Origin of the sequence: Aliiroseovarius crassostreae (assembly GCF_025137635.1) — a bacterium.
GTDB classification, from domain to species: Bacteria; Pseudomonadota; Alphaproteobacteria; order Rhodobacterales; family Rhodobacteraceae; genus Aliiroseovarius; species Aliiroseovarius crassostreae.
In genome coordinates this window covers 2,170,065-2,227,735 of record NZ_CP080772.1, presented here as the reverse complement: position 1 = coordinate 2,227,735, position 57,671 = coordinate 2,170,065, and the positions used below count along the sequence as shown (strand labels likewise).

Annotated in this window: 51 protein-coding genes (2 of these 51 cut by a window edge); 26 read left to right on the top strand and 25 right to left on the bottom strand. The window is 60.7% G+C overall.

The features are described from left to right. Positions 1-816, bottom strand: the 5' portion of a protein-coding gene (locus tag K3J57_RS10640) for a CaiB/BaiF CoA transferase family protein (protein ID WP_259775725.1). The gene continues 291 nt to the left of window position 1, outside the view; the window shows 816 of its 1,107 coding nt (coding positions 1-816); its start codon is at positions 814-816; the stop codon falls past the left edge of the window. A gap of 10 nt (positions 817-826) precedes the next feature. Beyond that, entirely contained in the window at positions 827-1,408 is a 582-nt protein-coding gene (locus tag K3J57_RS10635; RefSeq protein WP_259775724.1) for a cupin domain-containing protein, read from the bottom strand. 178 nt (positions 1,409-1,586) lie between these two features. Between K3J57_RS10635 and gabT the strand changes: the two genes are divergently transcribed. The 6 genes from gabT (at position 1,587) to K3J57_RS10605 (ending at position 10,995) form a co-directional block, all read left to right on the top strand. Then, positions 1,587-2,882: a 4-aminobutyrate--2-oxoglutarate transaminase gene (gabT, locus tag K3J57_RS10630; protein WP_259775723.1), complete on the top strand. Its 1,296-nt coding sequence runs from the start codon at positions 1,587-1,589 to the stop codon at positions 2,880-2,882. Positions 2,883-2,904: 22 nt separating this feature from the next. Then, on the top strand, positions 2,905-4,119 hold the full coding sequence (locus K3J57_RS10625; RefSeq protein ID WP_259791632.1) for an acyl-CoA dehydrogenase: 1,215 nt from the start codon (positions 2,905-2,907) through the stop codon (positions 4,117-4,119). A gap of 134 nt (positions 4,120-4,253) precedes the next feature. Beyond that, positions 4,254-5,684, top strand: a complete 1,431-nt coding sequence (locus K3J57_RS10620) for an aldehyde dehydrogenase family protein (RefSeq protein ID WP_259791629.1) — start codon at positions 4,254-4,256, stop codon at positions 5,682-5,684. 5 nt (positions 5,685-5,689) lie between these two features. After that, positions 5,690-6,565, top strand: a complete 876-nt coding sequence (locus tag K3J57_RS10615; RefSeq protein WP_259791624.1) for a 3-hydroxybutyryl-CoA dehydrogenase — start codon at positions 5,690-5,692, stop codon at positions 6,563-6,565. A gap of 175 nt (positions 6,566-6,740) precedes the next feature. Further along, complete coding sequence (locus K3J57_RS10610; RefSeq protein ID WP_259795779.1) at positions 6,741-7,799, top strand: efflux RND transporter periplasmic adaptor subunit; 1,059 nt, start codon at positions 6,741-6,743, stop codon at positions 7,797-7,799. Continuing rightward, positions 7,792-10,995: an efflux RND transporter permease subunit gene (locus K3J57_RS10605; RefSeq protein ID WP_259795778.1), complete on the top strand. Its 3,204-nt coding sequence runs from the start codon at positions 7,792-7,794 to the stop codon at positions 10,993-10,995. Before K3J57_RS10610 ends, K3J57_RS10605 begins: the two co-directional genes overlap by 8 nt. Positions 10,996-11,038: 43 nt before the next feature. Here the strand turns inward: K3J57_RS10605 and K3J57_RS10600 are convergent, their stop codons facing one another. Next, on the bottom strand, positions 11,039-11,782 hold the full coding sequence (locus tag K3J57_RS10600) for a DUF2478 domain-containing protein (protein WP_311196473.1): 744 nt from the start codon (positions 11,780-11,782) through the stop codon (positions 11,039-11,041). A gap of 143 nt (positions 11,783-11,925) precedes the next feature. Between K3J57_RS10600 and K3J57_RS10595 the strand changes: the two genes are divergently transcribed. Further along, positions 11,926-12,789, top strand: a complete 864-nt coding sequence (locus K3J57_RS10595; protein WP_259791614.1) for an urea carboxylase-associated family protein — start codon at positions 11,926-11,928, stop codon at positions 12,787-12,789. 135 nt (positions 12,790-12,924) lie between these two features. Here K3J57_RS10595 and deoD read toward each other — a convergent pair whose 3' ends face one another. After that, positions 12,925-13,629 carry a purine-nucleoside phosphorylase gene (gene deoD / locus K3J57_RS10590; RefSeq protein ID WP_055190080.1) on the bottom strand — a complete coding sequence of 235 codons (705 nt, stop codon included), beginning with the start codon at positions 13,627-13,629 and terminating at the stop codon, positions 12,925-12,927. Between the two features lie 221 nt (positions 13,630-13,850). Here deoD and K3J57_RS10585 point away from each other — a divergent pair, with 221 nt between their 5' ends. Further along, positions 13,851-14,393 carry a DUF4329 domain-containing protein gene (locus K3J57_RS10585; RefSeq protein WP_259795774.1) on the top strand — a complete coding sequence of 181 codons (543 nt, stop codon included), beginning with the start codon at positions 13,851-13,853 and terminating at the stop codon, positions 14,391-14,393. A 704-nt stretch (positions 14,394-15,097) separates the two neighbouring features. Here the strand turns inward: K3J57_RS10585 and K3J57_RS10580 are convergent. After that, positions 15,098-17,086 (bottom strand): ethylmalonyl-CoA mutase, encoded by a 1,989-nt coding sequence (locus K3J57_RS10580; protein ID WP_259795771.1) that lies wholly within the window; start codon positions 17,084-17,086, stop codon positions 15,098-15,100. A gap of 210 nt (positions 17,087-17,296) precedes the next feature. On the opposite strand from K3J57_RS10580, the gene K3J57_RS10575 reads away from it, so the two are divergent. The 7 genes from K3J57_RS10575 (at position 17,297) to K3J57_RS10545 (ending at position 24,566) form a co-directional block, all read left to right on the top strand. Next, positions 17,297-18,724 (top strand): 1-acyl-sn-glycerol-3-phosphate acyltransferase, encoded by a 1,428-nt coding sequence (locus K3J57_RS10575; RefSeq protein WP_259795769.1) that lies wholly within the window; start codon positions 17,297-17,299, stop codon positions 18,722-18,724. 175 nt (positions 18,725-18,899) lie between these two features. After that, a complete protein-coding gene (gene ccrA / locus K3J57_RS10570) occupies positions 18,900-20,186 on the top strand; it encodes a crotonyl-CoA carboxylase/reductase (RefSeq protein WP_259784470.1) in 1,287 nt (428 codons plus the stop codon). A gap of 394 nt (positions 20,187-20,580) precedes the next feature. Beyond that, positions 20,581-20,796: a hypothetical protein gene (locus K3J57_RS10565; RefSeq protein WP_173485171.1), complete on the top strand. Its 216-nt coding sequence runs from the start codon at positions 20,581-20,583 to the stop codon at positions 20,794-20,796. Then, positions 20,741-21,454, top strand: coding sequence for a helix-turn-helix transcriptional regulator (locus tag K3J57_RS10560; RefSeq protein WP_259773009.1), 714 nt, complete (start codon positions 20,741-20,743; stop codon positions 21,452-21,454). The genes K3J57_RS10565 and K3J57_RS10560 overlap by 56 nt, the downstream gene beginning before the upstream one ends. 88 nt (positions 21,455-21,542) lie before the next feature. After that, positions 21,543-22,193: an acyl-homoserine-lactone synthase gene (locus tag K3J57_RS10555; protein ID WP_259791606.1), complete on the top strand. Its 651-nt coding sequence runs from the start codon at positions 21,543-21,545 to the stop codon at positions 22,191-22,193. 113 nt (positions 22,194-22,306) lie between these two features. Continuing rightward, entirely contained in the window at positions 22,307-23,845 is a 1,539-nt protein-coding gene (locus K3J57_RS10550; protein ID WP_259795766.1) for an ATP-dependent DNA helicase, read from the top strand. Continuing rightward, positions 23,838-24,566 carry an SDR family oxidoreductase gene (locus K3J57_RS10545; RefSeq protein WP_259795763.1) on the top strand — a complete coding sequence of 243 codons (729 nt, stop codon included), beginning with the start codon at positions 23,838-23,840 and terminating at the stop codon, positions 24,564-24,566. Before K3J57_RS10550 ends, K3J57_RS10545 begins: the two co-directional genes overlap by 8 nt. A gap of 138 nt (positions 24,567-24,704) precedes the next feature. On the opposite strand, the gene K3J57_RS10540 is transcribed toward K3J57_RS10545, so the two are convergent. The 10 genes from K3J57_RS10540 to K3J57_RS10495 form a co-directional block, all read right to left on the bottom strand. Next, positions 24,705-25,424: a TIGR02186 family protein gene (locus K3J57_RS10540; RefSeq protein WP_259791601.1), complete on the bottom strand. Its 720-nt coding sequence runs from the start codon at positions 25,422-25,424 to the stop codon at positions 24,705-24,707. A 47-nt stretch (positions 25,425-25,471) separates the two neighbouring features. Next, positions 25,472-26,389 carry a sulfite exporter TauE/SafE family protein gene (locus tag K3J57_RS10535; RefSeq protein WP_173485177.1) on the bottom strand — a complete coding sequence of 306 codons (918 nt, stop codon included), beginning with the start codon at positions 26,387-26,389 and terminating at the stop codon, positions 25,472-25,474. A gap of 40 nt (positions 26,390-26,429) precedes the next feature. Then, positions 26,430-27,254: a purine-nucleoside phosphorylase gene (locus tag K3J57_RS10530; protein WP_259773004.1), complete on the bottom strand. Its 825-nt coding sequence runs from the start codon at positions 27,252-27,254 to the stop codon at positions 26,430-26,432. Continuing rightward, entirely contained in the window at positions 27,238-28,203 is a 966-nt protein-coding gene (locus K3J57_RS10525; RefSeq protein WP_259791597.1) for an ABC transporter permease, read from the bottom strand. The genes K3J57_RS10530 and K3J57_RS10525 overlap by 17 nt, the downstream gene beginning before the upstream one ends. Positions 28,204-28,206: 3 nt before the next feature. Continuing rightward, positions 28,207-29,304 (bottom strand): ABC transporter permease, encoded by a 1,098-nt coding sequence (locus tag K3J57_RS10520; protein WP_259795760.1) that lies wholly within the window; start codon positions 29,302-29,304, stop codon positions 28,207-28,209. Further along, positions 29,304-30,899 (bottom strand): ABC transporter ATP-binding protein, encoded by a 1,596-nt coding sequence (locus K3J57_RS10515; protein WP_259784457.1) that lies wholly within the window; start codon positions 30,897-30,899, stop codon positions 29,304-29,306. Before K3J57_RS10515 ends, K3J57_RS10520 begins: the two co-directional genes overlap by 1 nt. A 2-nt stretch (positions 30,900-30,901) precedes the next feature. After that, positions 30,902-31,909, bottom strand: coding sequence for a BMP family lipoprotein (locus K3J57_RS10510; RefSeq protein ID WP_259775706.1), 1,008 nt, complete (start codon positions 31,907-31,909; stop codon positions 30,902-30,904). A 191-nt stretch (positions 31,910-32,100) separates the two neighbouring features. After that, positions 32,101-32,535, bottom strand: coding sequence for a GNAT family N-acetyltransferase (locus K3J57_RS10505; protein WP_259795757.1), 435 nt, complete (start codon positions 32,533-32,535; stop codon positions 32,101-32,103). A 3-nt stretch (positions 32,536-32,538) separates the two neighbouring features. Continuing rightward, positions 32,539-33,192, bottom strand: coding sequence for a tRNA (adenosine(37)-N6)-threonylcarbamoyltransferase complex dimerization subunit type 1 TsaB (gene tsaB / locus K3J57_RS10500; protein ID WP_259795755.1), 654 nt, complete (start codon positions 33,190-33,192; stop codon positions 32,539-32,541). Beyond that, a complete protein-coding gene (locus tag K3J57_RS10495) occupies positions 33,182-33,745 on the bottom strand; it encodes a NifU family protein (protein WP_259795752.1) in 564 nt (187 codons plus the stop codon). Before K3J57_RS10495 ends, tsaB begins: the two co-directional genes overlap by 11 nt. 463 nt (positions 33,746-34,208) lie before the next feature. Here K3J57_RS10495 and K3J57_RS10490 point away from each other — a divergent pair, with 463 nt between their 5' ends. The 4 genes from K3J57_RS10490 to K3J57_RS10475 all read left to right on the top strand — a co-directional run bounded on the left by K3J57_RS10490 (position 34,209) and on the right by K3J57_RS10475 (position 38,362). Then, positions 34,209-35,030, top strand: a complete 822-nt coding sequence (locus tag K3J57_RS10490; protein ID WP_173485746.1) for a TIGR00282 family metallophosphoesterase — start codon at positions 34,209-34,211, stop codon at positions 35,028-35,030. Continuing rightward, on the top strand, positions 35,002-35,964 hold the full coding sequence (locus tag K3J57_RS10485) for a DMT family transporter (protein WP_259795750.1): 963 nt from the start codon (positions 35,002-35,004) through the stop codon (positions 35,962-35,964). Before K3J57_RS10490 ends, K3J57_RS10485 begins: the two co-directional genes overlap by 29 nt. Positions 35,965-36,044: 80 nt before the next feature. After that, positions 36,045-37,826, top strand: coding sequence for an SLC13 family permease (locus K3J57_RS10480; RefSeq protein ID WP_259795749.1), 1,782 nt, complete (start codon positions 36,045-36,047; stop codon positions 37,824-37,826). Next, complete coding sequence (locus tag K3J57_RS10475; RefSeq protein ID WP_259791579.1) at positions 37,823-38,362, top strand: hypothetical protein; 540 nt, start codon at positions 37,823-37,825, stop codon at positions 38,360-38,362. The genes K3J57_RS10480 and K3J57_RS10475 overlap by 4 nt, the downstream gene beginning before the upstream one ends. Positions 38,363-38,664: 302 nt before the next feature. Here the strand turns inward: K3J57_RS10475 and K3J57_RS10470 are convergent, their stop codons facing one another. From K3J57_RS10470 to K3J57_RS10460, 3 genes are all read right to left on the bottom strand, one after another. Further along, the gene (locus K3J57_RS10470) at positions 38,665-39,120 is read right to left on the bottom strand and encodes a universal stress protein (RefSeq protein ID WP_055190029.1); all 456 of its coding nucleotides are present in this window, start codon (positions 39,118-39,120) and stop codon (positions 38,665-38,667) included. A gap of 128 nt (positions 39,121-39,248) precedes the next feature. After that, a complete protein-coding gene (locus tag K3J57_RS10465) occupies positions 39,249-40,124 on the bottom strand; it encodes a branched-chain amino acid aminotransferase (protein ID WP_259795748.1) in 876 nt (291 codons plus the stop codon). A gap of 140 nt (positions 40,125-40,264) precedes the next feature. After that, on the bottom strand, positions 40,265-40,693 hold the full coding sequence (locus tag K3J57_RS10460) for a DUF1489 family protein (RefSeq protein WP_259784431.1): 429 nt from the start codon (positions 40,691-40,693) through the stop codon (positions 40,265-40,267). Positions 40,694-40,899: 206 nt separating this feature from the next. On the opposite strand from K3J57_RS10460, the gene K3J57_RS10455 reads away from it, so the two are divergent. Beyond that, on the top strand, positions 40,900-43,155 hold the full coding sequence (locus tag K3J57_RS10455) for an adenosylcobalamin-dependent ribonucleoside-diphosphate reductase (RefSeq protein WP_259795744.1): 2,256 nt from the start codon (positions 40,900-40,902) through the stop codon (positions 43,153-43,155). Between the two features lie 187 nt (positions 43,156-43,342). Here K3J57_RS10455 and K3J57_RS10450 read toward each other — a convergent pair whose 3' ends face one another. From K3J57_RS10450 to capB, 7 genes are all read right to left on the bottom strand, one after another. After that, on the bottom strand, positions 43,343-44,512 hold the full coding sequence (locus K3J57_RS10450) for an ABC transporter substrate-binding protein (protein WP_259778071.1): 1,170 nt from the start codon (positions 44,510-44,512) through the stop codon (positions 43,343-43,345). A 13-nt stretch (positions 44,513-44,525) separates the two neighbouring features. Next, positions 44,526-45,584 (bottom strand): branched-chain amino acid ABC transporter permease, encoded by a 1,059-nt coding sequence (locus K3J57_RS10445; RefSeq protein ID WP_259795743.1) that lies wholly within the window; start codon positions 45,582-45,584, stop codon positions 44,526-44,528. 3 nt (positions 45,585-45,587) lie between these two features. Next, positions 45,588-46,502: a branched-chain amino acid ABC transporter permease gene (locus K3J57_RS10440; RefSeq protein WP_259773972.1), complete on the bottom strand. Its 915-nt coding sequence runs from the start codon at positions 46,500-46,502 to the stop codon at positions 45,588-45,590. Continuing rightward, positions 46,499-47,233 carry an ABC transporter ATP-binding protein gene (locus K3J57_RS10435; protein ID WP_259795742.1) on the bottom strand — a complete coding sequence of 245 codons (735 nt, stop codon included), beginning with the start codon at positions 47,231-47,233 and terminating at the stop codon, positions 46,499-46,501. Before K3J57_RS10435 ends, K3J57_RS10440 begins: the two co-directional genes overlap by 4 nt. Then, positions 47,233-47,892 carry an ABC transporter ATP-binding protein gene (locus K3J57_RS10430; RefSeq protein ID WP_259778069.1) on the bottom strand — a complete coding sequence of 220 codons (660 nt, stop codon included), beginning with the start codon at positions 47,890-47,892 and terminating at the stop codon, positions 47,233-47,235. Before K3J57_RS10430 ends, K3J57_RS10435 begins: the two co-directional genes overlap by 1 nt. Before the next feature lie 93 nt (positions 47,893-47,985). After that, the gene (gene capA, locus K3J57_RS10425; RefSeq protein WP_259775694.1) at positions 47,986-50,112 is read right to left on the bottom strand and encodes a caprolactamase subunit alpha; all 2,127 of its coding nucleotides are present in this window, start codon (positions 50,110-50,112) and stop codon (positions 47,986-47,988) included. A gap of 25 nt (positions 50,113-50,137) precedes the next feature. Next, a complete protein-coding gene (gene capB, locus K3J57_RS10420) occupies positions 50,138-51,889 on the bottom strand; it encodes a caprolactamase subunit beta (RefSeq protein ID WP_173485733.1) in 1,752 nt (583 codons plus the stop codon). 267 nt (positions 51,890-52,156) lie between these two features. On the opposite strand from capB, the gene K3J57_RS10415 reads away from it, so the two are divergent. The 6 genes from K3J57_RS10415 to K3J57_RS10390 form a co-directional block, all read left to right on the top strand. Next, positions 52,157-53,107, top strand: coding sequence for an AraC-like ligand-binding domain-containing protein (locus K3J57_RS10415; RefSeq protein WP_259775693.1), 951 nt, complete (start codon positions 52,157-52,159; stop codon positions 53,105-53,107). A gap of 181 nt (positions 53,108-53,288) precedes the next feature. Beyond that, positions 53,289-53,651 carry a hypothetical protein gene (locus K3J57_RS10410; RefSeq protein ID WP_259795741.1) on the top strand — a complete coding sequence of 121 codons (363 nt, stop codon included), beginning with the start codon at positions 53,289-53,291 and terminating at the stop codon, positions 53,649-53,651. 46 nt (positions 53,652-53,697) lie between these two features. After that, on the top strand, positions 53,698-55,242 hold the full coding sequence (locus K3J57_RS10405; protein ID WP_259795739.1) for an ABC transporter substrate-binding protein: 1,545 nt from the start codon (positions 53,698-53,700) through the stop codon (positions 55,240-55,242). A gap of 56 nt (positions 55,243-55,298) precedes the next feature. Then, complete coding sequence (locus tag K3J57_RS10400) at positions 55,299-56,237, top strand: ABC transporter permease (protein WP_259775690.1); 939 nt, start codon at positions 55,299-55,301, stop codon at positions 56,235-56,237. Further along, the gene (locus K3J57_RS10395) at positions 56,230-57,114 is read left to right on the top strand and encodes an ABC transporter permease (RefSeq protein ID WP_259784353.1); all 885 of its coding nucleotides are present in this window, start codon (positions 56,230-56,232) and stop codon (positions 57,112-57,114) included. Before K3J57_RS10400 ends, K3J57_RS10395 begins: the two co-directional genes overlap by 8 nt. Then, positions 57,108-57,671, top strand: partial view of an ATP-binding cassette domain-containing protein gene (locus K3J57_RS10390; protein ID WP_259795737.1) — the 5' portion only. 204 nt of this gene lie beyond the right edge of the window; only the first 564 of its 768 coding nucleotides appear in the window; it begins with the start codon at positions 57,108-57,110; its stop codon lies beyond the right edge, outside the window. Before K3J57_RS10395 ends, K3J57_RS10390 begins: the two co-directional genes overlap by 7 nt.

The following is a 57,671-nucleotide window of genomic DNA, read 5'->3' as shown; positions in this document are numbered from 1 at the left end:
ATTTTCCCGCAGATCTTCGCGGTCGATCACCTCGCAGAACCGTTGGAACTGCCCATCATTGCCAACGGCCAGAATGAAATGCCCGTCCGCTGTCGGCAGAACCTGATAGGGCGCAATATTCGGATGCGCGTTCCCGCGTCGCTCAGGGCTTTCGCCTGTGGCCAGATAATTCATCGCCTGATTGGCCAGCATCGCCGTGGCGCAATCCAGAAGGGACATGTCGATATGCTGGCCCTTGCCGGTGCGGTGGCGTTGCTCAACTGCGGCCAGCACGCCAATGGTACCGTAAAGCCCGGTCACGATATCAGTGACCGCGACCCCCACTTTCTGGGGCTGACGATCCGGCTCGCCAGTGATCGACATCAGCCCTGACATGCCCTGCAGCAGGAAATCATACCCCGCCCGTTTGGCATAGGGGCCATCCTGCCCAAACCCGGTGATCGAGCAATAGATCAGGCGCGGGTTCAGATCTTTCACGCTGTCATAATCCAGCCCGTATTTGGCAAGCCCGCCAACCTTGAAATTTTCGATCAGAATGTCCGCGTCCCGGATCAGGTCACGCACCTGCGCCTGCCCTTCGGGGGTGCGGAAATCGCATGTCACGCAGTCCTTGCCCCGGTTGGCGGCATAGTAATAGGCAGCACTTTTGTCGCCGTCGCGTTCAATGAACGGAGGCCCCCATTTGCGGGTGTCATCGCCCGCCGGGCTCTCCACCTTGATGACATCTGCGCCCAGGTCGGCAAGCGATTGGCCAATCCAGGGGCCCGCGAGAATTCGGGCAAGTTCGACAACTTTTAGTCCGGCAAGTGGGGTCATGTGAGATCCTTTATAGGTATGGTGGAGTGCATGCAGATATGACTTTGCATACTCTGTCTGAGTTATTTTTGAATCTGTGTGGTTCTCTTGAGTTGAAGAGGTATGCGTCGCCGGCTTTGAGGGTTCTGGTTTCTGGCCCGACGGTGATTTCGAGTTCGCCTTCGATGACGATACCGCCTTCATTTGCGTCATGTTCGATCATGGTTTCGCCTGTATCGGCGCCGGGTTCGTATCTTTCGTGTAGGATCTGGAGGCCGTGGAGTTTTGCGTCTCCGACCTGTTTGAGGGTTATTTTTTTCTGGGCGGCTTCGTTTCCCTGGTAGAGGAGGGATGTGAGGTCTCTGAGTTCAGCGGGTGTGAAGAAGTTTTGTGAGGTTGTTGTTGCGTCGGGTTCAAAAAACTCTGACATGGAAATTCCGAAACCGCCCAGAATTTTGCGCAAACTTGCGACGGAAGGGCTGGATCTGTTGGTTTCGATCATCGAGATCTGCCCGTGTGGCACGCCTGCGGATTCGGCGAGCTGCCTTTGAGACATGTTGAATTGCTGTCTTAGCTGCTTCAAACGGGTGCCAACGTCAAATTCGTCCACCATGGATTGGGTCCTTTCATCGCTTTTTGCCAGATTGGGCGATTCAGCGAGTTTTGTCCAAACTCACCTCTAGCAATGCTCAATAAATTGAGCAATACAGGATGCGAGAATCAATGAATATGTGAATCGATCCCGGATTTTTTGGGGGAGACACATACCGTCACCTGTGGAGGAGCCTCACGTGAGCAAGACTGAAACCCTCAAATCCCGCCGCGCCGAGGCTGTTGCCAATGGTGTGGCCACCCGTGGCATTTATGCGGTGCGCGCAGAGAATGCCGAGCTGTGGGATGCCGATGGCAAGCGTTATATCGACTTTGCGGCGGGCATTGCCGTGAACAATACCGGCCATCGTCATCCGAAGCTGATGGCGGCGGTGGCGGCGCAGTCCGAGGCGTTCACCCATACCTGTTTCCACGTGGCGCCTTATGAAAGCTATATCGCGCTGGCGGAGCGTCTGAACGCGTCGACGCCGGGGGCGTTCAAGAAGAAGACCATGATGGTCACGACCGGCGCGGAAGCGGTGGAAAACGCGGTCAAGATGGCGCGCGCTTATACCGGCCGCTCGGGTGTGATTGCCTTTTCCGGCGCCTTCCATGGGCGCACCCTGATGGGCATGGCGCTTTGCGGCAAGGTGACCCCTTACAAGAAAGCCTTCGGGGCGATGCCGCCGGAAGTGCTGCATGCGCCGTTCCCGAATGAATTCCACGGTGTGAGTGTCGAACAGTCGCTGGCGATCCTGGACAATATGTTCAAAAGCTCGATCGACCCGGAACGCGTGGCGGCGATGATCATTGAACCGGTGCAGGGCGAAGGGGGCTTCAACATCGCCCAGCCTGAATTCCTGCGCGCGCTGCGTAAGATCTGTGACGATTACGGCATCATCCTGATTGCGGATGAGGTGCAGGCGGGGATTGCGCGGACGGGTAAACTTTTTGCGTTTGAGCATGCGGGCGTGGCCGCCGATCTGGTGACCATGGCCAAGGGCCTGGCGGGCGGCTTCCCGCTCTCAGCCGTGACTGGCCGGGCCGAGGTTGTCGATGCTGCCCCGGTGGGCGGCATCGGCGGCACCTATGCGGGCAACCCGCTGGCGGTGGCGGCGGCCAATGCTGTTTTTGACGTGATCGAGGAAGAGAAGCTTTGCGACCGCGCCACTGACATTGGTGAGAAGGTCAAATCCCGTCTGAACGCGCTGGCGGCGCGTCAGGGGATGGAAGCGATTGGCGACGTGCGTGGCCTGGGCGCGATGATTGCCTTTGAACTGGTCACCGACCGTGACACCAACGCCCCGGATCCCGCGCTGACCCAGGCCATTGTGGCCGAGGCCGAGGCGCGTGGTCTGATCATTCTGCCCTGCGGCACCCGCGCCAATGCTGTGCGCCTTCTGCCGCCACTGACCATTCCGATGGAACAGCTCGACGAGGCGATGGACATCATCGAGGCTTCGATTGAAGCTGCTATCAGCAAAACCGCCGCGTAAGCCGCGAACAGGAGACAAAGATATGGCGAAAGATCTTTCCCCCCAATCCCAGCCGGCGCTTGCGTCCTTCAACTGGGACGATGCCTTCTTGCTGGAAGACCAGCTGACCGAAGATGAGCGTATGGTCCGTGATGCGGCCCGCGCCTACAGCGAAGACAAGCTGATGCCGCGTGTGACCGAGGCGTTTGCGAAGGAAGAGACCGATCCGGAGATCTTCCGTGAGATGGGTGAAATGGGCCTGCTGGGCACCACCATCCCGGAAAAGTTCGGCGGCATTGGCGCAGGTTACGTGACCTATGGTCTGGTGGCGCGCGAAGTGGAGCGCATTGACAGTGGTTATCGTTCGATGATGTCGGTGCAGAGCTCGCTGGTGATGTATCCGATCTATGCCTATGGCACCGAAGAGCAGCGCGCGAAATACCTGCCGAAACTGGCGTCGGGCGAATGGATCGGCTGCTTTGGCCTGACCGAGCCGGATGCGGGGTCCGATCCCGGTTCGATGAAAACCACCGCCAAGAAGGTCGACGGCGGCTATGTTCTGAACGGCTCGAAAATGTGGATCTCGAACGCGCCGATCGCGGATGTGTTTGTGGTCTGGGCCAAATCGGACGCCCATGATGGCAAGATCAAGGGCTTTGTGCTGGACAAAGGCACCAAGGGGCTGTCTGCTCCGAAGATCGAAGGCAAGCTGTCATTGCGCGCGTCGATCACCGGCGAGATCGTGATGGAGAATGTGGAAGTGGGCGAAGACGCCCTGCTGCCGGATGTCTCCGGTCTGAAAGGTCCGTTTGGCTGTCTGAACCGCGCGCGTTACGGCATTGCCTGGGGCGCGATGGGGGCGGCTGAGGCCTGCTGGCACGGTGCCCGCCAATATGGGCTGGACCGCAAGCAGTTCGGCAAGCCGCTGGCGCAGATGCAACTGTTCCAGCTGAAGCTCGCCAATATGCAGACCGAGATCTCGCTGGGCCTGCAGGCGGCGCTGCGGGTTGGCCGCCTGATGGACGAGGCGAAAGCCGCGCCCGAGATGGTGTCGCTGATCAAGCGCAACAATTGCGGCAAGGCGCTGGATATTGCGCGTCTGGCCCGTGACATGCATGGCGGCAACGGCATCAGCCAGGACTTCCACGTGATCCGTCACATGGTGAACCTTGAGACCGTGAACACCTATGAAGGCACCCATGACGTGCATGCGCTGATCCTGGGCCGCGCCCAGACCGGGCTGCAGGCCTTCGCCTGATCCCTTCGAACAGATCCGGCCACTTGTTCCTCTTGGTGGCCGGATCCTTGAGGAAAGCCGTACATATCTCCCCAGATTTGACATCTGCGGCTTTCCTCGTCTTTCCCTGACCCTCAAACATGATGAGAGAGCCGATGAAGCGAAACCTGATTGCCGGTGAATGGCTGGATGGCGTGGATGCCGTTCCAAATCTCAACCCCGCCGACCTGTCGGATGTGATTGGCACCTATGCCCATGCGTCCGTTGAACAGGTCAATGACGCGGTGGCGGCGGCCAATGCGGCGCTTCCGGCCTGGGCGAATGCCTCGCCGCAACTGCGCTCGGACCTGCTTGAGGCCGTGGCGGGGGCGCTGCTTGCCCGCAAGGATGAGATCGGCACGATCCTGGCCCGGGAAGAGGGAAAGACGCTGGCGGAGGCGATCGGTGAAACCGTCCGCGCGGCGCAGATCTTTCGCTTTTTTGCCGGAGAGGCGATCCGTGTGACCGGGGATGCGGTTGCCTCGGTGCGCCCGGATGTGGATGTGGAAGTGTCGCGCGAACCGGTGGGGGTTGTGGGCCTGATCACGCCCTGGAACTTCCCGATTGCGATCCCCGCGTGGAAAATCGCCCCGGCGCTGGCCTATGGCAATGCGGTGGTGTTCAAACCCGCGGACCTGACGCCGGGATCGGCGCATTTGCTGGCCGAGATCCTGCACGAGGCCGGTGTGCCCGCGGGCATCTTCAACCTGGTGATGGGGCGCGGATCTGTTGTCGGGCAGGCCATCGTGGATCATCCCGGCGTCACCGCGATCAGCTTTACCGGGTCGGTGCCGGTGGGGCGCAACATGGCTGTGGACGCTGCGCGCGGCATGAAAAAGCTGCAGATGGAAATGGGGGGCAAGAACCCGATGGTGATCCTGGACGATGCCGAGATGGACATTGCCGTCTCGACCGTCCTCAATGGCGCCTTCTTCTCAACCGGCCAGCGCTGCACCGCGTCCTCGCGCATCATCGTGCAGGCGGGCATCCATGACGCGTTTGTGGAGCGGCTTGCGGCGGAAATGCAGGCGCTCACCGTGGGCAACCCGCTGGATGTGGCCACGCAGATCGGCCCGGTTGTGTCCGAAAACCAGCTGAACGGCAATCTGGGTTATGTGGATCTGGCCCGCTCCGAAGGGGCCGAGGTGATCGGCGGGGAACGCCTCAATCGCGACACCGAAGGCTTCTTCCAGGCGCCGGCCATGTTCGTCGGGGCCACCAACCAGATGCGCAGTTCACGCGAAGAAATCTTCGGCCCCTGCGCCTCGATCATCAAGGTCGCCGATTTCGACGAGGCGCTGGCCACCGCAAATGACACCGAATTTGGCCTCTCCGCAGGGATCTGCACCGCAAGCCTGAAACATGCCCGCAGCTTCAAACACAACGCACAGGCCGGTATGGTCATGGTCAACCTCCCAACCGCAGGCGTCGATTACCACGTCCCATTCGGCGGCACAAAAGCCTCTAGCTATGGTGCAAGAGAACAGGGTAAATACGCCGCAGAATTCTACTCAAACGTCAAAACTAAATACTGCTGCGCGGGGTAAGGGAAATGAGCATTCAAACGGTAGGCGTTATCGGGGCAGGGCAGATGGGCAACGGGATTGCCCATGTGTTCGCAATTTCGGGATACGAAGTGGTCCTGAACGATATTTCGACCGAGGCGCTGGCGGCGGCGCTGGCGCGGATTGAAAAGAACACGGCGCGTCAGGTCTCGAAAGGCGCGCTGAGCGAAGAGGAGCGCGCAGCGGCGCTGGCGCGAATTCGCACCACCTCGGAGCTGGGAGAGCTGGGGGGCACCGATCTGGTGATCGAGGCCGCCACGGAACGGGAGGATATCAAGGATCAGATCTTTGCGGGGCTCGCGCCGTCGCTGGGGGAAAACACCATCCTCACCACCAACACCTCGTCCCTGTCGATCACCCGCCTTGCGGCGAAAACGGATCGCCCGGAACGGTTCATGGGGTTTCATTTCATGAACCCGGTGCCGGTGATGCAGCTGGTGGAGCTGATCCGCGGCATTGCCACGTCGGAGGAGACCTATCAGACCCTTCTGGCCGTGGTCGAGCGGCTGGGCAAGACGGCCGCAAGTGCCGAGGATTATCCCGCGTTCATCGTGAACCGGATCCTGATCCCGATGATCAACGAAGCCTGCTATGCGCTTTACGAGGGCGTGGGATCGGTGGCGTCGATTGATGCGTCGATGAAGCTGGGGGCAAACCACCCGATGGGGCCGCTGGAGCTTGGGGATTTCATCGGTCTTGATACCTGCCTGGCGATCATGAACGTGCTGTATGACGGGTTGGCGGATACCAAATACCGCCCCTGTCCGCTGCTGGTAAAATATGTGGAAGCGGGTTGGGTCGGGCGCAAGGCCGGGCGTGGCTTTTATGATTACCGTGGCGAGGTGCCGGTGCCGACCCGCTGATGGCGTTACACGAATGAGATATTGCCCCACCCCGGTCCGGCCGGGGTGGGGTTTTTCTTGGCATCTGCCGCCTGCGGGGTTGAATAATATTCATTTGTATGCATATGAGATTCAGCCCTGTGAATGGCCGGCCAGCCCGCCCTACACCCGGACTTGTGGATGGAAAGGAAATCTCATGTCGCGCGTCTTTGCACTCTCCCGCCTTGTGCTGTCTTTGCCCTTGCTTGTCCTGCCGACATTTGTCTGGGCCGAGCTGTCCCATACCGTGACCCCGGTCTCCGTGCCCGATTGGAAAGCGGTGTTTGGCAAGGTTGAGCCGCGCGACAATGTCCCCGCCCGTTCGCGTCTGGGCGGAACGGTGGTGGATCTTCGGATCACCGAAGGGGATCAGGTCGCCGAAGGGCAGGTGCTTGCCACGATCTGGGATGAGAAACTTGACCTGCGTCTGAAGGCGGTGGATGCGTCGCTGACCTCATTGAACGCACAGCTTGAAAACGCCGAGAGCGAACTGAAACGTGCGGAAAACCTGGTGGAACGGGGCGTTGTCACCACCCAGCGGCTGGATGCCCTGCGCACACAGGTTGATGTGGTAAAGGGCCAGATCGCGGCCACGCAGGCGGAGCGACAGGTGATCGAACAGCAGGCTGCCGAAGGTGCCGTGATCGCGCCGATTGCCGGGCGGGTGCTGCAGGTGCCGGTGACCCGCGGCGCGGTGGTGATGCCCGGTGAAGTGGTGGCGCAGATCGGCGGCGGCGGGGTTTACCTGCGGCTGGCCATCCCGGAACGCCACACGGCCTTTCTGACCGAAGGGGCCGAGATCCAGATCGGCACGGACAGTGCAGACAAAACCGGGGCAGACAAAACCGGCGCAGACAGAACCGGCCGGTTGGTGAAGATCTACCCGCAGATTGAAAACGGTCGGGTGATTGCCGACGTCGAGGTGGCAGAGCTTGACGCCCGTTTTGTGGATGCCCGCGTGCCGGTGCGCCTGCCGGTTGGGCAAAGTGAGAAACTGTTGGTGCCTGTTGAGGCCGCGGTGACCCGGATGGGGCTCGATTTCGTAACGATCCGGCGTGGCGGTGTTGCGGTTGAGCGGGCTGTGGTCCTCGGCGATCCCTTCATCGTGGAGGGGCAGCAGATGGTTGAGGTTCTGACCGGGCTGAACGCCGGGGATGTGGTCATTGATCCGATCTCTCCGGCCGCAGGTGCGGGTGCGGGAGGACGCCATGAGTGATCAATCGCACAAGACCGCGCTTGGTATCGCCGGCGGGTTGACCAAGGCGTTTATCGGCTCGGCTCTGACCCCGCTGATGATCCTTGCAGCCCTTGCCGTGGGGCTGGTGGCGCTTGGGGCGCTGCCGCGTGAGGAAGAGCCGCAGATTTCCGTGCCGCTGGTGGATATCCACATTCAGGCCCCGGGTCTGAAGGCCGAAGATGCAATGAAGCTGGTGACCGAGCCGATGGAAACCATGGTCAAGGGTATCAACGGGGTGGATCATGTCTATTCCTCGACCCGCGATGACTATGCCATGGTCACGGCGCGGTTCCTTGTCGGCACCTCGTCTGATGCGGCCGTGTTGCGGGTGCATGACAAGGTGAATGCCAATCTTGACCGGATTCCGGTGGGGATCAATGCGCCGCTGATTGTGGGCCGTGGCATTGATGATGTGGCGATCGTCGCGCTGACACTGACGCCTGATCCCCATGCTGGCGATGTGACCGCCGGGGATATCACCCGCGTGGCGCGTGAGCTGCAGGTCGAGATGGCCAAGATCCAGAATGTCGGGCTGACCTATCTGGTCGGCGATGCCGCAGAGGTGATCCGCATTGCCCCCGACCCGGAGCGGCTTGCGCTTTACGGCATCACGCTGCAGCAGCTGGCCGGTAAGGTCGAGGCCGCCAACCGCGCCTTCCCAACCGGGCTGGTTCGCGACCGGGGGGAACAGATCGCGCTGGTTGCAGGCCGGACCCTGCGGGCCCCTGCGGAAATTGCGAACCTGCTGCTCACCGCGCGTGATGGGCGCGCCGTTTACGTGCGCGACGTGGCGGATGTGAGCTTTGTGCCCGATGCGTCGCAAAGCATTGTGAACCAGGTCACGCGCGACGAACATGGGCTGCACCGCACCCCCGCCGTCACGCTGGCGATTGCCAAGCGGGCCGGGGCCAATGCGGTGGTGGTGGCCGAAGAGGTGCTGCACAAGGTTGAGGCCCTCAAGGGGCAGCTGATCCCGGACAGCATCCACGTTTCCATCACCCGCGATTACGGTGAAACCGCCAATGAAAAGGCGAATGAGCTGCTGTTCCATCTGGGCCTCGCCACGATCTCAATTGTCGGGCTTGTGCTGTTTGCGATTGGATGGCGGGAAAGCATCGTGGTCGCGGTGGTCATTCCGGTGACCATTTTGCTCACGCTGTTTTCGGCCTGGATCATGGGCTACACGCTCAACCGTGTGTCGCTTTTTGCGCTGATCTTTTCGATCGGAATCCTGGTGGATGACGCGATTGTGGTGATCGAAAACATCGCCCGTCACTGGGCGATGAAAGACAAGGCAGACCGGGTTACGAAAGCGATCCGGGCGGTGGCCGAAGTCGGCAACCCGACCATTGTCGCAACCCTGACCGTGGTGGCGGCCCTGTTGCCGATGCTGTTCGTCTCTGGCCTGATGGGGCCTTACATGTCGCCCATCCCGGCCAATGCGTCGGCGGCAATGATTTTCTCATTTTTTGTGGCGGTGATCATCACGCCCTGGCTGATGATCAAGATCGCAGGCAAGGCGCCGGCACATGACCACTCGGGTGAGGGGTCCCATGGTGGCCGTCTCGGCGCGCTCTACGCGGCTGTTGCCCGTCCGGTCCTGAAGACCAAGGGGCGCAGCCTTGCTTTTCTGCTTGCCGCCATTGTCCTCAGCTTCGGCTCGCTTGGGCTGCTTTACACCAAGGATGTGACGGTCAAGCTTTTGCCGTTTGACAACAAATCCGAGCTTTCGGTGGTGATTGACCTGCCCGAAGGGGCGTCGGTCGAGGCAACGGATGCGGTGGCACAGGATGTGGCACAGCTGGTGATGGATCTGCCCGAAGTCCTGTCGGTCGAAACCCATGCCGGGGCGGCCAGCCCGTTCAACTTCAACGGTCTCGTGCGCCATTACTATCTGCGCGAAGAGCCGCAGATGGGGGAGGTGGCCATCCTGCTGGCCCCGAAACATGACCGCACGCGCAGCAGCCATGAGATCGCGCTGGAGATCCGTGAGCGGATGAAGGCGCTGGATCTGCCGGCCGGGACCGCGCTGAAAACGGTAGAGCCGCCCCCCGGCCCGCCGGTGATCGCCACCCTGCTGGCTGAGGTGTATGGCCCCACGCCCCAAGCACGTCGTGAGGCGGCCACCAAGATCCGGCAGGCTTTTGAAAGCGTGCCTTACGTGGTGGATGTGGACGATAGTTTCGGCACCCAGCCCCGCAAACTCCGCGCCGAGATTTCCACCGATGCGCTGGAATTTCATGGCGTGCAGGAAGGGGACGTGTTCCAGACGCTGGCGATGCTCAACTCTGCCAATACCGTGGGCTATTCCCACCGTGGAGAGGGGCGCAACCCGCTGCCGATCGTGATTGAGCGGGACAAATCCGACCGGGTGCTGGATGAACGGTTCCTGTCCACCCCGATCCCGGCCAACACCTTGCCCGGCGCGCGGGGGGTGGTCGAACTGGGTGATGTGATCACGGTCAGTGAGGAGCGTGCGAGCTATCCGATCTTTCGCCACAATGGTCGTGCAACCGAAATGGTGCAGGCCGAACTGGCGGGTGATTTCGAAGCCCCGCTTTACGGGATGCTCGCCGTGGCGGACGCGCTTGACCAGATGGAATGGGCACCGGGCACCAAACCGGTCATCCGCATGAACGGCCAGCCTGAAGATGAAAGCGTGGTGACGCTTTTGTGGGATGGCGAGTGGGAAGTGACCTGGGTCACCTTCCGGGATATGGGGGCGGCCTTTGCGGTGGCGCTGCTGGGGATCTATATCCTGGTGGTGGCGCAGTTCGGGTCCTTTAAGCTGCCTTTGGTGATCCTGACGCCGATCCCCTTGACCTTCCTTGGCATCATGGCGGGGCACTGGCTCTTTTCCGCCCCCTTCTCGGCCACGTCGATGATTGGCTTCATTGCGCTAGCCGGGATCATCGTGCGCAACTCGATCCTGTTGGTGGATTTCATCCGCCACGCGGATCCCGCGCAGGACAAGACCGAGATCCTGATCGAAGCGGGTGCGATCCGGTTCAAGCCGATCCTTCTGACGGCCATTGCGGCGATGATTGGCGCGGTGGTGATCCTGGCGGATCCGATCTTTCAGGGGCTGGCGATCTCGCTTCTGTTCGGGTTGCTCAGCTCCACCTTACTGACGGTTCTGGTCATCCCGGCAATCTACAAGGTGTTCCGCACCTGATGGATGGGGTGAAACGGGAAGGGGCGCCAGACAGGCGCCCTTTTCATTTTGTTTGACCGGTCGCCTCCAGCGCCCAGCTCAAGAGCGCATCCGGTTCGGGGGGCAGCTCCTCCGCGTCGCCCACATAGTCCAGAAAGGCGTCAACCGTGGTGCCTGCCACGCCGATGATGGCGGGTATGTCGCGTGAAAGTGCCTCGCCCACCGCATGGCGAAACCCGCGCCCTTCCGCTTCCTGTTTGCCAAACTTGTTCACAATCAGCAGATCCGCGCCCTTGGTGATCTGGGTCTCCGTTGCCGCGACGGCCATTTCCAACGCTTCGGGGTTCAGCTTGCAGCCCCGCGCATTGGCCCCCAGATACTGGCTGATCCGGATCTTCGGCCCATCAGGCAGCACCAACACGTCCATGTCACAGTGAAACTCTTCCGCGCGTTCGGTATCAAGCTGCACCGTGCCTGCCAGCCGCAGGCCGCGTTCGCCAAGCGCATCGGCCACACCGGCCAGAAGTTCGTTTGTTTTGCCGCGCCCCGGCGCAATGACATAAGCCAGTTTCATCTTGCGTGTCCTGTCTTGATACCGGTCCCGCATCGCATCCGTTTGGCGGCTTGTCAATTCACGGCTGGGTCGGGGATTTTTCAGCACCCACCCGTCCGCCCACCCGCGCGCTGCGTGGGTGCGGGGCTTGATCCAACAGCCGGCTGACATCGCGGTCGCTTTCAACGAAATATGCGCCTGCTCGGATCCTGCCACGACGGCACCGCACAGCAGACGAAGACGTGCAGATCTCATTCGCAACCCCTCTTCGTAACATATGGTCCCTCCTTGCCGGGAATGGCGGCAGGGTCATTCAGCGCATGTCAGGCAAGATGAAGAAGGGCTTGATTTTTCCCAAATGACCGGGCCTCTTGGGAAAAACTGCAGGGGGATTTCGCGTGAAACATGCTGTATCAGACCATGCCGCGCCCGAGGATGCGGAACAGCGCAAAGCCATCGCTCCGGTGATCTGCTATCCGGTAGAAGGATTGCCCGCGGCCCCCCTTGATCTCTACCGGGCCGCGCGCCAGACCGCCCAAAAGGTCGATGAAGTGCTTGTGCCCGCGCGGGATGCGCGCTGCTTTTCGGTCCCAGCCGGTCAGTTTTTCCGCATTTCCTCCGTTGAGGGCCCGCAAGTCGGTGATCTGAACCTCTGGCAGGCCCATGACCTGCACGAACGTTTCTACTCCGGAAAAACCCGCGCGCTGCACGGCACCCACCTGTCCACCGGGGACCGGATGTGGAGCAGCTTTCCCACCATGCGCCCGATGGCGACCATTATCGACGACACGCTGGACTGGTATGGGTTCGATGCGTTTGGGGGCGCGGTGCATGACGTGATTGGCACACGCTGCGACCCCTTTACCCACAATCTCCTATCGGGCGGGCAGTATCATCATTGCTGCCATTCGAACCTGACCCGCGCTCTGGCCGATCACCTCGGGATCGATCCCTCCGATGCCGAACGCCATGTCCATGATGTGCTCAATGTCTTTATGTGCACGGGGTTTACCCGGGACACCGGCCAGTATTTCATGAAGGCAAGCCCGGTGCGTCCGGGCGATTATCTCGAGTTTTTCGCCGAGATTGACCTCCTTGGCGGCCTCTCCGCCTGCCCGGGTGGGGATTGCTCATCTGAACACAGCTCTGATGCCGCCGCGTGTTATCCGCTGCTGGTAGAAGTTTTCCAGCCGCAGCCCGGCAGCCTCGCCAATTGGACCCCGCCACCTGAGAATGGCTACGACCGATCACATGGACGCTGATCCCTCTTCCTCTTGCCGAAAATATCCCGGGGGGGCCCGAAGGGCGGGGGCAGCGCCCCCACCTCCAGGCCTGTCGACCGTGAGGTCGTGAAGGCGCGGGCGTACTCGCCCGTGGCCCCGATGCCTGTTCGACGCTCAGGCGAATGCGGCGTTCAGGGCAATTTCGACCATGTCGCCAAAGGTCTTTTCGCGCTGGTCCGAGGGCAGGGCCTCCCCGGTCAGCAGGTGATCCGACACGGTCATGATCCCAAGGGCGCGCACGCCATAACGATTGGCGAGGGTGTAAAGCTCCGCCGCCTCCATTTCCACGCCCAGAATGCCGTGGCGCCGCATTTCCTTATCCAGATCCGGGCGCTCGGCATAGAATGTGTCCGAGGAATAGATCCCGCCCACATGCACCCCCACATCCACCGACTTGGCCGCCTCCACCGCTGCTGCCAGCAGGGAATAATCCGCGCAGGGCGAGAAATTCATTTCGCGGAAAATGGAGGAACTGGGCGTGCTGATGGTGGTGGCCGTCATCGCAATCACCACATCGCGCACCTTGACGTGATCCTGCATTCCACCGCAGGACCCGATGCGGATCAACGTCTTTGCGCCATAATCCCGGATAAGCTCATTGGCATAGATCGACATGGACGGCATACCCATGCCCGATCCTTGTACACTCACTCGGTGGCCGCGCCACATTCCGGTAAAACCCAGCATGCCACGCACCTCATTGACCAGCTCGGCATCTTCCAGAAAGGTGTCGGCCACCCATTTGGCGCGATAGGGGTCGCCGGGCATCAATACGGTTTCAGCAATCTGGCCTTTTTCGGCGCCGATATGGACAGTCATGGGATCCTCGTTTCAGGAAAGTATCAGACAGGAGGTTGGGGTTTCGGGGCCTGTTAGCGCCCTTCATCGCGCGGCACCATGCGCTTTCTTGTCCAAAAGGTCAAACCCTCTGGGCTGTGCCGGTGTGAGGACAGCTGAGCGGGCGGGCAAGAGCTCCGTCTTGACATTGTGCAACCCTGCCCGTTCTTTGAAACAGGAAAACAACCAATTGAGGCGAGGTCATGCGCAGTTTGAAGATTGTATCGGTCATCCTGGCCGTCGCTTTGGGGGCCGGAAATCCTGCCTGGGCGCAAGACACCAGCGAACTTCAGCTGGTCAAGCGTGTCTTTGAGCAATTACAGCCGATCTCGATTTCGAAGAACCGCGAATATTGCGGTTATATCGGGCGGGATGCGGCGGGCAATGTGGCTTTCACAAAGGCCCGGCGTGGGCGCAAGGGAACCTGTGTTCCGCGTGACCCGGATGCGCTCGCCGTGGTCACGGCCTCTTACCACACCCATGGGGCCTATTCGCCCAATTACGTGAATGAACTGCCGTCGGTTGAGGATATGGAAGGGGACGAGGCCGAGGGGATTGATGGCTGGGTGGCCACGCCCGGTGGGCGCCTTTGGTATGTGGATACGCAGGAGATGACAATCCACCTGATCTGCGATCTGGGCTGTCTGCCAGCCGATCCCGCTTTTGTTGAAGGCGACACCGGAGAGATCCTGCCAAGTTATCGCTACAAGGCTTTGGTTCAGAAGATCGAGGCGGTGGGGGGATAGGCTGCCTGCCTGATTGTGCGGTGTCATCTGCGGCGGCCCCGGGGGGCTGCGGCGCGTCACTCTTTGACAGGGGCGGGCGTCGGGATGTCGGGGGCGTTGGTCTGAGGGGCATGTCCCCAGTCAATGACCGGCCCGAAATCGAAAGGGCCTGATGTGATGCCGGTTTGCGCCAGAATTGGCTGTCCGTCTCGGGCGGTATTTGCTGCGGTTTGGGTCAAGAAGAGCCCCCCGCCGGAAAAGACCGCGCTATCCGGCAGGTTGATCATATGATGATGGGGGGGAACTGGGCGGTCCGGTCGTCGGGGATCCAGATTGTTTGAACCCGTCCCGCTATGGACCAGCTTGGGGGGTCTCAATTGCAGGCCAAATGAACTGTCCATCCGGTTGCCCGTGTAAAGGACCGCCAGACCAAAACCAACCGCTGGCTCCGCCCCGGTAGGAAGAGGCAGAACCAGCAGCGGGAGAAGATATAACAATCTGTTCATGCGATCTTTTCCCCCACAGGGATATGGTCACGTGGTGGTAGATCCTCAGGGTAGCCTGTCCGGCAGGTGCGGAAAATATACAGTTTGATCTAAACCCTTTCATCGGCGTCACCGGGGCGCCGCCGGAGACGGGCAACAGAAAACCGCCCACATCAAAGATGCGGGCGGCTGAAAGTCGTCAATGCCCTGCTCAGATGAGCGGCAAGGGTAAGGTGTGGATTACTCTGCCGCCACGGTCTGCGGTGCGACAAGGGTCACGATGTCGTCCATGATCACATTGAGCTCAAAATCTTTGGGCGTATAGACCTTGGCAACCCCCATGGCCCGCAGGCGATCCGCGTCTTCATCCGGGATGATCCCCCCGGCGACCACCGGGATATGCCCCAGACCTGCGGCTTTCATCCGTTCCATCAACTCTTCGAGCAGCGGGATATGGCTGCCGGACAGGATCGACAGGCCCACCACATGGGCGCCGGTTTCCTGGGCCGACGCGACCAGCTCTTCGGGTGTCAGGCGGATGCCTTCATAGGTGATGTCCATACCGCAGTCCCGCGCGCGGGCGGCAATTTGCTCCGCCCCGTTTGAGTGGCCGTCGAGGCCGGGCTTACCCACCAGGAACTTGAGCTTCTCACCCAGCTGGGCCGACACGGCGGCCACGCGGTCGCGAATATCATCCAGCCCTTCGGTGCGGTTCGAGGGGTTCTTTGACACCCCGGTGGGGGCGCGATACTGGCCAAAGGTCTGACGCATCACCTCACCCCATTCGCCGGTGGTCACACCGGCTTTGGCGGCCGCAATCGAAGAGGGCATGATATTGGTGCCATCCTTGGCCGCCTGTCGCAGGTCGGCCAGTGCTTTTTCCACGGCGTCTGCATCGCGGGTCATGCGCCAAGCCTCAAGGCGCGCAATCTGATCGGCTTCCGCTTCGGCATCCGCCACCATGATCGCGCCGTCCCCGGCCGTCAGCGGGCTTTCAGCCGCTTCGGTCCATTTGTTCACACCCACGACGGTGGTGTCGCCCACCTCGATCTTGCCGATCCGGGCCGCGTTTGATTCGACCAGACGTGACTTCATATATTCGATCGCAGAGATCGCGCCGCCCATGCTGTCGATCTGTGCCAGCTCGGCCCGCGCCCCTTCCTTGAGAGCCGTCACCTTACGGTCCACGGCGGGGTTGTTGTCAAACAGGTCGTCATATTCCAGAAGGTCGGTTTCATAGGCCATGATCTGCTGCATGCGCAGCGACCACTGCTGATCCCACGGGCGCGGCAGGCCGAGGGCCTCGTTCCACGCGGGCAGCTGCACCGCACGCGCACGGGCATTTTTCGACAGGGTCACGGCGAGCATCTCGATCAGGATGCGGTAGACGTTGTTTTCCGGCTGCTGTTCGGTCAGGCCCAGGCTGTTCACCTGCACGCCATAGCGGAACCGGCGGAATTTCGGATCTTCGACACCGTAGCGTTCACGGGTGATTTCATCCCACAGTTCCACGAAGGCACGCATCTTGCACATCTCGGTCACAAACCGGATGCCCGCGTTCACGAAGAAGCTGATCCGGCCAACCATGGCGGGGAACGCTTCTGCGGGGACCTTTTCCTTGAGGTCGTCCAGAACAGCAATGGCGGTGGCCAGTGCAAAGGCCAGCTCTTCCTCGGGCGTCGCACCGGCCTCTTGCAAATGGTAGGAACAGACGTTCATCGGGTTCCACTTGGGCAGATGTTCACGCGTATAGGCGGCCACGTCAGTGATCATGCGCAGCGAAGGTTTCGGCGGGCAGACATAGGTGCCGCGGCTCAGATATTCCTTGATAATGTCGTTTTGCACGGTGCCCTGCAGTTTCGACACATCCGCGCCCTGTTCTTCGGCGGCGGCGATATACAGCGACAACAACCACGGCGCGGTGGCGTTGATGGTCATCGAGGTGTTCATCTGCTCCAGCGGGATGTCGGCAAACAGCGCCCGCATGTCCCCCAGATGGGCCAGCGGCACGCCCACTTTGCCCACTTCGCCACGGGCGAGCACGTGATCACTGTCATAGCCGGTCTGCGTAGGCAGGTCGAAAGCCACGGAAAGGCCCGTCTGACCCTTGGCCAGGTTGGTGCGGTAAAGCTCGTTCGAGGCTTTGGCGGTCGAGTGGCCGGCATAGGTGCGGAACAGCCACGGACGATCTTTGGTGAGACGATCTTTGGTGCGCTCTTCAGTGGTCATGGTGTGACTCGCTTTATGTTGCAGTGCAGCATTTCTTGCAGACGCAAGAATGTTACGCAAGAGGGAATTTTGAGATTAGGAAAGTTGCGCGACCGAAAAAGGCAGCAAAGCTGACTTCAGCGCAAAACCGACGCGGCGATGCGTGGCAGGACGGGGGCGGTTTCATCAATGGCTTTACCTTTTCCCAAATTCCTGTGAAGGATTTTTCCCATGACGCAGACAATCGAGCTTCCACTATGGGTTCTGGTGCTGATCCTCGGCTTCGCCGCGGTGACCTTTGCGTCCCATTTCCTGTTCCCATCCGTGCGCTGGTTTTTTCGCAAACGGCTGGAACGCGCGGTGGCGCGGCTGAATGAGCGTCTGGAGCGACCGATCGAGCCGTTCAAACTCGCGCGGCGCTATGACATGGTGCAGCGCCTGTCCTATGACCCCGAAGTGGCCAGGGCAATTGCGGAACATGCCGCTGAAGAAGGCATCCCCGAGCAGGTGGCGTTTGAAAAAGCCCAGCGCTATGCGCGCGAGATTGTCCCGCGGTTTTCGGCCACGGCCTATTTTGGCTTTGGCATCCGGCTGGCCAAACTCCTCAGCCGTGCCTTTTATCGGGTGCGTCTGGGCGCCTTTGACGAGGCGCATCTGAAAGATGTGAGCAAGGATGCAACGGTCGTTTTTGTCATGAACCACCGTTCCAACATGGATTATGTGCTGGTCACATGGCTGTCGGCAGAGCATTCGCACCTGTCCTACGCCGTGGGGGAATGGGCGCGGGTCTGGCCGCTGCGCACGCTGATCCGCTCGATGGGGGCTTACTTCATCCGACGCAAAAGCCGCAATGCGCTCTATCGCAAGGTGCTGGCGCGCTATGTGCGTATGGCCACTGACGGGGGCGTGACCCAGGCGATGTTTCCCGAAGGCGGGCTGAGCCTGACCGGTGAGGTGGGGGCGCCGAAACTGGGGCTGCTCAGCTATATCATTGATGGGTTCGACCCCGAAACCAGCCGCGATGTGGTGTTCCTGCCGGTGGCCATGAATTACGACCGCGTGCTTGAGGACCGTGTGCTGGTGGCCGCAAATGTAAAGGGCACACGCAAGTTCGGGCTCAGGTTCAAATATGTGGCGCGCCATGTGGGCAAACATATGTGGCAACGGATCACCCGCCGGTTCCATCGTTTTGGTTACGCCAGCGTGTCTTTTGGCAGCCCGCTTTCGCTGAAGGCATTTGCGGGTGAGCATCACCGCAAGATGCCCGAACAATTGGCCCGAGAACTGATGGGGCGGATCAGGGCCGTTGTCCCGGTTCTGCCGGTGCCGGTGGTCTCAGCCGTGATGCTGGAGAAAGAGGCGCACACCCGCGCCGAGGTCACCAACCGGTTTCAGACCCTCGTGGCCGAGATGGAACAACACGGCGCCCATATTCACATGCCGCGCAATGATCTGGATTACGCGGTAGAGGTGGGGCTGCGCCTGATGCTGATGCGCGGGCTGATTGTTGAGGAAGACGGGTGTTTTCGCGTCAATCCGGCGGACCGGGTGTTGCTTGGTTTCTATGCGAATTCCATTGCGCATCTGTCTGCGGCAATCACGCCAATGCATATCTCTGACCTGACCCCGGCCGAAGTGGCGGATGCGTCGCGCCTGTAATTTATCTGTAACGTATTGCCAAAATTGACCTTCGCGTCATATGCGACATAAAATTACAAAATGCGGCGGAATGTGGTTGCAATGTTGCTTGCTGATGCGTAATGCTGCATTAGCAGCCGCGTTTCTGCACTGCGGCAAAAATGGAATCACTGCTTGTAGCTGACAGGAGGCCAGCATGGCTTTGGACACGCAAACCGGCATCGCGGAATACGATGCACCGAAAAAAGATCTCTATGAGATCGGTGAAATGCCCCCGATGGGCCACGTACCGAAACAGATGTATGCCTGGGCGATCCGCCGGGACCGTCAGGGTGAACCGGACAAGGCGATGCAGATCGAGGTGGTCGATACTCCCACGCTGGACAGCCACGAAGTGCTGGTCATGGTGATGGCCGCCGGTGTGAACTATAACGGCATCTGGGCGGGTCTTGGCGTGCCGGTCAGCATGTTTGACGTGCACAAGCAGGACTACCACATTGCCGGGTCCGATGCCGCGGGCATCGTCTGGGCCGTGGGCGACAAGGTGAAAAGCTGGAAAGTGGGCGACGAGGTTGTTGTGCACTGTAACCAGGATGATGGCGATGATGAGGAATGCAACGGCGGCGACCCGATGTTTTCACCCAGCCAGCGGATCTGGGGTTACGAAACCCCGGACGGGTCCTTTGCCCAGTTCACCCGCGTTCAGGCCCAGCAGCTCCTGCGCCGCCCCAAGCACCTGACCTGGGAAGAAAGTGCCTGTTACACGCTGACGCTGGCCACCGCCTATCGGATGCTGTTCGGTCACCATCCGCATGAACTCAAGCCCGGCCAGAACGTGCTGGTCTGGGGGGCGTCGGGCGGTCTGGGTTCTTATGCAATCCAGCTGATCAACGCCGCGGGCGGCAACGCCATCGGGGTGATTTCAGAAGAAGACAAGCGCGAGTTTGTCATGGGGCTGGGCGCCAAAGGCGTGATCAACCGCAAGGAGTTCAGCTGCTGGGGGCAATTGCCCACCGTGAATACGCCGGAATATGACGCGTGGTTCAAAGAGGCCCGCCGTTTCGGCAAGGCGATCTGGGACATCACCGGCAAGGGCAACAACGTGGATATCGTGTTTGAACACCCGGGGGCTGCAACCTTTCCGGTGTCGAACCTGGTCTGTAAAAAAGGCGGTATGGTTGTGATCTGCGCCGGCACCACCGGCTTCAACTGCACCTTCGACGTGCGCTACACCTGGATGCACCAGAAACGTCTTCAGGGGTCGCACTTTGCCCACCTGAAACAGGCGGCTGCAGCCAACAAGCTGATGATTGAGCGTCGGATTGATCCCTATATGTCGGAAGTGTTCCCGTGGGATGAAATTCCTGCTGCACACCTGAAGATGTATCGCAACGAACATAAGCCGGGGAATATGTCGGTGCTCGTGCAATCGCCGAAAACCGGCCTGCGCACGCTGGAGGATGCCCTGGCGGCCCGCGACTGACCTGAATTGGTCTCATTCGGACCTTAAAGCGTCCCGCCTTAAACCTGAAGCAGGGGTAAGGTGGGGTGCTGCGCAACATACGAGCGTTTCGCGTGTTTCGCCACAAACCAGCCTTTCAGGTTTTTGGCAAAACGCTTTAAAGATCCCCCCGCAGCCTGCTGCGGGGGTTTCTGTTTTGTTCTTACCTTTTCTTAAGCCGAATCACCTAGGGTTTTGGGTGAAATCGAATCAAATATTTCGGGAATACCGACGTATAAGCGCAACGGATCGCAACAAAACCAAATAGTTCGAAATTCTTACCTCACTATTTTAGGGGAGTAAGAACCAGTGAATTAAGGGGATTTGTTTTACGTGCTAGGGTTGTGTTGTGATGAAGCTCGAAAGGGGACTTTACATGGCGAATGAATGGATCATTGATGTTCTTACCGACCTGATGGCCTACGCTCGCAGGAACGACCTTTCTGTGACGGCCGAGGCACTGGACGACGCCCGTCTTGTTGCCCTGACCGAAATCGCGAGCGCCGCTGATCGGAAAGCGGAGATGATGCACGCGTATGAAAGCCAGTCTGGAACAGCAGCTCACCAATCTTCAGAGCGCGACCACGCTTGAAGACCTGCAAGCCGTAACCGAAGCGTTGCGGGATCATTACGCAGTGGCCCATGTCGTTTACCACTGGGTCAATTCCGTTGGTGAACGGTTCGGTGCCGGAACCTACAGCCCAGAATGGGTGGATCGCTATCTGGAAAAAGATTATCTGCGGATGGATCCGGTTATTTTTGGCTGTTTCCAAAGGTTTACCCCGGTAATCTGGAAAGATCTCGATTGGTCGTCGAAACCTGCTCGTGCGATGTTGCAGGATGCTCTGGACCATGGGTTGGGCAACCAGGGATACACAATCCCGATCCGCGGCCCCTCCGGTCAGTTCGCACTTTTTACGCTGAACAATTCGGCCGAAGACGATGGTTGGGCAGAATTCATCGACAGAAATGCCCGTGACCTGATGATCGTAGCCCATGAGCTGAACAAGAAAGCCTTGGAGTTCGAGCAATGGGGGGATGCGGCCACAACACCTGTACTGTCACCGCGTGAATTGGGGGCCATGACCTGTCTGGCGAAGGGAATGAACCGGGCCCAGGCGGCGGCAGACATGCAGATTTCGGAACATACTCTCCGGGTTTACATTGAAAGTGCACGCCACAAATTGGGGGCACTCAATACAACCCATGCGGTTGCCAGGGCGCTGTCCACCGGGGTGATTATTGTCTGATCGTTAATGACGCGCGCGACGTGCTGGGCGCTGTTAACATCCGTGGCGGCAATGTGTCCTCGATCAATCGGACACAGGAGACCCGCCCATGCTGCGCTACATCTACGCCAACGACCTTTCCCGTTTTCCGCTGCTGCGTGACACCATGTTCCGCGACCGGGCGGAGCAGTTTTCCAAGCGTCTTGGCTGGGATGTGACGGTGAACGCGGCGGGCGAGGAACGTGACCAATATGACGACCTGAACCCGCTTTACGTGATCTGGGAGATGGCGGATGGTCGACATGGTGGATCAATGCGCTTCATGCCAACAGTGGGCCGCACGATGGTGAACGAGCATTTCAGCCATCTGACGGGTGGCGTGACCGTTGAAAGCCCTCTGATTTGGGAATGCACGCGGTTTTGCCTGTCACCGAAAGCGGACCGGCGTGCCTCTGCCGCGCTTGCCCTGGGGGCGGGGGAATTGATGTCGGCGTTTCAGCTGAAGCATTATATTGGCGTTTTTGATCCGCGTATGCAGCGTATCTATCGCCTGATGGGATTGGAGCCCGAGGTGATCGGCTCCGCCGGGGAAGGACGTGATGAGATTGGTGTGGGGCTGTGGTCGATGGATGAAACGGCTTTTGAACCGACACTGAAGCGGGTGGGTGTGTCACGAGAGATGAGCCGTGGCTGGTTGCGCTATTCGCTATCGGGCAAGCCGGGACCTGTTCTGACCGAGCACGTGGCCCATTCTGCGTAACAGGGGCTTTGCCCCTCGCGCTGTGCGCTCACCCCAGGATATTTGAGACAAGAAAAAAGGCGAAGCGGGAGTTTCGCCTTTTCGCGTATTGATGCAGCGGATAGGGTCGCGTCATGAGCGAACAGACCCCGATCACGTTTTCCGAGGACCAGGCAGAGGCCCATGACCGCGTGGCGGATATGCTGCGGGGGGCGGGTGTCAATCTGGACGACGCGTTGCTGACGCCGATGGCGGATGGGAAAGCGCAGGTCTTTGCGGTGATGGGCAAGGCCGGGTCTGGGAAAACCATGCTTTTGGCCGAGCTTTACAAGGCGCTTGAGGCCGCCGGGGTCGAGGTTGTTTCTGGCGATTATGAGGGCAAGAAAAAGAAGGATCGCCGCACGTTGGCCATTCTTGCCCCGACCAACAAGGCAGCATCCGTTTTGCGGATGCGGGGGGTGCCCGCCACCACCATTCACCGAATTCTATACACACCGGTTTATGACCCGGAATATGAGAAAATTGCCGAATGGCTGAACGGCGAGGGCGAGCGGCCCGAGATTGAGGGGCTGACAGAGGAGGCGCTGGACCGCGCTTTCGCGTTTTTTCAGACCAACAAATCGATCCCAGGGGCTTTGGCTGCAGCCGGGTTGCGCGGGTCGGATTTCATCACCGGGTGGAAACGGCGTGATGATCCGCTTGATATCGGGTTCATTGATGAAAGCTCGATGCTGGATGACAAGCAGTTCGATGACCTGCGCGAGATTTTCCCGACGCTGATCCTGTTTGGCGATCCGGCGCAGCTGGCGCCTGTTGGGCAATCGGGCACGATGGTGTTTGATAAACTGGGTGAGATGCGGAAGATGGAGTTGCACCGCATTCATCGCCAAAAAGATGACAATCCGATCCTGGATCTTGCCCATGCGCTGGCGGATGATGGGCTGAGTTTTCATAGCTTCGAACGCATGATTGAAGAGGCTGCTGCGCGCGATGACCGGGTGCGGATGGCGCCGCGGGTGAATGCGGACCTGATGGCGCGCTCTCCGGTTCTGGTCTGGCGCAACAAGACGCGGGTGCGGCTGATTTCGGCGTTTCGCGGGGCATTTGGTGCCCCTGCAGAGGAGCTTTTGCCCGGTGAGCCATTGATTTGTGATGGGATCGAGTTGCCGCTGAAGCACCGCAAGAAACGCATTGATCTGGAGGCGCGCGGGCTGATCAAAGGGGCGCAATGTGTCTATCTTGGGCCGGGGAAAAAGCCGGGATTTTCGCGCCTGCATGTGATTGGAGCAGAGGATCCGCAGGTTTCTGCCGCATCAATTGTAAAGATTGAGCTTCCAGACGAGGAAGAACCGTTCATTCCCTTTGCTGCCCGGATGGGGGCGGCTTTTTTGCATGGGGCCGCGGTGACCATCCACAAGGCGCAGGGCAGCCAATGGCCCGATGTGCAGGTCTTTGCTCCGGATATTTATGCGGCGGCCCAGATGGGGCGGAATGAGGCAGGTATTCCACTGTGGAAACGGCTGGCATATGTGGCGATCACGCGGGCAGAGCATCGGCTGCACTGGGTGACACGATATGCGATGGCGCGCCCGCTTGAGGGGCTGGGAACCGATGATTTGAAAGCGCAGGCGGTGGCGCTGCAGCTGCAGGGGGAAGGGGGCGAGGATGTCTAGCATCCTGATCACCGGGGCCAGCGCCGGGATTGGCCGGGCGGTGGCCGAGCTGTTTCTGGCGGAAGGCTGGACGGTTGGGCTGCTTGCCCGACGGGCCGAAATGCTGGAGGCGCTGGCAGATGGAAGGGAAACAGCCATTGTCCTGCCGGCGGATGTTTCGAATCCTGATGCGGTGGAAGAGGCATTTCAGCAGTTTGTGTCGCGGGCGGGGCGGCTGGATGTGCTCTTTAACAATGCGGGTCTGTTTACCCGCGCCGCGCCGATTGACGAAGTGTCGCTGGAGGATTGGCATCGGGCGCTGGATGTAAATCTGACCGGTATGTTTCTGTGTGCCCGGGCGGGGTTTGCCCAGATGCGCAGGCAGGGGCCTCAAGGGGGGCGGATCATCAATAACGGGTCAGTTTCGGCCCATGTTCCGCGTGAGGGGGCCGTGACCTACACCGTCACGAAACATGCGGTCACGGGGCTGACACGGCAGCTCAGCCTGGATGGGCGCCCTTTTGATATTGCCTGTGGGCAGATTGATATCGGCAATGCGCGCACGGATCTGTTGCAGGGGATTGTCGATGACGCGGTATCGCGTGGCGAGGTGCCGCCGCCCACCATGGATGTGGATGAAGTGGCGCGCTCGGTTCTCCATATGGCCAATTTGCCGCTGGAGGCGAATGTCCAGTTCATGACGGTGATGGCAACCAAGATGCCTTATATCGGACGCGGTTAGGGCTTGTTGTCGGCCTTTGGGTCCGTCGGCTGTTTTCCTAGAAAACTAGAAAACTAGAAAACTAGAAAACTAGAAAACTAGAAAACTAGAAAACTAGTTTTCTGGTTTCGATTTCCCTGCAGCCTCCGTTCCCGAAGGTCAGCCGCGTTGAATAAAGCGGAAGATTGACGAGGCACCCCATCCTGCGACAATGGCGATGAACAGCGACAGCAGGCCATAGATCAGGGGCTGGTTGCGGGCAAGGTTGAAGATCCAGCGTTCAAGCCCAACCTTCTGCACATTGATCACGGTCTCATAACTCGCTGCGACATACCCGCCGCGGGTCAGCAGGATCCGCGTGCGATACTGCCCCTCGGTCAGGTTCGACGGCAACGCAATCCGCGTGTCGAACAACGTGTCTTCCCGAACGGTGACATTGTTTTCCAAAAGCCGGTAGGTGCCCTTGTTTTCGCGAATGCGGATCAGCGCCTGGGTGAATTCCGTCGGATCCTCGATGGTGAACGGGCTTTCGCTGATCTGGATTGCGCGGTGGACCGAAACCAGGTGGCGCAGGTCATCCAGGATGCTGATGGATCCGTCCAGCGTGGATGAGGTGGACACGGCATAAAAGCTTGGGGCAGATGCAATTTCCAGAGCATCGGTATTGACCCAGATCCCAAAGCGCTTGTCCTTCTTGCGCACGGTCACGGGGTGGTTTGGACCTTCGACCACCACCACCACTTCCAGCGGTTCATCGGTCGGTGCGGGGCTTTCACGTTTGACCGCGCCGAAGATCAGGATTTCGGATCCCACGAAGGTTGCGTTGATCGACACCATGTTCTGGCTCAGGCCAGCGACGATATCTTCTTTTGCCTGCACGGGGAGGGCGGCACATATCAGGGCGAAAAGCGGGGCTAGGAAACGTCTCAATGGCCCGCCCCCGCGCCGATCTCGAACAGTTCCTCCGGCTGGATCAACAGGTCCAGGGCCAGCTTGCCGCAGACGACCAGCACCATCAGCGCCAGAAGAATACGCAACTGCTCGGCTTTCAGCTTCACCCCGATCCGTGCCCCGATCTGCGCGCCCACGACACCGCCGATCAACAGCAATACCGCCAGCGCCATATCCACCGTATAGTTGGTAGTGGCATGCAAAAGCGTGGTGAAAGCGGTGACAAAAATGATCTGGAACAGGGACGTGCCCACAACCACTTTGGTCGGCATCCCCAACAGGTAAATCATCGCGGGCACCATGATGAACCCGCCGCCGACCCCCATGATGGCGGCCAGTACCCCCACCAGCACGCCCACCAGGATCGGTGGAATGACGGAAATATACAGCCCCGACGTGCGGAATTTCATTTTGAAGGGCAGGTTATGCACCCAGTAATGCTTGCGCCGGGTGGACACCACCTTGCCGCCGCGGGTCTTCACAATGGCGCTCAGGCTTTCCAGGAACATCAGCCCGCCAATGATCCCCAGAAACAGCACGTAAGAGAGCTTGACCAGAAGATCGACCTGTCCAATCGCCTTGAGCGCATTGAAAAGCTGCACACCAAGGGCTGCGCCGATCAATCCGCCGACCAGCAGCACCAGCCCCATCCTCAGATCCACGGTCTTTCGCTTGAAATGCGCCAGCACCCCGGAAAAGGAGGAGGCCACGATCTGATTGGCCTCGGTCGCCACCGCCACTGCCGGGGGAATGCCGATAAAGAACAGAAGCGGCGTCATCAGAAACCCCCCTCCGACACCAAACATGCCTGACAGGATCCCGACGATCCCGCCAAGCCCAAGGAGCAAAAAGGCATTCACCGAAACTTCGGCGATCGGAAGATAGATTTGCATCAGCAGACCGAGTTGTATCGAATTGGAGCGTTAACCCAATTTATTGCGCAATTTCAGCTCTCTCGTCACGGGCTAAATAGCGGCGAACCAGTTTTTCCAGCTTTTTTGCTCCGAGTGGCGCCATGGCTTTGGTATGTTCGTGGCTGATCGCTTCGTCCGACAGGCCCTGTGCCATGTTGGTGATGGTTGAAATCCCCATTACGCGCAATCCCAGGAACCGGGAAAGAATCACCTCCGGCACCGTGGACATGCCCACCGCATCCGCCCCCAGCGTGCGGATCGCACGGATTTCGGCCGGGGTTTCAAACGAGGGGCCGGAATACCAGGCATAGATGCCCGGCTTCAGGGCGATGCCCTCATCATGTGCAATGCCCTCAAATGCGCGGCGCATATCCGCGTCATAGGCCCCGCCCATCGGCACGAAACGCGCGTCTGTCGGCTCGCCGATCAGCGGGTTGAGGCCTGAGAAGTTGATGTGATCCTCGATCAGCATCAGATCCCCCGGCGGGATGTCGCGGCGCAGCGACCCGGCGGCGTTGGTCAGGATCAGCCGGTCAGCGCCAAGCGCCTTCAGCACCTCCAGCGGCAGGCGCATCACATCCGCCCGCCCGCTCTCATAATAATGCGCCCGCCCGCCAAAAACGGCGACGCGGGTGCCTTCGAGCTGGCCGATCACGAGGTGGGGATTGTGGCCGGACACGCCTGCATGGGGAAAACCGGGAAGCTCGCTGTAGGGGATCGCCACCCCCTCAACCGCATCCGCTAGATGCCCCAGACCGGACCCCAGAACCAGGCCAAGCTCGACCGGTTCCTGGCCCGCCAGATCGCGAATTTTCGCGGCAAGGGTGTCAGCGTTCCTTGACATAAGGTTCCCCCCCGGCTTTGGGCGGCACCGCCTTGCCGATAAAGCCTGCCAGAATGATCACGGTCAGGATATAAGGCAGGGCCTCCATGAATTGTGAAGGCAGGGTGATCGGCCCGATTTCCAGTTTCGGATAGCGGATCGAGATCGCCTGAAGCAGGCCAAAAAGCAGCGTGGCGCCCAGTGCGGGCACCGGCTTCCACTTGGCAAAGATCAGGGCGGCCAGGGCGATGAACCCGCGTCCCGCGCTCATTTCCTTGCCAAAGCCCGAGCTGAGACCGGTGGCCAGATAGATCCCGGCCAATCCGCACAGCGCCCCGGCAATCACCATCGCGAAATAGCGCAGGCGGATCACCGAAACACCTGCCGTATCCACGGCCGCCGGGTTCTCGCCCACCGCGCGCAGGCGCAGGCCAAACCGGGTGCGGTAAAGCCCATACCAGGTGACCGGCACCAAAAGCAGCGCCACATAGACCAGCAAAGTATGGCCGGACAGAAGGTCGGAATAGATCGGTCCGAGGTAAGGCACATCTTTCACCGCATCTGCAAAGGGCAGGGGGATCGGGTCAAACCGCTCTGGCCCTTCAAGCGTGGGCGTGCGTCCGCCCAGCCCGAACCAGCTGTTGCCAACCAGTACGGTCAGGCCCGAGGCGAGGAAGTTCAGCGCGACCCCTGAGATCAGCTGATTGCCGCGGAAGGTGATCGATGCCACCCCATGCACCAGCGAAAACCCGATCGAGACCATGATGCCCGCCAGCATCCCCCACCAGACCGAGTCGTAATGCGCAGCCACCGCCGCCGAGAAGAAGGCTGCCACAAGGATCTTGCCCTCAAGCCCGATGTCAAACACGCCGGACCGTTCCGAGATCAGACCTGCGAGGCAGGCCAGCAAAAGCGGGGTTGCCATGCGCAGAGCTGAATCGAGGATTTGAATGATGGTCAGAAAATCCATGACTTATGCCCCCTTTCGCTTGGCGGCGCGGATGAAGGCGCGCTCTACCGGGATGCGGATCATATTGTCGAGTGCGCCGGTGAACAGGATCACCAGACCCTGAATGACCAGAACCAGCTCACGCGGGATCGACATCCACAGGGCAAGCTCGCCGCCCCCCTGATACAGGAACCCAAAAAGAAGCGCGGCCAGCAGCACCCCAAACGGGTGGTTGCGCCCCATCAGCGCCACGGCGATGCCAATGAAGCCTGCCCCTTCGACCGAGTTCAGGATCAGCCGCTCGCTTTCGCCCATCGTGTTGTTGATCGACATCATCCCGGCCAGTCCGCCGGACAAGAGCATCGCGATCATGGTGATCTTGACCGGTGAGATCCCGGCGTAGACCGATGCGCTCTGACTTTGGCCAAAGGACCGGATCTCATACCCCAGGCGCGACCTGAACAGCAGCAGATAGACGGCCACACAGGCGATCAGGGCGATCAGGAAAGAGACATTGACCGGGGCGGATTTGGAAAAGGCGATGCCCAAGGGCGACAGAATGTCGTGGAAAGTGGGCAGGTGGGTGGCTTCGGGGAAGCGGGCGGAAGCCGGATCCATCGCCCCTTTCGGGCGCAGCAGATTTACCAGCACATAGTTCAGAAGCGAGGCGGCAATGAAGTTGAACATGATGGTGGTGATCACGATATGGCTGCCACGCTTTGCCTGCAGATAGGCCGGGATCACCGCCCAGAGCGCCCCGAACAGTGCGCCCCCCAGCATGGCAAACAGGATCGCCATCGACCAATGCGGGAAGGGGATGTAAAGGCACACCAGCGCCACGCCCAGACCGCCAAGCGCCGCTTGCCCTTCGCCGCCGATGTTGAACAGCGCAGCCTTGAACGCAATCGAAACCGCAAGCCCGGTGAAGATGAAATTGGTGGCGTAGTAAAGCGTATAGCCCCAGCCATAGCTTGACCCCAGCGCACCGGTGACCATCAGTTTGACGGCCTCAAACGGATCTTGCCCAATGGCGGCAATCACCGCCATGGACAGGGCAAAGGCCAGGGTCAGGTTCAGGGCAGGGATCAGGGCCACATCAGCCCATTTCGGCATCTTGTCCATCAGGCCACCTTGCCCTTGTCCGGGCCCCCGTTTTCGCCGGCCATCAGCAGGCCAAGCTCTTGTTCATTGGTCTCGGATGGCATCCGTTCCCCCATGATATGTCCGTCAAACATCACGGCAATGCGGTCTGAGAGTGACAGGATTTCCTCAAGCTCCACCGACACCAGCAAGATCGCTTTGCCCTGATCGCGCAGGGCGACGATCTGTTGGTGAATGAACTCAATCGCGCCAATATCCACACCACGGGTCGGCTGACCGACCAAAAGCAGGTCAGGGTTGCGCTCGATCTCTCGTGCCACGATGATTTTTTGCTGGTTGCCGCCGGAAAAGCTCTTGGCCGCAAGGTTGGGGTGCGGTGGGCGCACGTCAAACCGGTCCATCTTGTCCTGCGTGATTTCAACCATCTTCGCATTGTCCATCAGGACCGCGTTTTTCTGGTATTCCGGGTCATCGTGATAGCCGAACACCATGTTCTGCCAGGCCGGAAACTCCATGATCAACCCGCGCGCCTGCCGGTCTTCCGGCACATGGGCAATGCCCCGCTGCCTGCGCGAGCGCGCATCGGATTTCTTGCCGGTCAGGTCCAGTTCCTGCCCGTTGAGGCGCACGGATCCGGTCGCCTGTGCATAGCCACCCAGAACTTCCATCAGCTCTGATTGGCCATTGCCGGACACACCTGCGATGCCAAGGATTTCGCCCGCGCGGATCGTCAGGTCGATGCCTTTGACGCGTTCGACCCCCTGCTCGTCCACCACGCGCAGGTTTTCGATTTCAAGGATCGGTTTGCCCGGTTGTGCGGGGATTTTATCCACTGACAACAGCACCTTGCGGCCGACCATCATCTCGGCCAGCTTCTCGGGCGTGGTGTCTTTTGTTTTGACCGTATCGGTCATCTGTCCGCGCCGCATCACCGATACGGTGTCGGTATATTCCATGATTTCGCGCAGCTTGTGGGTGATCAGGATGATCGTCTTGCCCTGCGCCCGCAGCCCGTCGAGGATGCGGAACAGGTGGTCCGCCTCGGCGGGGGTCAAAACCCCGGTGGGTTCGTCCAGAATAAGAATGTCAGCCCGGCGATAGAGCGCCTTGAGGATCTCGACCCGCTGTTGTTTGCCCACGCCCAGATCTTCGATCAGAGCATCCGGGTCCACCCGCAGTTCATATTCCTCGGCCAGTGCCGTCAATTCGCGGCGGGCCTTGGCCAGTGACGGGCGCAAAAGCGGACCATCCTCGACCCCAAGGATCACGTTTTCCAGAACCGAGAAGTTTTCGACCAGCTTGAAATGCTGAAACACCATGCCGATGCCGGCGCGAATGGCGGCCTGGCTGTCCGGGATCTGGGTCTCAACCCCGTTGATGAAGATCTGCCCCTCGTCGGCTTTGTAAAACCCGTAAAGGATGGACATCAGGGTGGATTTGCCCGCGCCGTTTTCGCCGATGATCCCGTGGATCGTGCCCGGCTGGACGGAAATCGAGATGTCCTTGTTCGCCTGCACCGGTCCGAACGCCTTGGAAATACCACGGAGTTCAATGGCCGGGGAACCTGAGGGGGCAGCAGTTGCCTGCTGCCCCGGTTCGTTTCGCTGTTCGCTCATGATCAGAAATCAAGCACCGGGCAGCTGTCATTGGTGTAGTAGCTGACCACGTCGATTTCGCCGGCGATGATCTTGGCTTTGGAGTTCTCCACCGCGTTTTTCATTTCAACAGACACCAGCGACGAGTTGTTTTCGTCCACCGAGTAGCCAACGCCGTCTTCGGCCAGACCCAGACGAATCTGAGTGCCGGTTTCAAGGTCGTCACCCGCTTTCATGGCTTCATACACAGCCACATCCACGCGTTTCAGCATCGAAGTCAGAACCTTGCCCGGATGCAGGTGGTTCTGGTTCGAGTCAACGCCGATCGACAGAACGCCCTCAGCGTCCGCAGCCGCTTGCAAAACACCGATGCCGGTGCCGCCTGCTGCGGCGTAGATGACGTCAGCGCCCTGGGCAACCTGTGCTTTCGCAAGCTCGCCACCGCGCACCGGGTCATTCCATGCGGTCGGCGTGTTGCCGGTCATGTTGGCGACAATTTTGATGTCGGGATTGGTGGCCAGCGCGCCCTGGGCATAGCCGCAGGCAAAGTGACGGATCAGCGGAACATCCATCCCACCGATAAAGCCGACAGTGCCGGATTTCGATGCCATGGCGGCCAGTTGACCGACCAGATAGCTGCCCTGATGCTCTTCAAAGGCGATCATCTGAACGTTGGCCGGAATTTCCGGCATGAACCCGTCGATATTGACGAATTTGGTGTCAGGATAATCGGCCGCCACATTGGCAACCGGATCCGCCATGGCAAAGCCGGTGGTCACAATCGGGCTTGCACCCGCTTCGGCAAACCGGCGCAGGGCCTGTTCGCGCTGCGCTTCGGACTGCAGTTCGATTTCCAGGTATTTGCCGCCGGTTTCATTTGCCCAGCGTTGAGCGCCACGGAACGCCGCTTCGTTGAAGGATTTGTCGAATTTGCCGCCCAGGTCGAAGATGACGGCCGGATCGGCCAGAGCCGCGCCAGCGGTCACGGCAACTGCGGCTGCAGCGCCTAGAAGGGTCTTCATCAGGGTCATGTGGTTCTCCCGTTATCAGTGTTGGGTCGCCCCCGGTCATTTTTTGACCAATTGGTGTGATTCCCATTTTCAGAGCGAGAAAGTCGCTGCGCAAGATCATCCGGGTTTTGGATCAGAGGGCAAGGGGAAGGCGACGGAATGACTGGGGAAAGCCGTGATTTGCGCTGTTTTTCGCGATGATTAACGTGGGGTCAATCGTTTCGCAATTGTTTCAGCATCCCGATGGCATCCTGTTTTTGACCATTTGGTCTATCGTAATAACCGACCCGGCGACCGGATTCGCGCCACCCCGCACCGCGATAAAGTGATAGCGCTGACACGTTATCAGCAGCAACTTCCAGAAACAGGTCTTGCGCCCCCCGCGCCGCACTTGCCGCCTCGAACCGGGCCAAAAGTGCGCGGCCCAGCCCCTGACCACGTGCCTCGGGCAGCACCGCGATGGTCAAAAGCTCGCTTTCGCCTGCAATTTCACGGCCAAGCGCAAACCCCAACTCGGCCACCTCGGCAAAGACAAAAGGCGAGGCGAGCAGCTCTTCAAACTCCTGAGCGGACCAGTGTCGCATGTTGTCAAAACTGGCCGCATGGATCCGGGCAAGTACGGTGGGGTCAGGAACGATGCCGGACATCGCTCACTCCAGAACAACCGGGGCCGGATCGCGTGGCGGGGCGGCATCGGCGGGGCGGATATAAAGCGGGGCGGGGCGGGCTTCGGGCATCTGCCAGCGCGTGGCGGCAATCCGGGCGACGGCCGATGCAGGGGAAAAGGCCGCAGGAGCATGGGGCAGGCCGGTCATTTCGGCGACTTCATCTGCCCGCTGGCCAATGCAGCAAAGGCCGGGCAGCGCCCAGTCTGATGCGTCCCCAATTGGCACCAGTTCCGGCCCCCGGTTATTGCCCATCGCAAAACGCTGAAGATACAGGTGATCGCGCCGGGCATCGAGGCAGGCCAGAACCGGCCCCTCCGCCCCGAATGCCAGACATTCAAGCAAGGAAACCCCGATGGCCGGTTTGCCCAAAGACAGCGCAAGCCCGCGCGCGGCAGCCACGGAAATGCGAATGCCGGTGAAATTGCCAGGTCCAATGCCCACCCCAATCGCCTGCAGCTCGCGCCAGCTTACCCCGCCGTCCTGCAGGACCTCGTCCAGCAGTGGCATCAGCCGTTCTGCCTGGCCCTTGGCCATTTCTTCATGACGGCTGGCAACAACCACGTCCCCGCGCAGCAAAGCGGCCGCGCAATGCGCGGCCGATGTGTCAAACGCAAGGATCAATGGTTCAGGCGGCAACAGGGCGTACCTCGACCACTTCCGGGATGTAATGCTTGAGCAGGTTCTCGATGCCCATTTTCAGGGTCAGGGTCGAGGAGGGGCAGCCCGCACAGGCGCCTTGCATGTGGAGATAAACAATGCCGCGCTCGAAACCGTGGAAGGTGATGTCCCCTCCATCCTGGGCCACGGCAGGACGAACACGGGTGTCCAGAAGCTCTTTGATCTGCTCCACGATCTCGGCATCTTCACCCGTGTGCTCCGCATGTCCGGACGCGGCCTGACCATCCGCCTCCATCACGGCAGCTCCGGATTGGAAATGCTCCATGATCGCCCCGAGAATGGCGGGCTTCACATGGTCCCACTCGACCGCATCCGCTTTGGTGACGGTCACGAAATCGGCTCCGAAGAAGACGCCGGTCACCCCGTTCACGGCAAAGATACGGCGCGCAAGTGGCGAGGCCTCGGCCGCTTCTTTCGATGGGAAATCAGCCGTGCCCGCACCCAGAACATCCTGTCCGGGAAGGAATTTCAGCGTGGCGGGGTTCGGTGTGGATTCGGTCTGGATAAACATGGCGCACCTTTCGGAAACGTTCCGGGCTGTACAGATCGGACAGAGCCGGAACATAAGAGTTGCAATGGATATGCGCCTGAGGGGCAAAACTGTCAAGGTTTGGTGCTGCTGGGCGCTGACACGGCGCTCTCGCCACGTTGCTCCGCCGCCGCGACCGGTGGCTCACGTTGTGAGCCTGCCAGGGGCGCTGCCCCTCGCGAGGCAAGCTCGCTCACCCCGGGATATTTTCGGCAAGAGGAAAAGAGCACCTGCCATCTTCCTCTTGCCGAAAATATCCTGGGGGAGAGCCGCAGGCTCGGGGGCAAAGCCCCCGTCCCGGCGCGCAGCGGCGCAGGCAGGAATGAACCGAGCGTAGCGAGGCCACGCCCAAGCCTGTCGCCCGCAAGGGCGTAAGGGCGCGGGAGCACATCATCTGCCTCTTCACCCTTGCCCTTTGTCGTCAACAGGCCTAGGGCTATCCGTCATGAAAATACTCTTTCTTGGTGATATTATGGGCCGCGCGGGACGTCGGGCGGTTACGGAGCGATTGGCGAAGCTGCGCGAGGCGTGGAAGCTGGATTTTGTTGTGGTGAATGGCGAAAACGCCACATCGGGCCACGGGCTGTCCGGCACGCATGCAAAAGCGATGTTCGAGGCGGGTGTTGACGTGCTCACCCTTGGGGACCACGCTTTTGACCAGCGCGACATGCTGACCTTCTGCGAGCAGGAAAAACGTATCATTCGTCCGCTCAACTTTGCCAAGGGCGCACCGGGTGCGGGCGCACGGGTGTTCAGTGACCGGAGGGGGCGCAAGATTCTCGTGGCGCAGGTTCTGGGGCAGGTGTTCATGAAACGTGCCTTTGATGATCCCTTTTCGGCCATTGACCAGGTGTTGCGCAAATACCCGTTGGGGGGGGCGGTGCAGGCCGCGCTGGTGGATATCCATTGCGAGGCAACGTCTGAGAAAATGGGGATGGGGCATTGGTGTGACGGCCGGGCCAGCGTGGTGGTTGGCACCCATACCCATGTGCCCACCGGGGACGCGCAGATCCTTCCCAAAGGCACGGCCTTCCAGTCGGACGCGGGCATGTGCGGGGATTACAATTCCGTCATTGGTATGAAGAAAGACGAGCCGATGAACCGTTTCATCACCGGTATGGTGAAAGGGCGGTTTGAACCTGCGGGCGGTGAGGCGACCCTGTCGGGGCTTTATGTCGAGACGGACGACCGCACCGGGCTTGCCGTCAAGGTCAGGATGGTGCGTGAGGGGGGGCGTCTTGCCCAATCCACCCCGCTGGATGACTGAGATGCCGTTTCGGCTGATCGGTGTGCTGGTGCTGCTTGGCGCGGGCTGGGGGCTGGTCGGAGTGCTGTCAAAGCCGATTGTTCAGGCGGGTCACGGGATTTATGGCATTATCCTGTGGCAGATGGTTGTCGGGGCTGTGATCCTCACCTTGCTGACGGTGCTGCGCGGGCGGCGGGTGCCGATGTTTGATCCGTCGTTTGGCCCGTCCGCGCGCCGCCAGCTGCCACTTTACGCTTTTGTCGCGCTTTGCGGGACGATCCTGCCCAATGCCGCCAGTTACCTTGCGCTGGATCACCTGCCCGCGGGCATTATGGCGATCATCATCGCCGCCGTGCCGATGTTCGCCTTTCCGATTGCACTGGTCCTGAAAAGCGAAAGTTTTGATCTGAAGCGGCTGTTTGGCCTGCTGGCCGGGCTGGTCGGGGTTGCGATTCTGGCCGGGCCACAGGCCTCTTTGCCCGAAGGGGCGACGTTCTGGATTGCCATCGCCTTGATTGCGCCCGCGCTTTACGGTGTTGAAGGCAATGTGGTTGCGAAATACGGCACGGGTGGGCTTGATCCCGTGCAGGTGCTGGCGGGGGCGTCGATCATCGGCATTCCGTTTGCCGCCGCGATGTGCCTGGTCACCGGCGGGTGGGTCAGCCCGTTTTCCGGCTGGGATCACACCAAGATACTGATCGTCACAAACTCGATCATCCACGCCTTTGTCTATTCCGGTTATGTCTGGCTGGTGGGGCGTGCCGGGCCATCTTTTGCCGCGCAGGTGAGTTACCTTGTCACCGGATTTGGGGTGCTCTGGGCGATGCTTTTGCTGGATGAGCGCTATGGTCCCGCAGTCTGGGGCGCGCTGGCGGTGATGTTCCTGGGGCTGTTTCTGGTCCAGCCCCGTGCAGAGCGTGCATCGCCCAGCGCAGGCGAAACGACCGGAATTTGAAAACTGACGCTTGCCCACAGGGGCGCAATTGGCAAAACTGGTGGGCAGACGCCTGATAAGAACCAAGATAAGGACAGGGTATGGGGTTTTTCGAGTTGAGCCAGACCACGCAGGCCGCGTTGTCTCTCGTTGTGGTGCTGGGCATGTTTGTCTTGTTCGTCCGCGAGACTTTCCCCACCGAAGTGGTGGCGATTGCCGGGGTGGCGGTGATGCTGATCACCGGGATCCTGCCCTATGAAACTGCGCTGAAAGTCCTGTCCAACCCGGCCCCCTGGACCATTGCGGGCATGTTCATCGTGATGGGGGCGCTGGTGCGCACCGGCGCGCTGCAATGGTTCACCCATATTGCGGAAAGGCAGGCCGAAGGCAGCCCGATGAAGGCGCTGGGTGCGCTGATGGCCTTTGTGGTTGTGGCGTCGGCTTTCGTGTCCAACACCCCGGTGGTGGTGGTGATGATCCCGGTCTTTGTGCAATTGTCGAAAAAGATCGGTTTGTCGGCATCGAAACTGCTGATCCCACTCAGCTATGGGGCCATCCTGGGCGGCACGCTGACGCTGATCGGCACGTCGACGAACCTGCTGGTGGACGGGGTTGCGCGCGCCCATGGGCTGGCACCGTTTTCGATTTTCGAGGTGACCCCGCTGGGCCTGATACTGGTGGTTTGGGGGATGGTGTATCTTTATTTCGTGGCACCCAATATCCTGCCGGACCGGACCTCGCTGGCAACCATGCTGGGCGGGGACAAGTCGCGCAAGAAGTTCTTTACCGAAGCGGTGATCCCACCGGAATCGAACCTGATCGGGCGTGAAGTGACCGGTGTGCAGCTGTTCAAGCGTGAAGGGGTGCGGCTGGTGGACGTGATCCGCGGCGATGCCTCGCTGCGCCGTGACCTGACCGGCGTTACATTGCAGCTCGGGGATCGGGTGGTGTTGCGCACAGCGATGACGGAACTGCTGAGCCTGCAACGAGATAAGAGCCTGAAACGGGTGGACCAGGTGTCGGCGGTGGAAACCACCACGGTTGAGGTGCTGATCACGCCGGGCTGCAAAATGGTTGGCAAAATGCTGGGCAAGATGCGCCTGCGCCGCCGCTACGGGGTCTATCCGCTGGCCGTGCACCGCAAAAACCAGAATATCGGCCGCCAGCTGGACAGTCTGGTGGTGAAAGTGGGGGATACGCTGCTTTTGGAAGGGGCCCCCGAAGACCTGACGCGTCTGGCGCAGGATATGGATCTGGCGGATGTCTCGCACCCGTCCGAACGTGAATTCCGTCGCGGCCAGGCGCCACTGGCGATTGCGGCTCTGCTGGGGCTTGTGGTGCTGGCAGGGCTTGGCGTGGCGCCGATTTTCCTCTTGGCGGTTCTGGCCGTGGCGCTGGTTCTGGTGACCCGCTGCATTGATGCGGACGAGGCGTTCGGAGCGGTGGATGGGCGCCTGCTGGTGCTGATCTTTGCAATGCTTGGGATTGGGGCCGCGCTTGAACACTCCGGCGCGGTGGCCCTGATCGCCAATGCCGTGGCCCCAGCACTGGGCAAGCTGCCGCCTTTCCTGATTGTCTGGGCCATTTATCTTCTGACCTCGGTGCTGACCGAACTGGTGTCAAACAATGCGGTGGCTGTGGTGGTGACACCCATTGCAATTGGTTTGGCAGATGCGCTGGGCCTTGATGCGCGCCCGCTTGTGGTGGCGGTGATGGTCGCCGCCTCGGCCAGCTTTGCCACCCCGATCGGCTACCAGACAAATACGCTGGTCTATGGCCCCGGTGGATATAAGTTTGCCGATTTCCTCAAGGTGGGCATCCCGCTGAACCTGTCGATTGGTGTGCTGGCCTCGGCCATCATCCCGCTGATCTGGCCGCTATGATGGCAGCAAGCGAGGTCGCATCGCCCCTTGTCCGCAGGACGGCTGAGGTCCTCGCCAAGCGGCAGCTCAATTTCGAAATGAGCACAGAGGGGCTTGATTGGGGCTGGGCAATGATAGATGCGGGGGCAGAAAGTGACGCCCTTTATGCGTTGACCGCCCTGACCCCGCCGCTGCATTGGGGGGAGCTCAACAGGCTGATCGACCAGATCGCGCGGGATCTGGAACTCCCACAGCCAAGGAATGATCAGGATGCCACCCGTTGGCTCGCCCACGGGCATCTGAGCGATATCGCACTGGCAAACGGAGATGACTTCGCCGCGCTCAAGAAAGTGTCGCGCCTCTGGTTCGATCAAGAAACCCCGGACCTCGCGCCGTTCTATCGGTTGAAACATGCGATCCGGGAGGTGGAAACAACCGGCCAGCAGGGCCATGTGCCCGGGCTGACCCAGGAGAACTGGAAAGAGCAGCTGGCGGATGCGGCACAGAAGTGGTTGACCCGTCACCCCTTACCTGCGGGGCTCTGCGGGTCGGAGTAAGCTTGGGCAGGGGCGCCTCCGCGTTGCTCCGCCGCCGCGACCGGTGGCTCACGTTGTGAGCCTGACAGGGGCGCTGCCCCTCGCGAGACAAGCTCGCTCACCCCGGGATATTTTCGGCAAGAGGAAAAGAGCACCTGCCACCTGCCATCTTCCTCTTGCCGAAAATATCCTGAGGGAGAGCCGCAGGCTCGGGGGCAAAGCCCCAGCACGGCGCGCAGCGGCGCAGGTAGGAATGAACCGAGCGCAGCGAGGCCACGCCCAAGCCTGTCGCCCGTTAGGGCGTAAGGGCGCGGGAGGGGTGGTCAGGTGATTTCTTCCAACCGGTCTTTGGACATTTCGCCTGGAACGATGGTCATGGGCACCGGCAGCTCTGCCGAGGCGCGCATCATCTGGGTGATGATCGGTCCGGGGCCGGATTTGCCTGACCCGGCGCCCAGCACAAGGACGCCGATTTCAGGGTCTTCGCGAATCTGCGCCATGATCTCGGGCACAATTTCGCCTTCGCGGATCACCAGTTCGGGATCAACGCCCTGCCGGTCGCGCATCCATTTGGCGAAGACCTCGAAATGCACGGTGATCCGTTCGCGGCTTTCCTCGCGCATGATGTTGCCCACACCGATCCAATGGTTGAATTCATCCGGCGGGATGATCGAGAGCACTTCGACCCCGCCACCGGTTTTTGCGGCGCGCATGGCGGCAAAGCGCATGGCGTTCAGGCATTCACGGCTGTCGTCGAGGATCACGAGAAACTTGCGCATTTTTGTCCCTTTTGCGGCGCACCCTCGGTGGGCGGGCCTTCAACCGGGGCCAGTCTGCCCGAGGGGCGCGGCTCTGTCCATTGCTTTTGCCGGGTCTGGGTGTGAGAGCGGTGCGGCCCCCTTGACGCTTAACTGGCGCGACCATCCTCAGAATGTGCCCAGTCCCAGTAAAGCTTGCGGGCGCGTTGGGTGATTGAGCCAAGCTGATAATGGGTGCCGTCGAATTCGGTCACGGGGGTGATCTTGTGCATGTTCCCGGTCAAAAACACCTCATCGGCGGTGCGGAAATCGTCGAAGGCCAGTGTGCATTCATGCACCGTGACCCCATCGGCGCGCAGGTTCCTGATGTGTCGGGCGCGGGTGATGCCCGCCAGGAAAGTGCCATTGGGGACCGGGGTGAATACCGCACCATCGCGCACCATGAACACGTTCGAAGAGGCGGTTTCGGCCACGTTGCCCAGCGCATCGGCCACAAGCGCATTGCCGTAGCCTTTTGCCTGTGCTTCGGCAATCATGCGCGCGTTATTGGGATAAAGGCAGCCGGCCTTGGCATTCACCACCGCGCTTTCCAGCACCGGGCGGCGGAACCGGGTGGTGGTGAGGGTGGTCGTGGCGTCCTCGGGGGCCAGCGGCACCTGTTCGAGGCTGATCGCAAACCCGGTCGAGTTTTCTTTCGGCATGATCCCCAGCGGTCCGCAATCCAGACCCCAATACATCGGACGGATATAGACCGCCTGTTCCGGGGTGAAGGCGGACAGGCCGTCGCGCACGATGGCAACCATCTCCTCCGTTGGCACGGTTGGGGTGATCATCAGGGCCTTGGCCGAGCGGTTCACCCGGTCGCAATGGGCGCGCAGATCCGGGGCGAGCCCATGGGCAAATCGGGCGCCGTCAAACACGGTGCTGCCCAGCCAGCTGCCATGGTCCGCGGCTTTCATCACCGGCAGATCTCCCTCGTGCCAGCTTCCGTTGAAATAGGTGCGGATATGGGTGCCGAGTGTCATGGGAGGTCCTAGCAGTCTGTTGGTTGCGTGATTCTAAAGCGTTTCGGAATGAACTTGAAACACATGTTTATTTCGAAACGGTCTAGCAGCGACACGTTTTCTGTCCAGTTCGGAAATTGCCGCAGGGCGTGCGCAAAACGTCAGCGAATGCCGATATCTGCCAGTGCTGATGCAAGTTCGGCAGGCAATTCATCATCGCCAGCACGCGCTTCGGGCAGGTCGCGTGGGGCGTCTTCGGGTTTCAGATAGCGCCAGCCCTGAAAGGCCCGTCGTGGCTGGGCTTCGGTTCGGATGACGTCGTTTGACAGGACGATCCCACAGCGGCGGATCCCATCCTGTCCGATCACCTCTTCCAGTCGGATCACCTCTTGCCGGGCCAGCACCTGCCCCTTAAAGACCCAGTAGAGTGACCCGCCGTTGATCAGTTCAGATTCGCGTTTGGGCCACATCCGGGTCACATGCATCGGATTGGGACGACCGCTTTCCCCCCGGCGCATCGCCTGCCAGGCCTCGAGGTCTTCGACTTTTTCTGCGCCGACGCAGAGCTTTAGCAGGTTTACATGGCCCATTTATTCCACCGGACTAAGATCTGATAGATCACTATATCTATGTGGCCCTTCTGCCGCGCCACACTAAATGTTGATATTTTTTGAACATAGCTGGTGACAGCCTGCCCCTCTCTGGTATAAATGTCATCCCTGACAGGATGGGGCAAGCGGATGCTGCGTGCGTGCGCCCCGAAAGATTTCAACAAGATAGCCGAGAGAAAGCTTCAATGACTCGTTTTGACGCCCCTATTGCCGAACAGATCTGGGACATGAAATACCGACTGAAAAAGTCGGGTGGGGAGGCTGAAGACAAGACGGTCGAAGATACCTGGCGGCGCATTGCCCGTTCGCTTGCGGAAAATGAGCCGGAGCGTGAGGGTGAGTTTTTCGAAGCTCTGGAAGATTTCAAATACCTGCCTGCCGGGCGCATCACCGCAGGCGCCGGCACTGGCCGGTCGGTCACGCTTTTCAACTGTTTCGTGATGGGCACCATCCCGGACAGCATGTCGGGCATTTTCGACATGTTGAAAGAGGCCGCGCTGACCATGCAGCAGGGTGGGGGGATCGGCTATGATTTCTCGACCATCCGTCCGCGTGGCGCCGATGTGAAAGGCGTGGCGGCGGATGCCTCCGGGCCGCTCTCGTTCATGGATGTGTGGGATGCGATGTGCCGCACCATCATGTCGGCAGGCTCACGCCGGGGGGCGATGATGGCGACCATGCGTTGCGATCACCCGGATATCGAAGATTTCATCACCGCCAAATCGGATGCGGCCCGTCTGCGTATGTTCAACATGTCGGTGCTGGTGACCGATGATTTCATGAAAGCGGTCAAGGAAGATGGCAGCTGGGATCTGAAGTTTGGCGACAAGATCTATCACACGGTTGAGGCCCGCGATCTGTGGAACAAGATCATGCGCGCCACCTATGATTACGCCGAACCGGGCGTGATTTTCATCGACCGCATCAACCAGATGAACAACCTGAATTACTGCGAGCAGATTGCCGCGACCAACCCCTGTGGCGAACAGCCCCTGCCGCCTTATGGCGCCTGTCTGCTCGGGTCGGTCAACCTTGCCCGCCTTGTGAAAAACCCGTTTGAGAAAAACGCCAAGCTGGACCCGAAGGCGCTCGATAAACTGGTGCGCACCGCGATCCGCATGATGGACAATGTGGTTGACGTGTCGCGCTTCCCGCTTGAAGCACAGCGTCAGGAAGCCCAGGCCAAGCGCCGTGTGGGTCTTGGCGTGACCGGCCTGGCCGATGCGCTTTTGATGCTCGGCCTGCGTTATGGTTCGGACGAGGCCGCGGCCCAGACCGAAGCCTGGATGAAACTCATCGCCCGCGCGTCTTACCTGGCATCCGTGGATCTGGCGAAAGAGAAAGGCCCGTTCCCGCTGTTTGACGCCGAGGCCTACCTGAATTCCGGCAACATGCTGCAGATGGATGACGATGTGCGCGAGGCGATCCGCGAACACGGCATCCGCAACGCGCTGCTGACCTCGATTGCCCCCACCGGTACCATTTCGCTTTACGCCGGCAATGTCAGCTCGGGCATCGAGCCGGTCTTTGCCTATGCTTACACCCGCAAAGTGCTGCAACCTGACGGCACCCGCACCGAGGAAGAAGTGGTCGATTACGCGGTGCAGATGTGGCGTGATAAATTCGGGGATAAGCCGCTGCCGGATTATTTCGTGAACGCCCAGACGCTTGCGCCAGCGGATCACGTGAAAATGCAGGCCGCCGCGCAGAAATGGATCGACAGCTCGATTTCGAAAACCATCAACTGCCCGGAAGATATCAGCTTTGACGCGTTCCAGTCGGTTTACATGCAGGCGTGGGAACTGGGTTGCAAAGGCTGCACCACCTATCGCCCGAACGATGTGACCGGGTCGGTTCTGTCGGTGAGCGAGGAAAGCGAAAAGACGCCCGAGATCGAAACCGGTGCCGATGTGGTCTACCTGTCCGAGCCGCTGGGCCGTCCGCAATCGCTCGAAGGGCATACCTACAAGGTGAAATGGCCGGACAGCGAACACGCGCTTTACATCACCATCAATGACCTTCTGATCAACGGCCATCGCCGCCCGTTTGAAGTGTTCATCAACTCGAAGAACATGGAACATTTCGCCTGGACCGTGGCGCTGACCCGGATGATTTCGGCGGTGTTCCGTCGTGGCGGTGAGGTGAGCTTTGTGGTCGAAGAGCTGAAAGCCGTGTTCGACCCGCGTGGCGGTGCCTGGATGGAAGGAAAATACATCCCGTCGATCCTGGCCGCGATCGGCGGCGTTATCGAACGCCACATGGTCAATACCGGCTTCCTCGAAGCGGAAGGCATGGCCCCGAAATCGGATCCGCAGGCCGAGGTCATGGCCATCGGCGAAGCCCCGCGTGGCCCCGCCTGCCCAAGCTGTGGCCAATATGACATGCGCATGGTTGAAGGCTGCATGACCTGCGGCAGCTGCGGCCATTCGAAATGCGGCTGACCTGACGGGTGGGGCGCTGTTTTTGATGTGAAAGCTCGCATCAGGTTGCAGTTTGACCATAAAAAGTTTGCCACCGCTCCTTTTGGGGTGGTGGCTTTTTCTATTTTGGGCATGTGGGAGCGGACATGGGAAAGCGGCCGGAGATGTCTCCGGCCGCTTTTTCGACAGAGGGGGAAAGCGCAGGCGCTTATTTCAGCAAAACATCCAGCGGCACCGGTTCGCTGATGGTCCAGTTGCCCACCACGCCAGGCTTGGCTGCGGAAATTTCGATGATCTGCATTTCCGCGCTGTTTTGGTGATGCAGCATGTCGCTGAAGCTGCGCGGCCCGAAGGCAGTTGCTTCTCCCTGCATCTTTTCAAGCTCTGCCGTGACGGCGGCCCCCTCCACGCGTCCGGCCCGTTCCACGGCTTTGGCCCAGAGGTCAATCAGGATATAGCCCGGATAGGCATATTGGCTGGCAGGGCGGGCGCCGGTGGCGGCCTCATATGCCTGGTTGAAGCTTTCCACCGCCGCACGCGGGTCATCGCCATAGATCGACCCCTGCACCGGCAGCACGAACCCCGACAGGTCCGGCACCGCGTCCAGCCAGTAAGACCCATCTACGGCGGACCCGTTCAGGATCAATGAGTTGATCCCGGCGGCACGGAGCTGACGCACCGCGGCGGCCGCACCGGGGATGTAGGAACACAGCATGATCACATCCGGTTCTTCGGGCAGCGCCTTGATCCGGCTGATCTGGCTGGCAATTGACGCATCATTGTTCTTGAACGTATCGCGCCCGACAACCTCGCCACCCGCTTTCGGGAACATCCAGTCAAACCCGGTGCAGATCCCCTTGTTGTATTCGATGGTGGTGTCCAGCAGCACATAGCCGGTCTTGGCGTCGCGTGTGGCCTGGGACCATTCTGCCATTGTTGCGCCCTGCACAGCCGCCAGAACAGAGCCAGAGAAGCTGTTCGGCCCCACCCCCTGAATGCCTGCTTTCACATCTTCGGCGCAGAGGAAAAACGAGTTGATGCCGGCGGCTTCGGCCGCCAGTGCTGCGGGCGCTCCGAAATCATAATCGCAGCTGACCACCATCATGTCCGCCCCGTCATCCAGAACCTGTAGCCCGGCCTTGGCGGATTGGGCGCGGTCGGTCTTGGTGTCGACCTCAACCCATTTGATCTGCTGGCCCAGAAGCCCGCCTGCGGCGTTGATCTCGTCGATGCGGATCTTGGCGGCGGTGGCGGCGGGGCTGTCATAGGCCTCCATCCAGCCGGATTTGGCGATGGCAAACCCCACCGTGATGTCCTCGGCCAGGGCGGGGGGCGCAAGCGCGAGCATGAGTGCGGATGCAAGTGTTGCATGTTTCATGTGATCTGATCTCCTAGTTGGTCGCATTTTGGTTTTGTTGAACTGTTGCCCCGAGGAGGGGGAACCTGAGGTCCCTGTTGGCCATCAGGCCGGTCGGGCGCAGGATCAGCACGAGGATCATCACGATGCCGATCAGGATCTCCTGTGCGCCGCCGGGCAGCGTGAACCGGGCCGCCCCGAGGCTCACCCCCTGTTCCAGCCGCACCAGCATCTCGATGATCAATGACAGGCTGAGCACACCGACCACCGCGCCGGACAGGCTGCCGATCCCACCGACCACCAGCATGGCGAGCGAGATGAAGGTGATCCCCAGATAGAAGCTGTCCGGGTTGAGAACCCCGATCGAATGGCCCAGAAGGGCCCCGGACACGCCGGTGAAAAACCCGCTGATCACAAGCGAGAGCAGCCGGTGGCGATACATGTTGATGCCCGACGCGGCGGCGGCAGCCTCGTCCTCGCGCGTGGCGCGCAAGGCAAGCCCGCTGGCGGAATTTGCATAGAGATTTGCCGCAAGGATGGTGGCAGCGGCCCAGCCGAGCGCCACCCATTGATCGACATAGCGTGCAAGCCCGACCACCGACGAGGTTGCGCCGGTCACCCCTTCCCAGTTGGAATAGACCGTATTGATAATGGCCAGGAAGGCGAAGGTGGCGATCGAGGCGGCAATCCCTGAGAGCCGGAGAATGGCCGCCCCTGAAATGAGCGCAACCAGGGCCGCCAGCACACCCGAAGCGATGGCGGCGGGCAGCACCGGCCACTCGGCCTGCGCAAGCCAGGGGGGCAGATCGGGCAGGAACAGGGATTTCATCTGCGGCTTCAGGGTCAGCCAGGCCGAGCAATAGGCTCCGATGGCCATGTAGCCTGCATGGCCGAAACTGACGATGCCGGAATTGCCGACAAAGATCCAAAGCCCGACCACAAGCACGACGCGGATCAGGGTCTCGCTGGCCATGCGTCCCAGCGCCTTGTCTCCGGTCAGCATGACCAGCACGGCAAAAAGGGTGAGAAGGCCGATCAGGATGACCGGTGTGGAATAGGCCAATGCCTTGTTTTGTGCGTGTTGTCCTTGCATCGGTCAGATCCTCGGTTTGGCTGAGCTGGGAACGAACAAGCCCTGCGGACGGGCCAGCAGGCAGATGATCACCAGCGTGTAGAGAAAGGCGTCGCGGAACGGGCGGACTTCAAAGGGCAAAAACCCCTGTAAAAGCACCGAAACGGCGCCGATCAGGAACCCGGCGGCAACCGCTCCGGGCAGGGATCCCAGCCCGCCGATCACAGTGGCGATGAAGGCCACCAGCATGATCTGTCCGCCCATGCGCACATCCGCCACGCCGGTCTGGGTCGCCATGATCAGCGCGACGGCTGCGGCCAGGGCGCCGGACAGGGCGAATGCCCCGGTGATCACCACATTGGCCCGCACCCCGAGCAGGCGTGCCATGGTGAAATTTTCCGCAGCCGCCCGCATTTCCAGCCCCAGCCGGGTCTTTTTCAAAAGCAGGGCCAGCGCGCAGACCACCACCAGCGTGGTCAGGATCACGATCAGCTGCAAAAGCGGCAGCTCCGCCCCGGCCAGGGCGATGGGGGTGTTCAGCTCCGGCCAGAGGCTGATTGCCTTGGGGCGCCCACCATAAATGGCCAGCAGGGCGTTTTGCACGATGAACCCCAGCGCGAACGAGGAAATCATCATCGCCACCGGGGTGGCCTTGCGCATGTGCCGAAACACCGCGTATTCGCTGGCCACGGCCACCGTGGCGCCGATGGCCAGCAGGGTGGGGATCAGCAGAAGGGCCGGCGCTTTGCCAAGGAACATGACGGCCACCGCCTCGGTTGAGGGCACGATCAGGGCAAAGACGCAAAAGGCGATATATTCACCATGGGCAAAATTCACCAGGTTCATCACCCCGAAGATCAGCGCGATGCCAAGGGCGGCCATGGCGTAGATGCCGCCAAGGGAGGCGGCGTCGAAAAAGAGTTGGACGGCGGAGCTCATTGGGCGGCCTCCCGTTTGGATTTTCCGAAATAGGCTTCGCTGAGCAGATCGGTCTCGGCGAAATCAACAGCATTGCCATCGCCAACAATCGCCCCGCCGCGCAGAAGGATCATGCGCCCGCCCACGCGCGCGGCGCGGGTCGAACTCTGTTCAACGATGAGGAGCGTCAGGCCGCGATCTTCCTGCAACTGGACCAGCGTGTCATAGACCTGGTCCACGATCTTCGGTGCCAGCCCCAGCGAGGGTTCATCGACCATCATCAGTTTGGGATTTGTCATCAGCGCCCGGCCGATGGCCAGCATCTGCTGCTGCCCGCCCGACAGGGCCCCGGCACTGGCATTGCGACGGTCACCGAGGATCGGGAAAGCGCCGTAGATCTCTTCGATATCGCCCTCAATCGCGTTGCGGTCCCGGCGCAGGCCGGTGCCAACCCGCAGGTTTTCATCCACGGTCAGACTGGCGAAAATCTCGCGCCCTTCCGGCACCATCGACAGGCCCAGCCGGGCAATTGCTTCGGGCGGGCGACCGGTGAGCAGGTCTCCATCCATTTCGATCCGGCCATGGCTGGTGGCCACCGCGCCGCTGATCGCACCGAGGAGCGAGGATTTGCCTGCCCCGTTTGGCCCCGAGATGAAGACGCGTTCGCCCTCCTCAAGATGCAGGGTTACATCGGTCAGCGCCGGCACTTTGCCGTAGCGCACCGATAGGTCGAAAACGCCAAGCTTGGACATCACGCGGCCTCCTGATCTGCGCCCAGATAGGCGTCGCGCACCGCCTGGCTGGCGAGGATCACATCCACGTCGCCTTCTTCGATGATCTGGCCGGCATCCAGCACATAGACGTGGTGGGACACGGACAGGACCAGCCCGACATTATGCTCGATCAGCAAGACCCCGGTGCCCAGTTCCCCGGCCACCCGGCGAATGAGGTCAGCCAGTTCCGCCGCCTCCGCCTCTGACATGCCCGCGGCGGGTTCATCCAGCAGCAGGAATTGTGGTGAAAACATCAGCGCGCGGGCAATCCCGACCCGGCGTTCATCCGTATAGGGCAAACCTGCGGCGGGCTGCTCGGCCAGATGGGGGGCCCCCATCCAGTCGAGCAGTTTCAGCGCCTCGGCTTCCGAACGGCTTCGGGAATGCCCCAGGCCAACGCCGGTTACCGCCAGATTGTCGAGCACATCCAGCCCGGTGAACAGGCGACCGGCCTGAAAGGTCCGGGCCACGCCTGCGCGGCGCAGCTCGTGTGGGGAGAGCGTCCCCACATTCCGCCCGGCAAGGCCGACCTGACCCGAACTTGGGGCCTGAAACCCGGTCAGTGTGTTGACCAGCGTGGTCTTGCCTGCCCCGTTTGGCCCGATCAGCCCATGGACGGCACCGGGGGTGATGGTCATGGAGACATCCGTCAGCGCCTTGAAGCCGCTGAATGCCACCGTCACCCCCGACGCCGTCAGGGAGGGAGCCTTATCCCGTCTGCGCCCCATCGATCAGACCTCTGCCAGCTCTTTGAGGCGGTTGACCTGCTGATCTTCGGCTTGCGCATCTGCGGTCATCACGTAGACGCCGGTCTCATGCAGGCTGACGGTCCAGCCCGGTTCAACGACGATGGTTGTGGTGACCTCTTCGATCACCGCAGGTCCGTGCAGCGTATCCCCGGCCCCCATCGCGGCCCCGTCATAAACCGGGGTGTCCTGGGCGATGCCATCGGCGTTGAACACCATTGGGCGGGTGCCCTTGAGGGTTTCATGCGCGCCTTTGCCTGCGGCAATGGTCATGCGTTTCGGTTTGTCCACATGGCCGGCGATGGTGCTTTCGACATTCACCACCTCAACCGCGCTCATTGGCTCGTCATAGGTGTAAAGTTCCTTGTGACGGGCGTGGAAGGCGGCCTTGATATCCTCAAGCGTGGCTTCGGTAACATCAAACGGGTCGATCTCGACCGTGCATTCATGCACCTGTCCGACGTAACGCATATCCAGCGACCGGCGGATCGAGATGCGCTCTTGCGAGAACCCGTCCCCTGCCAGATCTGCCTGTCCACGTTCCTCAAGCGACTTGAACAAAGTGTCGAGCTTCTCCGCCGCCTCCGCGCCTTCCAGCCGGATCGGGGCAGGGGCCATGTAGTTGTATTTCACGTCGGAAATGATCTGCCCATAGGCGCAAAGCCCCGAGGCGAGTTTTGAGATCAAAACCTTCGAAATACCCATTTCGCGTGCCAGAGCGGTGATATGAGCGCCCGTCGCCCCTCCGGCCCCCATCAGCACGAAATCACGCGGGTCATAGCCCCGTTCGACCGACACCCGGCGGATCGCATTGACCATGTTGTTGTTGACGATGGTGAACATGCCATAGGCAGCTTTCTCGACCGAGATGCCCAGCGGATCAGCCAGTTTGGACTGGATCGCGCCACGTGCCTTTTCAACATCCAACGGCAGCCGCCCGCCGACCAGACCGTCCGCATTGAGATAGCCCAGCGTCAGGTTGGCATCGGTGGTGGTGGGGTTTTCACCGCCCTGCCCGTAACAGGCCGGACCGGGTTCGGACCCTGCCGATTGCGGCCCCATCTGCATCAGGCCCATACTGTCGATCCACCCGATCGACCCTCCACCCGCACCCAGTGTTTCCACCTGGATCATCGGGATCCCGATCCGGTAGCGGAGGAAGTCGATGTTCTTGTTCACATTGGCCTGCCCATCCTTGGTCAACGTAATGTCGAACGAGGTGCCGCCCATGTCACAGGTGATGATGTTCTTGTCCCCCCAGGGCTCCGCCACATCCAGCGCCGCCTGCGGTGCGGAGGCAGGGCCGGAGTTGATCGCGTAGACCGACTGGTCGCTGACCACCTTGCCCAGGGCCAGGCCGCCGTTCGACTGGAAATACCGCACCGGATGCTGGCTGCCCAATTCGCGGAAATAGGCATCAATCGCTTCGACATAGCGCTGCAGGATCGGCGCCAGATAGGCGTTCACGATTGCCGTCGACGTGCGGGTATATTCGCGCACCTGCGGGTAAAGCTGCGAGCCGATGGTGAGGCGCACATCCGGCATCATTTCCCGCACGATCTCGGCGGCACGCAATTCGTGTTCGGGGTGCAGCACCGACCAGACAAAGCTGATCGCAACCGATTCCACCCCTTCGGCGATGAAGTAACGGCAGGCCTCGCGCACGTCCTCTTCATGGATCGGCGTCTTGACCGCCCCGTTTGAGATCACCCGTTCGCTGACCCCTTTGCGCAGGTGGCGCGGCACCAGCATGGTGGCGGGCGGATAGTCGGGATCATAGCGATAGCCGTCTTCCTTGTGGCCCAGACGAATTTCAATCGAATCCTCGTGCCCGCGGGTGGCAATCAGCCCGGTCTTGGCGCCGGTATGGGTGATCAGCGCATTCAGGCCCACCGTGGTGCCGTTGATGCACAGGTCTGAATTCGAGACGATCTCTTGTGCCGTCAGCCCGGTTTCCTCGGTGATCAGGGCAAGGCCGTTCTTGATGGCCTTGGTGGGTTCGGTGGGCGTGGACAGCACCTTGAAAATCTGTGTGCTGCCTTCCTTGTCGGCAAGGATGAAATCGGTGAAGGTGCCGCCGGCATCAATGCCCAGACGATATTGGGTACGCATGGTATTTCCTTTCAAATCAGGGGAATCAGGCGGCCGAACGGGCAGCAGCCGTGGCAGCTTCGTCAATGGTGAGAGTGTCGGCGTCCGAAATGATCACGCCGTAATCCAGCCGGGCACCTTCGATTGAGACCAACCCGTTGCGCACGTCTTCAACCACTTTCAGCGGGTCGCGTTCGAACGGGTTGCCAAAGCCCCCGCCGCCGGGGTTGAGGTTGGCGGCAATCTCGCCGGGTTTGATGGTTTCGATCACATTGTCGGTGATGATCTGGGTCTCGCCATTGCGGGTCACTTCCAGGCGGCCCACTTTCTTGTGAACCATTTCGGATTTCGCCCCAGCAGCGCCCATGGCCGGGATGCGGCGGCCTTCGCCAAAGGTGATCAGGGTCATGTCGGTGTCGAGCGGCTCCACCGCCCAGCGGGTGCCGGAGCCTCCACGGAACTTGCCCGCGCCGCCGCTGTCTTCCATCAGCCCGTATTCGTGGATGATGATCGGATAGGAATGTTCCAGCATCTCGATATCACCGGATGTGAGCGCGCCGAAACAGCATTCCGGCCCGCAGGCATGCCAGCCATCCTGCGACGCGGTGGCGCCCGCGCCTGAGATGATCGAGGCCAGAACCATGGTCACGTATTCCTCGTCATGGCGGCTGTCCCAGCCGGCGATGTTGCAGCCATTTGCGTGGCCCCAGCTGGCCGACACCTTGTCAGGGGCGGCCTGTTCAAAGGCCAGACGCACCGCGTCGGTCAGGGTCTCCATCGGGGTGGTGGTGCAGTTCATATGCGGTGCGGGGGGCTTGGCGTTACACAGCGTGCCTTTGGGGCCCATATCCACCGTTACATTGCGATAAAGCCCCTCGTTATAAGGCGGCGGCAGTTGGGCAAACATCATCAGGCCCAGATAGACGCCGGAATAGCTGTTTCCTTCGTAAGAGTTGATGAAATAGGGGATCTGCGGCGGGCTGGCGATTTCGATATGACAGCTGTCACCCGTGATGGTGACCGTGGCGGTGATGTCGAAATCACCAAACCCGTGACCGGCATCCTCAAGCACGGCCGTGCCGGAATAGGTGCCGTCCGGGACCTGCGCAATCAGGCTGTTCATATGCTTGTTGGCCATGGTCAGCAGCTCTTCGATACAGGCCTGCACCGTGTCCTTGCCGTATTTGTCCATCAGGGCGATCAGGTTGCGGGCGCCGACCTGGCAGGCGCCGATCAGGGCGTTGAAATCCCCCTCCTGATCGCGGCGCGCGCGCATATTGGTCAGCAGCATGTTCATGATGTCGTGGCGCGGCACGCCCTTGTCCCAGATCTTGATCGGGGGGATGCGCAGGCCTTCGGCAAAGATTTCCTTGGCTTCGGGGTTGTAGCCTGCGGGAACCGGGCCGCCGATATCGGTCAGGTGGCCCTTGCAGACGGTCCAGAACACCAGCTCACCCTGATAGAACACCGGGTAATACATGCAGGTGTCGATGATATGGCTGCCCGCGTAATCGGGATCATTGTGCAAGATCAGGTCACCTTCGTGAATGTCACCCTCAAAGAACCCGTCGACCGCCTTCATGGCGGGGATCAGCGACCCCAGGTGGATCGGGATGTCCTGACCCTGCAAAATCATCTCGGGCGTGTGGTTGAACAGCGCGGTGGAGTAGTCATGGGCCAGGTTGAACACCGAGCTGCGCGCGGTCTTTTCCAGCGCCAGCGTCATTTCGCGCTGAGTTGTTTCCAACACGCCACGCACCACTGACAATGTGATGGGGTCTACTTGTCTGTCTGTCATAATCCGGTCCTTTGCTTGGGTGCAAAAGGGCCGCCCAACGGGGCTTGTTCCTCCCGATCAGGCGCGCTCCTCCTGCACGTCGATCTCGCAAATCAGCTTGCGCGGAGGGGCAGGGGGGCGTCTTGACGATCCGTGCAGAAGGGTTTGACGCGGGGTGCAGAAGAATTTGTTAATCTGTGCAGAAATATTTGCGCGACAGCGCACAAGCCCAGATTCCCTTTGTTTTATTGACCGATCCGGCTAACGTTGCCAAAGGGAGGACATCATATGAGCGCCGGGTTCACTTTCTCGACGGCCTCAACCGCGCCACAGCACCGTTCCAGCCGCTGGACCGCTGTGATCGCTGAAGCCTATTTTCCGCTGGAATTGCAATTCCGCGATCCGATCCATTTCAACGGGCAGCTCAGCCGTCAGTCGCTGGGGCATGTCGGCCTGTCCCGGCTGACATCTGACCCGGTGAAATTCGAACGCAGGCGCGCCCATATCCGCGAGGCGCGGGAAGAAGAATACCTGATCACCCTGCCGCGGGCCACGTCGGTCGAGTTCCGGCAGATGGGCCGCGACGTGCGCTGCGATCCGGGGGGGTTCATAATCGAACGTGGCGATGAACCTTACCGGTTCATGTATGAAAACCCCAATGACCTGTTTGTGCTGAAAGTCGGCCGCAAGGCGCTGGCCGAACGGGTGCGCCAGCCGGATCGGTTCTGTGCCCGTGTCCTTGATGCCACCTCTGGCACGGCCAGCCTGTTCTCTGCCATGGTCAATCAGGCCCAGGCGCAGGCCGCAGATCTGGGCCCCTCTGCCGCAGAGACCATAGGCCGCCAGTTGCTGGAGCTGCTGGGGCTGGCGCTGGATGACACACCGGATGCCCGCTCCAGCACATTGTCCGCCGTGCGCACCGCCCATATTACCCGGGTCGAGAAATTCATCCGGAACAATCTGAAAAACCCCAACCTGTCGCCGGACCTGATCGCAGAGAGCTGTGGCATCTCGAAACGCTATCTGCATGATCTGTTCAAGGATGTGAATGGCACCGTCAGCCAGCAGATCCGCGACCAGCGCCTTGTCGCCGCCAAGGACCGGCTGGCCGTCTCGCCGGGCCTGTCCATCGCCGAGGTGGCCTATCGCTTCGGCTTTTCTGATCAGGCCCAGTTTTCGCGCCTGTTCAAAACCAAGTTCGGCATGACCCCGACCGAGTTCAAATCAGAGCTGAGCTGAGCCTGTTCAAGACAAGCTGGCCCGGCTGGGAACCCGTTGCTCCTCAGGGCGGGTCAGGCAGGGGATAGGGGGCGGACCAGCCCGCATCCATTTCATTGCAATTGCGACATATTGGCAGTAGGGAGGACAGGCCGACGTTGCTACTGTCCATCATGGAGTGCCGTTTGGCGGGGGAATTCAGATGCGCCTGAAGCTGGGAAATGTCATGCGGCTGTTGCTGGCCCTGACCATTCTTGCCAGCGTGTTCATCCGCCCGCCCGGCACCATGCTGGTGACCGAAGGCGACACGATTTCCTATGTCCTGTGTTCCGCCGGTGAACCTCAAACAGTGCATGTGGCGCTCGGGGGCGAGGAGCGCGAGGAACGTGATCTGAGCTGCGACTTTTTTGCGGCCCAGATTGCCAGCCTGATCGACCAGGCCCCCGCTGTCGTTCCGTTTGACTATACCAACGCACCGGCTGAGCATGTGGCGCAGACCCTGCTGCCCACCGCGCTTCGCCTGTGGCGTCCCAATGCGGCCCGTGCACCCCCCCTCGTCAGCTGATCTCACAATCCAAACCTGATTTCACTGAATTCACGAGGAATATCCCATGTCCAAATTTCGTTTGGCCGCGCATCTTGCCGCGGCTGCCTGTGTTGCCCTGCCGCTGAGTTCTGCCATGGCACAGGCTGAAACCTCTCTGACCGTTGCCGTAAAACGGGACCGTTATTCGGTTTCTGAAGAAAAGTTCACCTTTACCACCCGCCGTCCGGCCGCGCAGATTGTCGAAACCGCCGTCAAGCCGGATGAAAACTTCCTGCCCAGCCCGCTGCTGTTTGAAAGCTGGGACTATGCGGATGGCACCTATACCGTGACCCTGCGTGAGGGGGTAAGCTTCTCGGACGGGACTGCGTTCAATGCGGACACGGCGATTGCCGCGCTGCGGCTCTATGATCAGGGTAAATCCGACTTTCTGCAGATTGATCAGGACAGTTTCCGCAAACTGGGATCCCATCAGATCAGCTTTGCCTCCGAAAAGGGCTCGGCCCTTGTGATCGAGAATATGACCCACCGCGCCACGTCGCTGTTTGGCCCGTCCGCCAACCGTGCCGAGAACCCGGTGGGCACAGGTCCCTACCTGTTTGAAAGCTATGCCCCCAAGCAGCAGATCACCGTGCGGCGCAATCCCGATTATTGGGGAGAGGCCCCCAATGTCGACAAGCTGACCTTTCGCTTTATCGGTGACGACAATGCGCGCCTGCTGGCGTTGCAGAATGGCGAGATCGACGTGATCGGCGAAGTCACCCCGCAGATGATGCTCTCGATGCCGCAGGACGGGTCGGTGGTGCTGCATGAAAGCCGCCCGATCCGCTACATCGCGCTTCTGGCCAACCTCAATGGCGCCGCCCCGTTTGACATCATTCAGGACTATAAGGTGCGCGAGGCGCTGGCCTGGGCGATTGACCGCGAAACGCTGGCCTCGGTTCTGTTTGCCGGGCGGGGGGTGCCCGCCAAGGGCATCCTGCCGGGCTGGATGTTCAATCTGGGCGAGGACCACACTGACGGCTTTGGCTATGACCCGGTCAAGGCAGGAGAGATGCTTGATGCCGCGGGCTGGAAAATGGGGGCTGACGGGGTGCGCGAGAAACAGGGACGCCGGCTGTCCCTGCGCCTGGTTGCGGCCTATCCGAATGTGTCGACCGTCAAACCGATGCCCGAGATGCTGGAACAGATGTTTGCCGCAGTGGGGGTGGATATCGACCTGATCGAGGTGGATGACAGCGGTGTCTACGGCTCGACCTATCTCGATACCGGAGAGGCCGATCTCTACATGGAGTTTGCGTCGAACAACAATACCGACCCGACCTACCTGCTCTACAATCTCTTCACCTCGGTCACCGCCTGGGGTGGTTACAAGTTCACCGCCCCCGGACCGCATGTGGATGACATGCTGCTGAAAGCCCGGCGCGCACAATCCCGCGATGAGGTGATCGACCTCGTGCGCCAGGCCCACCGCGCCATCGTGCAGGAGGACCTCGCGGCGATCCCGATCCTGATGGTGCCGAACTTCACCCTGTCGCGCCCGGGGCTCAAGGTGCCGATGTCGGAATATGCCGACTGGATCGACTTTGGCCGTGTGAGGTTCACGGACTGAGCTTGCGCAAACGCTGCGCGCCCCGGCGGGGGCGCGCGCAATTCAGGACATCGACCATGTTGCGTTTCATCCTTTTCCGACTGGCGGCCGGCGTGCCGACCCTTCTGGGCATGAGCTTTGTCGCTTTTGCCATTGTCGCACTTGCCCCCGGTGATCCGGTGATGATGGAGCTGCGTGCCATGGGGATTGTGCCCAATGCCGATGATATTGCCGCCCTGCGCGCCCAGTTCGGGCTCGATAAACCCTTGCTGACACGTTATGTCGACTGGCTTGCGCGGGCCGTGCGGTTTGAATTTGGCACCTCGGTTGCAACCGGCCGCCCTGCGCTGTCCGAGATCGCAATTCACCTGCCCGCGACCCTTGCCCTGGCCTGCAGCGCCCTTGTGGGGGCGGTGATCCTGTCGCTGGGGTTTGGCGTGGCGGCGGTGATGGCAGGCCGGATGAGCGGGGCCGGGCTTCGCGCGGTGACCATCCTTCTCGTCTCGGTGCCCTCTTTCTGGCTGGCACTGCTGCTGATCCATGCCTTTGTGCTGAAATTGGGCTGGACCCGCCTTGTGGGAGATGGGTCGCTGCCTGATCTGGTGCTGCCCGCTCTGACCTTGAGCCTGGGCGCTGGGGCAGCGCTGGGCCGGGTTGTGTTCGAAAGGGTCCGGGCCGAGCAGAGCGAAGACCATGTGCGCCTCGCCATTGCCAAGGGGCTTGGCCCGGTGCGGATCCTGCTTGGACATATTGCACCGCGCATTATCGGCCCGCTTGCCACCGCCTGGGCCAACACGTTTGGCGGACTGTTGGGGGGCGCGGTCCTTGTTGAAAGTGTTTTTGGCTGGCCCGGTCTGGGGCAGTTGATCCTGCAGGCCATTGCGCAGCGGGATTTCCCGGTGATCCAGGCCTATCTTGTGTTCATGGGGCTGATCTTTTTTGCCACCAGTCTCGTGGCTGATCTTGTGGTGATCCTCGCGGATCCGCAACTGCGCCGGAGGGTCTATCATGACTGAGCATCCAATGCGGTTTCCTGCCCTGCGACTGGGGGGGCGGCTGGGGCTGCGACGGGCGTTGCGCGTGGGCAATCCCGGTCTGGTTTTGGGTTTGATCCTGTTGGTGGGATATGGCGTCCTTGGCCTGTCTCCTTTGCTGTTTGACCTGCCTGCGCCCGAGAAGATTGACCTCATGTCCCGCCTTTCGCCACCATCCGCCGACCATCTGCTGGGGGCAGATCATCTGGGCCGGGACATGCTGTCGCGCCTGATTGCGGCGGTGCCGGTGTCGCTGGGGGCGGCGATGGCCGCAATGAGCGTCATTCTTCTGGTGTCGCTGCCATGGGGTGTCGTCGCGGCGCTCGCTGGGGGGCGGGTCGATATGGTGCTGATGCGCTTTGCCGATATCATCATGGCGTTCCCCATGCTGGTGCTTGCACTGGCGGTGATCGGGTTCATGGGGGCGTCGCTTGAGGCGTCCATCATCGGGGTTGCCGTTGCCTGGTGGCCATCCAATGCCCGACTTGTGCGCGCCTTGGTCCTGACCGCCAGCCAGCGGGATTTTGTCCGCGCGGCCGGGCTTGCCGGGGCGTCGCGCCTGCGTGTGGTGCTGCGCCACATCCTGCCACAGATCCTGCCGCCGCTGGCGGTGATCGTCTCGCTTGAAACCGCCTCGGTCCTGCTTGCGCTTTCTGCGCTCAGCTTTCTCGGGGTTGGGGCGCAGCCCCCCACGCCGGAATGGGGCGCGATGCTGAATGAGGCACGTCCGTTCTTTTCCCAGGCCCCGCATATGTTGCTGGTGCCGGGGCTTGCGGTCACCGGGGCCGTGCTGGCCTTCAATCTGGTGGGGGAAGGGCTGCGGGACCTGCTGGATAAAAGGGAGCCATATCAATGGTAGAGATCCTGTCCGTCAAGGAACTGAGCGTCGTGAACCGGGCCGGGCAGGTCCTGCTCGACAATGTCGGTTTTTCCCTGAATCGCGGTCAGCGCATGGGGCTGGTCGGTGCCAGTGGCTGCGGCAAATCCCTGACCGCAGCCGTGCTGTGCGGCCTGTTGCGCCCCCCGCTTTCGGTCGCAGCAGGGCAGGTGCGGATAGACGGGCAGGATGTTCTGGGCCTCTCCGCCAGCGCTTGGCGCCGCATGCGTGGGCGCCGGATCTTTCAGATTTTTCAAAGCCCCGGCACGGCCCTCACACCGGGGCGCCGGATCCGGTCCCAGCTGGCAGAAGCCGCCCGGCTGGCCGGTGATAATGAGCAGGCCAGTGTCAACAGGGCGCTGGACGCTGTTGCCCTGCCGCAGCGGGTCACCGATTGTTTTCCCTATCAGCTGTCCGGCGGTATGAAGCAGCGCGTGCTGATCGCCATGGCGCTGATCCTGCGCCCGCGCATCCTGATTGCGGATGAACCGACAACGGGGCTTGATGTGCTGACCGAGCGCGAGGTCCTTGGCGCGCTC

Excerpts from the sequence above, each read along its gene's own strand:
- K3J57_RS10635 (WP_259775724.1), bottom strand. The coding sequence starts at position 1,408 with ATGGTGGACGAATTTGACGTTGGCACCCGTTTGAAGCAGCTAAGACAG.
- K3J57_RS10625 (WP_259791632.1), top strand. The coding sequence starts at position 2,905 with ATGGCGAAAGATCTTTCCCCCCAATCCCAGCCGGCGCTTGCGTCCTTC.
- K3J57_RS10620 (WP_259791629.1), top strand. The coding sequence starts at position 4,254 with ATGAAGCGAAACCTGATTGCCGGTGAATGGCTGGATGGCGTGGATGCC.
- K3J57_RS10615 (WP_259791624.1), top strand. The coding sequence starts at position 5,690 with ATGAGCATTCAAACGGTAGGCGTTATCGGGGCAGGGCAGATGGGCAAC.
- K3J57_RS10610 (WP_259795779.1), top strand. The coding sequence starts at position 6,741 with ATGTCGCGCGTCTTTGCACTCTCCCGCCTTGTGCTGTCTTTGCCCTTG.
- K3J57_RS10605 (WP_259795778.1), top strand. The coding sequence starts at position 7,792 with ATGAGTGATCAATCGCACAAGACCGCGCTTGGTATCGCCGGCGGGTTG.
- K3J57_RS10600 (WP_311196473.1), bottom strand. The coding sequence starts at position 11,782 with ATGAGATCTGCACGTCTTCGTCTGCTGTGCGGTGCCGTCGTGGCAGGA.
- deoD (WP_055190080.1), bottom strand. The coding sequence starts at position 13,629 with ATGACTGTCCATATCGGCGCCGAAAAAGGCCAGATTGCTGAAACCGTA.
- K3J57_RS10585 (WP_259795774.1), top strand. The coding sequence starts at position 13,851 with ATGCGCAGTTTGAAGATTGTATCGGTCATCCTGGCCGTCGCTTTGGGG.
- K3J57_RS10580 (WP_259795771.1), bottom strand. The coding sequence starts at position 17,086 with ATGACCACTGAAGAGCGCACCAAAGATCGTCTCACCAAAGATCGTCCG.
- K3J57_RS10575 (WP_259795769.1), top strand. The coding sequence starts at position 17,297 with ATGACGCAGACAATCGAGCTTCCACTATGGGTTCTGGTGCTGATCCTC.
- ccrA (WP_259784470.1), top strand. The coding sequence starts at position 18,900 with ATGGCTTTGGACACGCAAACCGGCATCGCGGAATACGATGCACCGAAA.
- K3J57_RS10565 (WP_173485171.1), top strand. The coding sequence starts at position 20,581 with ATGGCGAATGAATGGATCATTGATGTTCTTACCGACCTGATGGCCTAC.
- K3J57_RS10560 (WP_259773009.1), top strand. The coding sequence starts at position 20,741 with ATGAAAGCCAGTCTGGAACAGCAGCTCACCAATCTTCAGAGCGCGACC.
- K3J57_RS10555 (WP_259791606.1), top strand. The coding sequence starts at position 21,543 with ATGCTGCGCTACATCTACGCCAACGACCTTTCCCGTTTTCCGCTGCTG.
- K3J57_RS10550 (WP_259795766.1), top strand. The coding sequence starts at position 22,307 with ATGAGCGAACAGACCCCGATCACGTTTTCCGAGGACCAGGCAGAGGCC.
- K3J57_RS10545 (WP_259795763.1), top strand. The coding sequence starts at position 23,838 with ATGTCTAGCATCCTGATCACCGGGGCCAGCGCCGGGATTGGCCGGGCG.
- K3J57_RS10535 (WP_173485177.1), bottom strand. The coding sequence starts at position 26,389 with ATGCAAATCTATCTTCCGATCGCCGAAGTTTCGGTGAATGCCTTTTTG.
- K3J57_RS10530 (WP_259773004.1), bottom strand. The coding sequence starts at position 27,254 with ATGTCAAGGAACGCTGACACCCTTGCCGCGAAAATTCGCGATCTGGCG.
- K3J57_RS10525 (WP_259791597.1), bottom strand. The coding sequence starts at position 28,203 with ATGGATTTTCTGACCATCATTCAAATCCTCGATTCAGCTCTGCGCATG.
- K3J57_RS10520 (WP_259795760.1), bottom strand. The coding sequence starts at position 29,304 with ATGGACAAGATGCCGAAATGGGCTGATGTGGCCCTGATCCCTGCCCTG.
- K3J57_RS10515 (WP_259784457.1), bottom strand. The coding sequence starts at position 30,899 with ATGAGCGAACAGCGAAACGAACCGGGGCAGCAGGCAACTGCTGCCCCC.
- K3J57_RS10510 (WP_259775706.1), bottom strand. The coding sequence starts at position 31,909 with ATGACCCTGATGAAGACCCTTCTAGGCGCTGCAGCCGCAGTTGCCGTG.
- K3J57_RS10505 (WP_259795757.1), bottom strand. The coding sequence starts at position 32,535 with ATGTCCGGCATCGTTCCTGACCCCACCGTACTTGCCCGGATCCATGCG.
- K3J57_RS10495 (WP_259795752.1), bottom strand. The coding sequence starts at position 33,745 with ATGTTTATCCAGACCGAATCCACACCGAACCCCGCCACGCTGAAATTC.
- K3J57_RS10490 (WP_173485746.1), top strand. The coding sequence starts at position 34,209 with ATGAAAATACTCTTTCTTGGTGATATTATGGGCCGCGCGGGACGTCGG.
- K3J57_RS10480 (WP_259795749.1), top strand. The coding sequence starts at position 36,045 with ATGGGGTTTTTCGAGTTGAGCCAGACCACGCAGGCCGCGTTGTCTCTC.
- K3J57_RS10475 (WP_259791579.1), top strand. The coding sequence starts at position 37,823 with ATGATGGCAGCAAGCGAGGTCGCATCGCCCCTTGTCCGCAGGACGGCT.
- K3J57_RS10470 (WP_055190029.1), bottom strand. The coding sequence starts at position 39,120 with ATGCGCAAGTTTCTCGTGATCCTCGACGACAGCCGTGAATGCCTGAAC.
- K3J57_RS10465 (WP_259795748.1), bottom strand. The coding sequence starts at position 40,124 with ATGACACTCGGCACCCATATCCGCACCTATTTCAACGGAAGCTGGCAC.
- K3J57_RS10460 (WP_259784431.1), bottom strand. The coding sequence starts at position 40,693 with ATGGGCCATGTAAACCTGCTAAAGCTCTGCGTCGGCGCAGAAAAAGTC.
- K3J57_RS10455 (WP_259795744.1), top strand. The coding sequence starts at position 40,900 with ATGACTCGTTTTGACGCCCCTATTGCCGAACAGATCTGGGACATGAAA.
- K3J57_RS10450 (WP_259778071.1), bottom strand. The coding sequence starts at position 44,512 with ATGAAACATGCAACACTTGCATCCGCACTCATGCTCGCGCTTGCGCCC.
- K3J57_RS10445 (WP_259795743.1), bottom strand. The coding sequence starts at position 45,584 with ATGCAAGGACAACACGCACAAAACAAGGCATTGGCCTATTCCACACCG.
- K3J57_RS10440 (WP_259773972.1), bottom strand. The coding sequence starts at position 46,502 with ATGAGCTCCGCCGTCCAACTCTTTTTCGACGCCGCCTCCCTTGGCGGC.
- K3J57_RS10435 (WP_259795742.1), bottom strand. The coding sequence starts at position 47,233 with ATGTCCAAGCTTGGCGTTTTCGACCTATCGGTGCGCTACGGCAAAGTG.
- K3J57_RS10430 (WP_259778069.1), bottom strand. The coding sequence starts at position 47,892 with ATGACCATCACCCCCGGTGCCGTCCATGGGCTGATCGGGCCAAACGGG.
- capA (WP_259775694.1), bottom strand. The coding sequence starts at position 50,112 with ATGCGTACCCAATATCGTCTGGGCATTGATGCCGGCGGCACCTTCACC.
- capB (WP_173485733.1), bottom strand. The coding sequence starts at position 51,889 with ATGACAGACAGACAAGTAGACCCCATCACATTGTCAGTGGTGCGTGGC.
- K3J57_RS10415 (WP_259775693.1), top strand. The coding sequence starts at position 52,157 with ATGAGCGCCGGGTTCACTTTCTCGACGGCCTCAACCGCGCCACAGCAC.
- K3J57_RS10410 (WP_259795741.1), top strand. The coding sequence starts at position 53,289 with ATGCGCCTGAAGCTGGGAAATGTCATGCGGCTGTTGCTGGCCCTGACC.
- K3J57_RS10405 (WP_259795739.1), top strand. The coding sequence starts at position 53,698 with ATGTCCAAATTTCGTTTGGCCGCGCATCTTGCCGCGGCTGCCTGTGTT.
- K3J57_RS10400 (WP_259775690.1), top strand. The coding sequence starts at position 55,299 with ATGTTGCGTTTCATCCTTTTCCGACTGGCGGCCGGCGTGCCGACCCTT.
- K3J57_RS10395 (WP_259784353.1), top strand. The coding sequence starts at position 56,230 with ATGACTGAGCATCCAATGCGGTTTCCTGCCCTGCGACTGGGGGGGCGG.